31 protein-coding genes (1 of these 31 running past the window's edge) are annotated in these 57,671 nt (G+C 66.9%); 12 read left to right on the forward strand and 19 right to left on the reverse strand.

Translation table 11 applies throughout. The annotated features are described in order from the left end of the window. The 7 genes from A8G08_RS18885 to A8G08_RS18915 all read right to left on the reverse strand — a co-directional run. Positions 1 to 973: serine/threonine-protein kinase (locus A8G08_RS18885; protein ID WP_157108659.1), on the reverse strand; the 973-nt coding region annotated here is incomplete at its 3' end. 62 nt (positions 974 to 1,035) lie between these two features. Beyond that, the gene (locus A8G08_RS18890; RefSeq protein WP_068277588.1) at positions 1,036 to 3,708 is read right to left on the reverse strand and encodes a fumarate reductase/succinate dehydrogenase flavoprotein subunit; all 2,673 of its coding nucleotides are present in this window, start codon (positions 3,706 to 3,708) and stop codon (positions 1,036 to 1,038) included. 2 nt (positions 3,709 to 3,710) lie between these two features. Then, positions 3,711 to 4,451 carry an ABC transporter ATP-binding protein gene (locus A8G08_RS18895; protein ID WP_068277591.1) on the reverse strand — a complete coding sequence of 247 codons (741 nt, stop codon included), beginning with the start codon at positions 4,449 to 4,451 and terminating at the stop codon, positions 3,711 to 3,713. Further along, positions 4,448 to 5,248, reverse strand: coding sequence for an ABC transporter permease (locus tag A8G08_RS18900; protein WP_245672902.1), 801 nt, complete (start codon positions 5,246 to 5,248; stop codon positions 4,448 to 4,450). The genes A8G08_RS18895 and A8G08_RS18900 overlap by 4 nt, the downstream gene beginning before the upstream one ends. A gap of 53 nt (positions 5,249 to 5,301) precedes the next feature. After that, on the reverse strand, positions 5,302 to 6,687 hold the full coding sequence (locus tag A8G08_RS18905) for an ABC transporter substrate-binding protein (RefSeq protein ID WP_068277598.1): 1,386 nt from the start codon (positions 6,685 to 6,687) through the stop codon (positions 5,302 to 5,304). Between the two features lie 14 nt (positions 6,688 to 6,701). Continuing rightward, positions 6,702 to 6,929: a 4Fe-4S dicluster domain-containing protein gene (locus A8G08_RS18910; RefSeq protein WP_068277600.1), complete on the reverse strand. Its 228-nt coding sequence runs from the start codon at positions 6,927 to 6,929 to the stop codon at positions 6,702 to 6,704. Beyond that, on the reverse strand, positions 6,929 to 7,708 hold the full coding sequence (locus A8G08_RS18915) for a GntR family transcriptional regulator (protein ID WP_068277607.1): 780 nt from the start codon (positions 7,706 to 7,708) through the stop codon (positions 6,929 to 6,931). The genes A8G08_RS18910 and A8G08_RS18915 overlap by 1 nt, the downstream gene beginning before the upstream one ends. Before the next feature lie 234 nt (positions 7,709 to 7,942). Between A8G08_RS18915 and A8G08_RS18920 the strand changes: the two genes are divergently transcribed. Then, positions 7,943 to 8,449: a GNAT family N-acetyltransferase gene (locus tag A8G08_RS18920; RefSeq protein WP_068277610.1), complete on the forward strand. Its 507-nt coding sequence runs from the start codon at positions 7,943 to 7,945 to the stop codon at positions 8,447 to 8,449. 4 nt (positions 8,450 to 8,453) lie between these two features. On the opposite strand, the gene A8G08_RS18925 is transcribed toward A8G08_RS18920, so the two are convergent. After that, positions 8,454 to 9,131 carry an SDR family oxidoreductase gene (locus tag A8G08_RS18925; RefSeq protein WP_068277664.1) on the reverse strand — a complete coding sequence of 226 codons (678 nt, stop codon included), beginning with the start codon at positions 9,129 to 9,131 and terminating at the stop codon, positions 8,454 to 8,456. 80 nt (positions 9,132 to 9,211) lie between these two features. Here A8G08_RS18925 and A8G08_RS18930 point away from each other — a divergent pair, with 80 nt between their 5' ends. Next, entirely contained in the window at positions 9,212 to 10,129 is a 918-nt protein-coding gene (locus A8G08_RS18930; protein ID WP_068277613.1) for a DUF3616 domain-containing protein, read from the forward strand. On the opposite strand, the gene A8G08_RS18935 is transcribed toward A8G08_RS18930, so the two are convergent. Further along, positions 10,093 to 11,748 (reverse strand): CotH kinase family protein, encoded by a 1,656-nt coding sequence (locus A8G08_RS18935; RefSeq protein WP_068277616.1) that lies wholly within the window; start codon positions 11,746 to 11,748, stop codon positions 10,093 to 10,095. The two genes, A8G08_RS18930 and A8G08_RS18935, sit on opposite strands and share 37 nt — an antisense overlap. 177 nt (positions 11,749 to 11,925) lie before the next feature. Between A8G08_RS18935 and ggh the strand changes: the two genes are divergently transcribed. From ggh to A8G08_RS18955, 4 genes are all read left to right on the forward strand, one after another. Further along, positions 11,926 to 13,263, forward strand: a complete 1,338-nt coding sequence (gene ggh / locus A8G08_RS18940) for a glucosylglycerate hydrolase (protein WP_068277619.1) — start codon at positions 11,926 to 11,928, stop codon at positions 13,261 to 13,263. Positions 13,264 to 13,328: 65 nt separating this feature from the next. After that, a complete protein-coding gene (locus A8G08_RS18945; RefSeq protein WP_245672901.1) occupies positions 13,329 to 14,309 on the forward strand; it encodes an NAD(P)/FAD-dependent oxidoreductase in 981 nt (326 codons plus the stop codon). Between the two features lie 142 nt (positions 14,310 to 14,451). Continuing rightward, positions 14,452 to 14,682, forward strand: a complete 231-nt coding sequence (locus tag A8G08_RS18950; RefSeq protein ID WP_068277620.1) for an antitoxin — start codon at positions 14,452 to 14,454, stop codon at positions 14,680 to 14,682. Beyond that, a complete protein-coding gene (locus A8G08_RS18955) occupies positions 14,683 to 15,111 on the forward strand; it encodes a TA system VapC family ribonuclease toxin (protein WP_068277623.1) in 429 nt (142 codons plus the stop codon). 7 nt (positions 15,112 to 15,118) lie between these two features. Here A8G08_RS18955 and A8G08_RS18960 read toward each other — a convergent pair whose 3' ends face one another. Together A8G08_RS18960 and A8G08_RS18965 are read right to left on the reverse strand one after the other, a co-directional pair. Continuing rightward, positions 15,119 to 15,862: an amino acid ABC transporter ATP-binding protein gene (locus A8G08_RS18960; protein WP_068277626.1), complete on the reverse strand. Its 744-nt coding sequence runs from the start codon at positions 15,860 to 15,862 to the stop codon at positions 15,119 to 15,121. A gap of 3 nt (positions 15,863 to 15,865) precedes the next feature. After that, a complete protein-coding gene (locus A8G08_RS18965) occupies positions 15,866 to 17,671 on the reverse strand; it encodes an ABC transporter substrate-binding protein/permease (protein WP_068277627.1) in 1,806 nt (601 codons plus the stop codon). A gap of 105 nt (positions 17,672 to 17,776) precedes the next feature. On the opposite strand from A8G08_RS18965, the gene A8G08_RS18970 reads away from it, so the two are divergent. The 4 genes from A8G08_RS18970 to A8G08_RS18985 are packed head-to-tail and all read left to right on the forward strand — an operon-like array spanning position 17,777 to position 20,947. Then, complete coding sequence (locus tag A8G08_RS18970) at positions 17,777 to 18,280, forward strand: ribbon-helix-helix domain-containing protein (RefSeq protein ID WP_068277630.1); 504 nt, start codon at positions 17,777 to 17,779, stop codon at positions 18,278 to 18,280. A gap of 41 nt (positions 18,281 to 18,321) precedes the next feature. Next, positions 18,322 to 19,170 carry a DUF4097 family beta strand repeat-containing protein gene (locus A8G08_RS18975; RefSeq protein ID WP_068277633.1) on the forward strand — a complete coding sequence of 283 codons (849 nt, stop codon included), beginning with the start codon at positions 18,322 to 18,324 and terminating at the stop codon, positions 19,168 to 19,170. A gap of 38 nt (positions 19,171 to 19,208) precedes the next feature. Further along, positions 19,209 to 20,165, forward strand: a complete 957-nt coding sequence (locus A8G08_RS18980; RefSeq protein ID WP_068277636.1) for an ATP-binding cassette domain-containing protein — start codon at positions 19,209 to 19,211, stop codon at positions 20,163 to 20,165. Next, complete coding sequence (locus A8G08_RS18985; RefSeq protein WP_068277639.1) at positions 20,162 to 20,947, forward strand: ABC transporter permease; 786 nt, start codon at positions 20,162 to 20,164, stop codon at positions 20,945 to 20,947. Before A8G08_RS18980 ends, A8G08_RS18985 begins: the two co-directional genes overlap by 4 nt. 162 nt (positions 20,948 to 21,109) lie before the next feature. On the opposite strand, the gene A8G08_RS18990 is transcribed toward A8G08_RS18985, so the two are convergent. Beyond that, positions 21,110 to 22,618, reverse strand: coding sequence for a phospholipase C (locus A8G08_RS18990; RefSeq protein ID WP_068277641.1), 1,509 nt, complete (start codon positions 22,616 to 22,618; stop codon positions 21,110 to 21,112). Between the two features lie 185 nt (positions 22,619 to 22,803). On the opposite strand from A8G08_RS18990, the gene A8G08_RS18995 reads away from it, so the two are divergent. Then, positions 22,804 to 23,538 (forward strand): glycoside hydrolase family 25 protein, encoded by a 735-nt coding sequence (locus A8G08_RS18995; RefSeq protein WP_157108662.1) that lies wholly within the window; start codon positions 22,804 to 22,806, stop codon positions 23,536 to 23,538. 6 nt (positions 23,539 to 23,544) lie between these two features. On the opposite strand, the gene A8G08_RS19000 is transcribed toward A8G08_RS18995, so the two are convergent. The 5 genes from A8G08_RS19000 to A8G08_RS19020 form a co-directional block, all read right to left on the reverse strand. Then, the gene (locus A8G08_RS19000) at positions 23,545 to 24,849 is read right to left on the reverse strand and encodes a lysine N(6)-hydroxylase/L-ornithine N(5)-oxygenase family protein (protein ID WP_068277646.1); all 1,305 of its coding nucleotides are present in this window, start codon (positions 24,847 to 24,849) and stop codon (positions 23,545 to 23,547) included. 184 nt (positions 24,850 to 25,033) lie between these two features. Next, positions 25,034 to 26,866 (reverse strand): ABC transporter ATP-binding protein, encoded by a 1,833-nt coding sequence (locus A8G08_RS19005; RefSeq protein ID WP_068277649.1) that lies wholly within the window; start codon positions 26,864 to 26,866, stop codon positions 25,034 to 25,036. Continuing rightward, a complete protein-coding gene (locus A8G08_RS19010; RefSeq protein WP_068277653.1) occupies positions 26,863 to 28,575 on the reverse strand; it encodes an ABC transporter ATP-binding protein in 1,713 nt (570 codons plus the stop codon). The genes A8G08_RS19005 and A8G08_RS19010 overlap by 4 nt, the downstream gene beginning before the upstream one ends. Before the next feature lie 78 nt (positions 28,576 to 28,653). Further along, positions 28,654 to 29,715, reverse strand: coding sequence for an alpha/beta hydrolase (locus A8G08_RS19015; protein WP_068277656.1), 1,062 nt, complete (start codon positions 29,713 to 29,715; stop codon positions 28,654 to 28,656). Further along, positions 29,712 to 52,262, reverse strand: a complete 22,551-nt coding sequence (locus A8G08_RS19020; protein ID WP_084436531.1) for a non-ribosomal peptide synthase/polyketide synthase — start codon at positions 52,260 to 52,262, stop codon at positions 29,712 to 29,714. The genes A8G08_RS19015 and A8G08_RS19020 overlap by 4 nt, the downstream gene beginning before the upstream one ends. Before the next feature lie 206 nt (positions 52,263 to 52,468). Here A8G08_RS19020 and A8G08_RS19025 point away from each other — a divergent pair, with 206 nt between their 5' ends. Then, positions 52,469 to 53,413: a methionyl-tRNA formyltransferase gene (locus tag A8G08_RS19025; RefSeq protein ID WP_068277658.1), complete on the forward strand. Its 945-nt coding sequence runs from the start codon at positions 52,469 to 52,471 to the stop codon at positions 53,411 to 53,413. Between the two features lie 14 nt (positions 53,414 to 53,427). Here A8G08_RS19025 and A8G08_RS19030 read toward each other — a convergent pair whose 3' ends face one another. Then, positions 53,428 to 54,465 carry an alpha/beta hydrolase gene (locus A8G08_RS19030; RefSeq protein ID WP_068277661.1) on the reverse strand — a complete coding sequence of 346 codons (1,038 nt, stop codon included), beginning with the start codon at positions 54,463 to 54,465 and terminating at the stop codon, positions 53,428 to 53,430. Further along, on the reverse strand, positions 54,462 to 57,671 hold the 3' portion of the coding sequence (locus tag A8G08_RS19035; RefSeq protein WP_222844282.1) for a non-ribosomal peptide synthetase. 4,215 nt of this gene lie beyond the right edge of the window; only the last 3,210 of its 7,425 coding nucleotides appear in the window; the start codon falls outside the window, past its right edge — the gene reads right to left on this strand; it ends in the stop codon at positions 54,462 to 54,464. Before A8G08_RS19035 ends, A8G08_RS19030 begins: the two co-directional genes overlap by 4 nt.

Genomic DNA, 57,671 nt, shown 5'->3' on the forward strand with positions numbered 1-57,671 from the left:
GCGGCGGCCACACGCCCTCCGCGGGAGCATCGGACCACGCTGGCTCATGCCTCGCGTCCGACCACGCAACGTCGGCTCGCGACTGTCCCCACCCGGCTTCATGCGGCGCCGGAGCTTCAGACCACGCCTGCTCGGGAAATGGCTCGGGCTCCACAGTCGGCTCGGGTTCGACCACCGGCGCGGGGCTCGCCGCGACAACCTGTGTCGCTCCGTCCGACCTCGTCAGTACCGCGCGCGCAGCCTGAGCGAATGCGGTTGCGGTCCCGTATCTTTCGTTCGGATGTGCGGCGGTGCCCCGCGCGATCACCTCGTCGAATCCGCCTAGGTCCCCGGGGTCGCCCGAAGTGAGCTGCGTGCCGGATAGGCATTCGCGCAGCAGGCATGCCAGTGCGTACACGTCCCCGCTCGGGCTGGGCGGGAAGCCGTTCGCCCGCTCGGGAGGTGGGTAGTTCGGTGTGCCGGATACCGCGCCGGAGCCGTCGGGCAGCAACCCGAAATCGCCGAGCTGCCAGAAGCCGCTGCGCGTCAGCAGCAGGTTTTCCGGCTTCACGTCGCCATGAACGAGACCACTGGCGTGCGCGGCGTGGAGCACGGTCGCGATCTGTTCGACCGCAGATACCGCATGCTCCGCCGTCAGCGGACCCTGGGTCGTGAGCAGGCGGCGCAGGTCGTGCCCGTCGACGAGTTCCATCTCGACGTACAACTGGCCGCCGATCTCACCCCAGTCCCGAATCGGCACCGCGTGCGGTTCGGGCAGCCGCGCGGCCAGCGCATTTGCCCGGCGGAACTGCTCCCCGTACGCGGCATCGGCGCAGAGTTCCCTCGCCATCAGCTTCACCGCGACGAGTTCGCGTGTGACAGCATTGCCCGCCGAGTGAACTTCGCCGAGGCGCCCGGAGCCGAGCAGTTCCTGCAGGTGGTAGTTGCCGACCTGGGATCCTGCGGGTGGCGTTGGGGACTGCTCGTCGTTCATCGGTCTCCTCGCGACCTGGTTGTGCGGAACCAGGGTAGACGAGCAGGGCCACGGGACCCGGTTCAGGCGATGGCACGCCTCGCGTACGCGCGCACGTCGGCATCGGCGTCGCTACCCGCCGATTCCAGCGCGGCCCGCACGTCCGGGTCGTCGCGCCATTGCGCGAGGGTGAGCACTACCGCCTTTCGAACGTCGAGATGCGGGTCGCCGAGCGCGTTCGTCAGTGGATCCGTCGCCACATCCACGGCCGATCCGGCGAGTCCGCGGGCAGCGCCCTGGCGCACCTGCCAGGCCGTATCGCGCAGCGCTCCGGTCAAGACCGTGACATCGTCGCCACCTGCACCGAGGCCGGCGAAGGCGGCGAGTGCGGCGGCGCGAACGAGCGGGTCACGGTCCCGGGCGAGGCCGCGCACCGTGTCGAGACCGCCGCGACCGATGGTTGCGAGGCCCTGCGCCACGGCAATGCGCACCTCCCGGTTCTCATCGTCCGCGATCGCGGCCAGCGACTCCGAGTCATCGATGGAGACGAGTGCCCGTGCCGCCTCGATGCGAACGCGGTGATCGGGATCGACGGCGGCCTTGGCGAACAATCCCGGTGTCCCGGCGTGCCGGGCACGCAGCACATCGATCACCGCTGCCCGGACGACAGGATCTTCGGAGTCGATATGGCCGGCCAGTTCGTCGACCCCCGGGAGCACCTCGACAAGTTCGCGCAGCGCCTCTGCCGCAGTACGGCGCACGCGAGTGTCCGAATCCCCCAGCGCTGCCACCAGCGGCGTCAGCCAACCATCCGGCGTGCCCTCGGTCAGCACCGACAGGGCGTTGGCTCGCACGCCGGGGTCGGTGTCGTCGAGGTAGTGACACAGCTCGTCCAGCGTGGGCGCATCGAGCGCCAGCAGCGCGACGATGCGCGGCGACGGCGGCGTCGCGGGCGTGGCCGGCTGCAAGCGGGACGGCGCCTCGGGCGGGCGCCCGGTGTGTACATGGGGGGCGGCGACCGGCAGCGGCTCCGTCTCCCCCGACGGGAGGTCGTCGAGACCGGGCACCGGAACGAAATACGGTGCGACCGGCCGCTTCAGGAACTCCATCTCACCGTCCGCGCCCAACCGCAGATTAAGGTGGTACCGCCACTCGACGTCGTCGCGCTCCGGCAGATCGGCCCGCTCGTGGTACAGCCCCCAGCGAGATTCGGTGCGGGTCAACGAGGATCGGGACGCCATCTCCGCGCAGTCGCGAATGAAGCTCACCTCGGCGCAGCGCATCAGCTCGTGCGGGGTGGCCGCACCCATCCCGGCGATCTCGTCGCGCATCCGTTCGAACGTCTCCACCGCGATGGACAACTTGTTCGACGTCTTCGGCGGCGCGACATAGTCGTTCACGAAGCGGCGCAGCTTGTACTCAACCTGCGGCTGCGGCGGACCGTCCGGGTTGTGCAGCGGCCGGTAGATCAATTCGTGTGCGGCCGCGAGTTGGTCGGCGGGCAACTCGCTGGGCGCCTCGAGATCGGTGAGCGTCGATGCCGCGTGCTCACCGGCAAGGTCGCCGTACACGAATGCGCCGATCATGTAGTTGTGCGGGACGCAGGCGAGGTCGCCAGCAGCGTATAGTCCCGGAACGGTGGTGCGGGCATGCTCGTCGACCCACACGCCCGACGCGGAATGCCCACTGCACAAACCGATTTCGGAGATGTGCATCTCGATGTCGTGCGTGCGGTAGTCGTGGCCGCGGTTCTGATGGAAGGTGCCGCGGGTGGGTCGCTCGGTCGTGTGCAGGATGCCCTCGAGCGTGTCGATCGTCTCCGTGGGCAGGTGCGAGACCTTCAGATAGATCGGCCCGCGTGCCGATTCGATCTCCTCCTTGACCTCGGCCATCATCTGGCCGGACCAGTAATCGGAGTCGACGAACCGCTCGCCGAGCGCGTTCACCTGATACCCGCCAAACGGATTCGCGACGTAGGCGCAGGCCGGGCCGTTGTAATCCTTGATGAGCGGGTTGATCTGGAAGCATTCGATCCCGCTCAGTTCCGCGCCGGCGTGGTAGGCCATCGAGTAACCGTCGCCGGCGTTCGTCGGATTCTCGTACGTACCGTAGAGGTATCCCGACGCGGGCAACCCGAGCCGACCGCACGGGCCGGTCGCGAGGATGACTGCCTTCGCGCCGACCGCGACGAATTCGCCTGTGCGCGTGTTCAATGCGGCGGCGCCGACCGCGCGACCGTCCTCTACGAGCACGCGGACCGGCATGAGCCGGTTCTCGATCTGAATGCGCTCGCGCATCTTCCGTTGCCGCAGAACGCGATACAACGCCTTCTTGACGTCCTTGCCCTCGGGCATCGGCAGCACGTACGACCCCGACCGGTGAACCCGGCGCACGGCGTACTCGCCGTATTCGTCCTTCTCGAACTTGACGCCGTAGCTCTCGAGCCGCTGCACCATCGCGAAACCACGCGTCGCCGTCTGATAGATGGTGCGCTGGTTGACGATTCCATCGTTGGCGCGGGTGATCTCGGCGACGTAGTCCTCCGGCTCCGCCTTGCCCGGGATGACCGCGTTGTTGACGCCGTCCATGCCCATCGCGAGCGCGCCCGAGTGCCGCACGTGAGCCTTCTCCAGCAGCAACACGTTCGCGCCGTTCTCGGCTGCGGTCAGCGCCGCCATCGTGCCCGCGGTGCCGCCGCCGATCACGAGGACATCGCAATCGAGCCGCACCGTGTCGGCGAGGTCGGGGATCTCCATCTCTAATGCTCCAATGCGGTAAGGATCTCGGCGCGCGTGGCGCGGCGCTCAACGGCGGTGCGAGGCTCGGGCACGTCCACGAGCGCGCGGAGCGGCTGTCCGGCGCGGCCGAGGACGGCGACACGGTCGCCGAGCAGCAGTGCCTCGTCGACGTCGTGCGTCACGAAGACGACGGTCGTCGGGTGGGCATCCCAGGTATCGATGAGCAGGCGCTGCATGGTGGCGCGGGTTTGCGTGTCGAGCGCGCCGAACGGCTCGTCCATCATCGCCGCGCGCGGTGCGCCGGCGAGCCCGCGCGCCAACTGAACGCGTTGCCGCATACCGCCGGACAGGCTCTTGGGCAGGTAGTCACCGAACCCGGTGAGGCCCACCTCGTCGATCCAGCGCTCGGCCGCGGCGCGGCGGTCCGCGCGCGGCACGCCACGCAGCTTCAGCGCGAGGTCGATATTCGATCGGACGGTGCGCCACGGCAGTAGGGCGTTGTCCTGGAACACCACTGCGCGGTCGCGCGAGGTGGTGGTGACGACATCGCCGTCGGCCAGCACGCGTCCGGCGTCCGGAGCGAGCAGTCCGGCTAGTGCGCGAAGCACGGTCGACTTGCCGCAGCCAGAAGGCCCGGTCAGCACCAGGATTTCGCCAGGACGAACATCGATCGTCAAGTCTCGAATGACCGGAGTCCCGGTGTAGGACAACGTGACCCGGTCGAGTTGCAGGTCCATGCCGGTGGCGGTGGCAGTGGTCATCGGGCGCTCTCCTGGACTCGCGGAAGCCATCGGGTCACGCGGCGGCCGACGACTTCGACCGCGGTGGAGGTGAGGAAGCCGAGGATGCCGATGGTGATGATGCCGACGAACACGCCCGGGTAGTCGACGATCGTGTACGCCTGCCAGGTGCGGTAGCCCACGCCGAGCCGGCCCGAGATCATCTCCGCGGAGATGACGCAGATCCACGCGACGCCCATGCCGACCGAGAGCCCACCGAATACGCCGGGCAGGCTGCCGGGCAGCACTACCCGGAACAGCACATCCCAGCGATTGCCGCCGAGTGTGCGCACCGAGTCTTCCCACAGCGTCGGGAGTGCGTGCACCGCATGGCGAGTGCTCACGAGGATCGGGAAGAACGCGGCGAGAAAAGTGATGAACACAATCCCCGCCTCATCGGTCGGGAAGAGAAGGATCGCTACCGGCACGACGGCGATAGCCGGGATCGGGCGGGCCAGCTCGGCGAGCGGGCCGAAGGTGTCGGCGAACAGGTTGGACCGAGCCAACCCGATGCCCGCCGCGATTCCGATGAACGCGGCGAGCCCGAAACCGGTGAGGATGCGGATCAGCGACTGGCCGAGATCCATCCAGTACAGATCGGTGCCGAGCTGGTCACCGAACGCGCTGAGCACGTCGGTGACCGTGGGCAGCGTGTCGAAGCGAAGCCAGAGCCGAACGTCATTGGCGGTCAACACCTGCCAGAGCGCGATCGCTGCCGCGACCGACGCGAGCCGGATTACCCGAGAGCGCCACACCGACCGGCCCGGCTTGCGCCGGATCGGCTCGGCGGGAGCGGTGACGACCGCGCCGTCCGCCCCGGTAAGGGTGGCGGTCACGGCCGGACCTCGGCGACGGCCTGGTCGTATCCGACGATCACGCTGCCCGGGTGCTGGGCGATGTAGCGCTGCGCCGACGCATTCGTTCCGAATGCCGCGTACTGGTCACCGTTGCGCACCCACACCGCCTTGTCGGCGAACCAGCGGGTGCCGAGCTCGGTGCCGATGACGTACGCCTCGCGCACGGTTTTGCCCTCGGCGCGTGCGGTCTTCACCGCGCGCAGCAGCGCGGTCGGATCCTCGACCTGCTGGGTCTGCTCGGAGTCGGAGAACCACACCTCGTTGCCGGTTCCAGGGGTCGGGTTCGTGGTCGACGCCAGAGTCGCGTCATAGTCCTCGCCACGCTCGGCGAACACCTTCCGGATCGCCTCGTCGTTGACGAACTCGTCGATGTTCAGTTCGGCGAAGTCACCGATCGACTTCAGGTACTGCACATCGCCCTTGAAAGCCTCGATCAGGCTGGGCTTGAGGGTGGTGTCGAAGGACGTGCCGCCCGGACCGTTGTAGAGGTACACCACCTCTTGCGGCAGGCCCGAGCCATCCGCGACGAGCTTCGCGGCCTCGAGCGGGTGCTCGTGAATGAAGTCGGTTGCATCCGCCTGCGCCTGCAGGAACGCGTCGAGCACCTCGGGGTGCTGCTTGGTGTAGTCCTTGCGCGCAACGACGCCGTGGAAAGTCGGCACGTTCAGCTCCGCACCGTCGTAGAGCAGCTTCGCCTTGTCCTGGAACACGAGCAGACCCGGCCACGCGACGAACTGCGAAAGGCCGGCGACCTGGCCCGATTCGAGAGCGGAGGCACCGACCTGCGGCTGCTGGTTGAGCACGTCCACGCCGTGCACCGGGTCGATCCCGGCGCGGGTCAGACCCTGCACGAGGGTGCCGTGCCCAGCCGATCCGACACTTGCGGAGACCTTCTGGCCGGCCAGGTCGTTCAACGATTGGGCGGTCGAATTCGGTGCCACCACAACCATATTGAGCGCGCCCTTCGGGTTGTACCCGGTGACGGAGACAAACTCGGTCTTCGAGCGCTCGTTGGCCTGCGTGCGCGAGCCATTGATCAGTAGCGGATAGTCACCCATCGAGCCGATATCGATTTTCTCCGCGACCATCTGCGCGGTGATCGGTGCGCCGGTGTCGTAGTCCTGCCATTCCACCTGGTACTTCGCGCCGCCGTCATCGGTGATCTGCTGCAGCCGCTGCTCCAGGTAACCCAGTGCCTTCAGCAGCGTGCCCGCGGTGACGGTGTTGATCGTCTTGGACTGGTAGCCGATTACCACCTTGACGGAGTCACCGGATCCGGTGGCCTGATCGATCGAGCAGCCGGCGAGCGCAACAGAAGCGGCAACCGTCGCCGCAAGAGCAAGTGGCACAGAGCGTTTCATGGCTTCCTCGCTGACTATCGGATGAGAAATGGCATGTTGACGATGACCGCACCGGTGGGGCATCGCGCGGCGCAGGGGCCGCAGTACCAGCATTCGTCGACGTGCATGAATGCCTTGCCGTTGTCCGGGTTGATCGCGAGCGAATCGAGCGGGCAGATCTCGACGCACAGCGTGCAGCCCTCGATGCACAGCGATTCGTCGATCGTCACGGGGACGTCGGCGCGCTGGTTGACCAGTGCCATCAGGTGAGCTCCCAACTCGTTGTGTCTCGGATCAGGCTGCCGCGCATGGTGACTCGATCACCGCGCATGCGGATGTACTCGAGGTCCACGGGCCGGTTGTCGTCGAGGCGGGTGAGTCGCTCGAGCAGCATCAGCGGTGCACCCTCCGGTACCTGCAGGGTTGCCGCCGAATGCGCGTCCGCCGTGATCGCCTCGAGCGCAAGGTCGGCCGAGCCGAGTGGTCCACCGGCGATCTCCTCGATGAGCGCGAAGATGTCGTTGTGCTCGAGGTCGCGGGTGATGATCTCCGCGCCGACCTCCGGGTCGAGGTAGGTCAGGTCGAGGCTCAGCGGAAGATCGCCGAGGTAGCGCAGCCGTTCGATGTAGATGGCCTGCGAACCGGGAGCGAGCTGCAGCCGCCGAGTGACGGCCGGTGGCGGCGTCACCGCGGCGGCGATGCGGACCTCGTTGCGAACCTCGCCGTAACCCTTGAGCGTTTCCTTCAGCCCGAGAAGCGAATCGAGGCCGTGGTCTACCTTGCGCTGGGCGACATGCGTGCCGACCTTCGGCGCGCGGTCGATAAGCCCCTCATCCTTGAGCAGGGCCAGCGCATCGCGAACGGTATTGCGCGACACCGTGAACTCGGCGGCGAGGTCCTGCTCGCCCGGCAGGGTGCTGTCGAATGCGCCGGCATGGATCTGGTGCCGCAGCACGTCCGCCACCTGACGCGCACTGTCGGCGCGGTGTCGTCGCACGCCTTCGGCATGGTGACGCCGAATGGGCGTTGGCTCACTCGTCACCGTCTCCCCTTTTCCACCACTGACCAGGACGGATAGCACGCTAACGGCGATTGCGCATTACCTAGCTGGACCGACGACCTCCAGGTCGAAGAAGGTCGTAATTGCGCCGGGGCGTGCCACCGCGGACCTGCGGAAAGGTACCGGATTCGCGCTATTGCGCCACCCGGGTCACGGTTGGGCGGATTCGAATCACGTTGATCGAAATGTGCGGCTAGGTGCTGCGAGGATTGCGCGGTGGTGATACTGCGTGCTGCCGTCCCGGACGACGCGATGGCCGTTGCCGAGATGCACGTGCGGTCCTGGCAGGAGGGCTATCGCGGTCTGATGCCGTCCGAGTTCCTCGATGCCCTCGATCCGGCGAGCTGGGCCAGTCGGTACACGTTTGGTCCACCCGGACGACCGGCCACCACGGTTGCCATTGACGGGGCAGGGACGGTTCTCGGGTTGGCCACCATCGGCCCGAGTTCGGACACCTCGGACGCGTCAAACGTCGGTCAGCTGTACGCGCTTTACGTCGATCCCGCCGCCTGGGGGCAGGGCGTCGGGCGGCTGCTGCTAAGCGATGCGCGAGAAAGATTGTCCGCCATTGGTTTCACCGAGGCACAGCTGTGGGTGATGGACGGCAACGAGCGCGCCCAGCGGTTCTACCGCGCCGACGGCTGGCTGCCCGACGGGCGCCGCCAGGAAGAGGAGGTGCGTGGCATCCGGGTCACCGAGCTCTGTTACCGCACCACCCTCTGAATGCCTACCGCGCGGTCGGCCGCAACACGATCTCGGTCGGATGCGCGTCGCGCGGCGCCTCGACGGAGTTGCGCACCGCCAGCGCGACCGTCTCCGGCTTGAGGAACTGCGTCGGGTCGTACTCTCTGCCTTCGCCGGCAATGATCTCCCGCTGCATGTCGGTATCGATCCGGCCGGGGTGGATCGAGGTGACCCGCAGTTCCGGTTCCTCGGCGCGCAGCGCGTCGCCGAATGCACGCAGTGCGAACTTGCTCGCCGCATACGACGCCCAGCCGGCGTTGGCCCGCAGACCGGCACCGGAATTGATCAGAACGACATGGGCCTGAGCCGCGCGCAGCGCGGGGAGCAGCAGCCGGGTCAATTCGGCAACCGCCACGACGTTCGCCTCGAGCGTGTTGCGCCACTGCTGAGGCGTCAAATCGGCGATCGTGCCGAGATCGGCGACTCCGGCGTTGTGCACAAGCACGTCGAGTCGGTCGATACCCGCCGCCAGTTGTGCGACGGCCGGATAGTCGGTCAGCTCGGCCGCCCACGGTTTGGCCTCGGGGAATTCGGCGAGAATTGGCGCGAGCGATTCCGCGGTGCGGGCGCCGAGCAGCAGGTCGTGGGTGGGGGCGAGTTCGCGGGCAATCGCGGCGCCGAGGCCGCGTCCTGCCCCGGTGATGAGAGCAACTGGGCGCATGAGACCGAGACTAACCACCCGACCTGCGATGATCAGTGGCAGTCGTCGCTTGTCGATCCCGGCGGGAGCCGCATGCACCGATGAAGAAGATCAAGCCCACGCGATTCGGTTCGCGAAAAAGCGAGACCCCGCTCAATGCCTCGGGCGTTGTGACAGTCGGTCCACGCCGATTCCTGTTCGTGGACAACCACGACCCGGACGGGCTCATGGAGTTCGCGCTTGACGACGACATGGACATCGAGTGGATGCGGCGACGACCGCTGACCGGCCTGGCGGATGCTGCGCTCTCCGACCCGGAAGGGCTCGCCCGCATCGAACTGAACGGCGCGGTCCTTCTTATTGCCGCATCGTCACTGTGCGTCTCGGGCAAACGGCGGATAGTCCATGACGGCTTGGTGCGCATCCGGTACGCGGCAGACGGTGATCTGGCGGCAGAAGCGATACCGGGTTTCCGAGCATGGCTACTCGCGCAGTTTCCGTCACTTGCGGACTGCACGAACCTGACACCCGACGAGGGCGGGCTCAATATCGAAGGGATTGCGTGGCAACCACATTCGAACACCCTCGTCCTCGGGCTCCGGGGACCGGTGCAGCCAGGGAAAGTCGGGATCATCCGGATGCCCATAGATGTGGGGCGTGCGTGGAACATCGCGTCGCTCGGGAAGCCAATCCTGGAGTGGATTCGCATCCCCCACGCGAGTGGTAGCCCGGGCATTCGCGATCTGTGCTTCGACGAGGAGTACGACGAGTTCCTGGTGTTGTTGGGGCGCTCGATCAGCGGGGGCGACGAGCCATTTCAGCTCTGTACCTGGGACGGAAAAAGTCAGGCGGTTGAGGTGCGCGACATCGCCTTCCATCACTCCGCCAAACCGGAGGGCGTCACCACCTTCACCACTGGTGGTGTTCCGATGCTTCTCGTTGTCGACGATGGCGGCGGGTACGCGGTTTTCGAGCGGGTAGGTCAGGAAAAGAACAGCGTGGTTCCGCCGGTCTCCTGATGGACCCGGGGATGTCCCGACGGGGTCGGATCGGTGCCGAATGTTGCGCGCAGCCCAGTCCGCACGCTGACCAGGCTGAAGTACCCGCTGTGCGAGAACTCGTCGCGCGCGTCGATCGGCTCCACCCGGAACTCCTCGGCATGATCGGCGTTGTTCGGCGGGCACGTGTAGAGCAGTTTGTGGCCCTGGCTCGACACGATCGAACTGGCGTGCAGAACGCGTCCGAACGCCTTGCTGGTGACCGACTTCGCGGTGCCTAGGTCGGCGAAGCTCCACAGGTCGGAGTCATCGACGGCCGGTGGTCGTGGGCGATGGGTGACTTCGAAGTTCGTCGGGTTCGGGTCGTCGCGGGGAATGGTGTCGCTCTTCCCGGCGTGGAGGCAGTCGTTGGTGGCGTCGTCGCGGATGTACGCGCCCTTGGCGCCGGGAAGGCCGGCGATCAGGAAACCGGCGGACGTCGCCAGCCGCAACTGCTTTCGCACTGCGCCGATCTCGGCGGACGCGTTCGGCACGCCGAATCCGTCGAGCAGGGCCTCCGCCTTCTCGAACAGTGGGCGCAACACCGTGTCCTGTGTATCGCGGTCGAACACGGTGTCTCGGTAGGTCCGGATCCGGTCGAAGACTTTCTCGCGGGCCGCGGGGTCGCTACGGATGAGATCGGCAATCAGGCCCTCCGCGCCGAGATAGAAGTGGCGCTGTGGCTGCAGTGTCTGGTCGATGCCCCAGGGAATCGTCTTGAAGTTGATGTCGTCCACGCCGGGCGTCGCGACCGCTGCGACGTCGTTGTAGATATAGGTGTTGTTGGTATTTCGCGAGTAGCCGTCCCAGTGTTTGAGCAGGAAGTCCATCGCGTAGATCCCGATGAATTGGTCCAGATCGAACAGGTCTGCCGCGCCGGCGAGACCGCGCGCCGCGATGTGGTCGATGGCGAACTTCAGATCGGCCTTGTCGTCGAATGCGGACATCGATTCCACGCCGATGTAGTCGAACCGCTTGCTGGTGAAGTCGTCGGTGTGCTCTAGCTCGTAGAGGTTGCCGCCCATGTTCCCGGCAAAGTTGCGCTCGATGTAGCGCGGCATGATGGGCTCGGCGTTCACGAATACGCCCGGGCTGTTGACCCCGATCAACCCCTCACCGACCGGGATCCCGTTCACCAGCACGCGGGCGTAGTTGCAGCGGGAATTGGGCAGGCCCGCGCGTTCGTACAGCCGATAGCCGATCGTCTGCCGGACATACGACGGATCCTGGATCGAGTTGTTGAGCGTGAGGTACTGCGTGCCGATGAGCGCCTCGGTGTCGGGCACGTTCGCCTTCCGGAACTTCCCGAAGTCGATGTGCAGACAGGGCTTTTCGCTGTTGATCGAGCCGCAGAACGACTTCTTCTTGATCCCTACCTTGCGGAAAGTAGTGCGGGCGGGAAAGCGCGTTCCGGATATCTCGACCGACTCCGCCTCGCGCCACGTGTATCGGGCTGCTCCGCGCCAGTCGAAGTTGCATCGGCCGCCCTTCGGCTGCTCGTTGCGAACCTTCTCCCACTCGGTCGGTGAGATTCGAATCTTGACGGTCAGCACGTTGTCGAGCGCGTACAGCGCATCGAGTGCCTGCTGCTGAGCGGTCATGTTCGTGCCCTCGTTTGTTGACCGGTATCCGATCGGTAGAGACAACGGTCGTCGCTTCATCGATCACGCACACGAGTAGCCGGCTACTCGACTTTGCACACGGTCGGCGGTGCCCGAATGACGGCATAAGCCGCCCCGACGCGCGGATACTTGCGCGAAGTCGCAAACTTGTTCTTGATGAACGACCCCGGCTTCACCCCGACGCAGCTCGCCGCGCGAGCCGCCTACCTGCTGCGTGGAAACGACCTGGGCACGATGACCAGCGCCGCCCCGCGGCTGTACCCGCACATGTGGAGCTGGGATGCGGCGTTCGTCGCGGTCGGCCTGGCGCCGCTGAGTGTCGAGCGCGCCGTGATCGAGCTGGACACGTTGCTCTCGGCGCAGTGGCGCAACGGCATGATTCCGCACATCGTCTTCGCCAACGGAGTGGACGGGTACTTCCCCGGTCCGGCGCGCTGGCAGTGCCGTGAACTGGCGGCGAACGCACCCGCCGGCCCGGACACCTCCGGCATCACCCAACCGCCGGTGCATGCGATCGCACTGCAGCGCATCCTCGACCATTCCCGGCGCCACGGACGCAGCACCCGCGCGGTCGCCGAGGAGTTCCTCGATCGCCGATGGCCCGATCTCGTGCGTTGGCACCGCTGGCTCGCGCATGCCCGCGATCCCAAAGAGGACGGCCGCATCACGCTGTACCACGGCTGGGAATCCGGGATGGACAACTCGCCGCGGTGGGATCGCGCGTATGCGCAGGTGGTGCCGGGCGATCTCCCTGCGTATCAGCGCGAGGACACCAGCATCGTGACCGATGCGTCGCAGCGGCCGACCGATATCGAATACGACCGGTACCTCTGGCTGCTCGAAGAAATGCGCCGAGCCCGGTACGACGATTACGCGCTCGCGTCGTCGATGAGCTTCGCGGTGCAGGACGTTTTCGTCAGCGCGATCTTCGCGCTCGCCTGCGAGGTGCTCGCGATCATCGGTGAGGACTACTCGATGCCCAATGCGGATGTGCGCGAGCTGCACGGCTGGGCCGACCGGTTCCGTCAGGGTGTGGTCGCCACCACGAACGAAAGATCCGGCGCGGCAAAAGATTACGACGTCCGGAATCAGCGGTGGATCCCGACCGAAACGCTGGCGATGTTCGCGCCGCTGCTGTGCGGAGGGCTGCCGCGCGACACCGAACGCAATCTGGTGCGGATCTTCGAGGGGCCGCGGTTCTGCGGGCACCCGGACCTGCGCTACGCGCTGCCGCCGTCCACCTCGCCGGTGTCGAGTGCGTTCCGCCCCAAGGAGTATTGGCGCGGCCCGGTCTGGCCGGTGATGAGTTGGCTCTTCTCGTGGGCGTTTTCGCGCCGCGGCTGGACCGAGCGCGCGCAGTCCCTGCGGGCCGAAGGCCTCCGTCAGGCCAGCGACGGCAGTTTCGCCGAGTACTACGAACCATTTACCGGCAAACCACTCGGGAGCATGCAGCAGTCGTGGACCGCCGCATCGGTATTGGACTGGCTGGGCTAAAACTTTCGGTACCGAAACTACGCAAGTAGCCGCAGTGGTGGTGACCGACGACCTACTGTGGAGGTGTGGCACAACCCACGGTCGACATGCTGATCATTGGAGCCGGCCCGTCCGGACTCTATGCCGCTTACTACGCCGGTTTCCGGGGCTTCTCAGTGGCGGTCATGGACTCATTGCCCGAACTGGGCGGCCAAGTCACCGCGCTGTATCCCGAAAAACTGATCTACGACGTCGCCGGTTATCCCGCGATCAAGGGCCAAGACCTCGTGGACGCGATGGTCGAGCAGGCCGCCTCCGCGAACCCCAGATACCTACTCGGGCAGACCGCCGAGCAGCTTGTCGAGGCCGACGACCACGTGGAGATCACGACCTCGGACGGAACGGTCGTGCAGGCGAAGACCGTGTTGATCACAGGCGGAATCGGGACGTTCGCCCCGCGCTCGTTGCCGGGGGCCGAGCAGTGGGAGGGCCGCGGCCTGATGTACTTCGTGCCGCGCCTGGACGAACTGGCCGGGCGTGATGTCCTCATCGTCGGCGGCGGCGACTCCGCCTTCGACTGGGCGGTCAGCCTCGAGCACATCGCGCGGTCGGTCACGCTGGTGCACCGGCGCCGCGGGTTCCGCGCTCACGCCGGAACGGTCGAGAAGGTGCTTGCCTCGTCGGTGCGGGTGCTAGTCCCCTACGAAGTCGACACGATTCATGGAACAGACACCATCGAGTCGGTCGTGGTGCGCGACAACTCCGGCACCGAGGCGAGCGAGTCCCTGAATGTTCAGGCCGTCGTCGGTGCCCTCGGTTTCATCGCCGACCTCGGTCCGTTCACGCACTGGGGCCTCGAACAGCGCAAGCGGCACATCCTCGTCGACCAGGCGATGCGCACCAACCTTCCGCGCGTCTTCGCCGCGGGCGACATCGTCGACTACGACGGCAAGGTCAAGCTCATCTCGGTCGGCTTCGGCGAGGCCGCGACCGCGGTGAACAATGCTTCCGTGGTGATCGACCCCTCGCTGCACGTGTTCCCGGGGCACTCGAGCGATAACGACTGAGCGTCGCGCACGCCCTCGCCGCACTGGTCCACCGATCCGGCGGCACAGGTTGCACGCAGCACTCCCCTGACCGAGCGCACTCCGCGAATCGACGCTGGTCAGACCAAATGCATCTGATGCTTAACGCTGTAGCATCAGATGCATGCGGACAACGATCGACATCGACGCAATAGTGCTGGCTCAGCTAAAGGAGCGGCAGCAAGAAGAAGGCAAAACACTGGGCCAACTCGTTTCGGAGTTGCTGGCTGTCGCCCTCTCCTCGCCAAAGGCTGACCGCGCGGATATTGCGTGGTACTCGGCGGACTTGGGTGAGCCGCTGGTAGATCTCGAGGACAAGGATGCGGTCCACGCGGCTTTGGATCGCGGCGAGTAGATGTCAACGACAGTCGACACGAACGTGTTGGTCTACGCATCGAATTCCCGTGCAGCCGAGTTTGGGCGAGCAAGCGAACTGATGGCAGAACTTCTCCGTGGTCCGGAACTGACCACCATTTTCTGGCCGGTGCTGACGAGTTATCTACGCCTGGTCACAAGCCGCGCTATTCTTTCGACGCCGTTGTCTGCGGCGCGGGCGGAAGCCAACGTTGAAGCGTTAGTCGCGGCACCGTCGATTCGGATTGTTGGTGAGGGGCAACAATTCTGGGCGTGCTATCGAGGACTGGGCGGTGCGCGCGGCAACGACGTTCCCGACGCCGTGATCGTCGCCTTGATGCACGAGCACGGTGTTGGAACGATCTTGAGCCGGGATCGCGACTTCAGGAAGTATCCGGGTATTACCGTGCGCGACCCATTCGCCAGCTAGCCCGGCCCTACAGCACCTGCGACAGGAACTGCTGCAACCGCTCCGTATGCGGATCGTCGAAAAGAGCTGAGGGCGGCCCGGTTTCGACCACCTGACCGTGGTCCATGAACAGCACTTTGTCGGAAACCGAACGGGCGAAGCCCATCTCGTGAGTGACGACGATCATCGACATACCGCCGGCCGCGAGGTCGGCCATCAATGCCAGGACGCCCTTGACCAATTCCGGGTCGAGTGCGGAAGTGGCTTCGTCGAAGAACATGATCTCCGGCTCCATCGCGAGCGCCCGGGCGATTGCGACGCGCTGCTGCTGACCGCCGGACAGGTTGCCGGGCCGGGTGTCGGCCTTCTCGCGCAGGCCCACGGTGTCGAGTTGCTTCAACGCGACCTCGCGGGCGGCGTCCTTGGACAATCCGCGCAGCTTCCGGGGGCCGAGCGCGATGTTCTCGGCAACGGTCTTGTGCGGGAACAGGTTGAAGTGCTGGAACACCATGCCGATCCGCTGCCGCAGTTGGTCCGGATTGTCTTTCAGCACCGAGCGGCCGTCGATCAGGATGTCGCCCTGTTGCGGTTCGTGGAGCCGGTTGAGCACGCGCAGCAGCGTCGACTTGCCAGAGCCGGACGGTCCGATAACCGACGTCGTCTTGCCTGCGTCGACGTGAATGTCGACACCGCGCAGCACCTTATTGGTACCGAAGGCGAGGTGAATATCCTTGCCGGTCAATGAGACCGAGCTGATTTCGGTGGTCGTCATCTCCTACCCCCGCTCCACGACGATGGCCTGTTCGAGCGGGTCGAGTGTGCCGGTCCGGTCCGGGCGCCCGGTGCGCAGCCGGTTGTCGATGTAGTTCACCAGGTGCGTTAGTGGGATCGTCAGCAGCAGGTAGAACATGCCCGCCGCGACGAGCGGGGACAGGTTGCCGGTCTGTGCGTTCAGGTCACGTCCGACCGCGAACAGCTCGCGCTGGGTGGCGAGCAGGCCGAGGAAGTAGATCAGCGACGAATCTTTGATCAGTGAAATGAACTGATTCATCAAGGCGGGCAGCACCCTTCGTACGCCCTGGGGGATGACCACGAGGGTCATCGACGAGCGGTAGCTGAACCCGATCGCGCGGGCGGCCTCCATCTGGCCGGCCTCGACACTCTGGATGCCGGACCGGAAGATTTCGCCGATATAGGCCGCCGCGAGCAGTGCCAGCGCGGCGGCGCCGAGCCAGTACGGGTTGTTGTTGGTGATATTCCGTACCACCGGCCCGACACCGAGACCGACCAGCAGGATGATCACGACGGCGGGCAGGCCGCGGAAGATGTCGGTGTAAACCCGCGCAGGCCAGCGCAACCATCGGGTGCGGGAGATGCCGGCGACAGCAAGCAGCATGCCGAGGATCGTGCCGATCACGCCGGACACCAGTGCCAGGATGATCGTGTTGGGCAGGCCGGTCTTCACCAGATCCGGAATGGCGTCGCGGTACAACTGCCAGTCGAAGAAGGTGTCGGACAGCTGACCAAGCGTCGAGCGGGGCGCATTCTGTGTCGGCTCCTCCCCCTCGCCCTGCTCGGCCGCCATCGCGGCGAAGTCCGGTAGCTCGGGGAGCGGCGCCGCCTTACTGCCCGGCTTCCAGCCCGGCGGCAGCTCGCGCGGCACCCACTCGGAGTAGAGCCGCGCCCACGTGCCGTCCGCGATCACCGCGTCGAGCCCGGAGTTCAGCGCATCGATCAGCGGCTGGTTGTCCTTGTTCACCGCCCAGCCGACGAAGTTGTTGAGGCTGAACGTGTTCTCCACGATCGCCGTCGGGTCGCCCGGCTTGATCGCACCCTCGGCCTGCTGCGACGGCGCCACCCACGCATCGATCTGGCCGGTCTTCAGGTTCGCGTAGGCAGTGTTGTAGTCGGGGAACTTCACCGGATCGAGCTTCAGCGTGTTCACCACGTAGTCGTCCTGCACCGTGCCCTGCACGACGCCGATCCGCGTGCTCGCGTTGAGATCGCCGAAGCCCTTGATCGGGCTGCCATTCGGCACCACCAGCGAGAAGTAGCCGAAGTCGTAGCCGTTGGTGAAGCCGACGGTCTTGCGCCGCTCGTCGGTGGTGGTGATCGACGAGGAGCCGACATCGAACCGCCGGGTGGCCACCTGCGAGAGCAGCCCGGCGAACTCGGTACCGGCGAACTGGATGTTCAGGCCCAACTTGTCGGCAATCGCCTTCAGCAGTTCGTTGTCGTAGCCGGTGTAGTCGCCTTTGGAGTTCACGCAGATGCTCGGCGGCGCGTCGGACAGCGTGCCGACGCTGATCGTGCCGGGGGTGATGAGGCCCAGCGAATTGATGTCGATCTGATCGACAGGCTTCGCCGTCGCGGTGGTGTAGCGGTCCTCGCCGGCCTGGGCGCTGCCCGCCGCGAGATTGGTCGGTGCGGCAGCGGCCGCGCCGACGCCGGGTGGTGAGCAGAGGTCGCCGGACGCTTGGTCGGACGACTCGTCGTCGCTCGAACAGCCGGCCAAACCGAGGGTGAGGATCGCTATCAGCGCCAGCAGGAGTACCGAGCGAGTCGTCCGTTGCCGAGGCATTTATCGAGGGTATCCAGTAGTCACTGCCGCAACACGGTTAACGGTGACGTCAATCCAAATCAGAATGGCGTTGCAATGACGTCACTATGGTGTCATAGTGATGTCATGCAACTGCAGCGCTACATCGACAACCTGAGGCAAGAGCTTGCGGTCGCGGCCGAAGCCGGCGGCGACGAAGCCCGCGCACTCGCGCAGCGCCTCACCGGACCGCTGGAATCCGGCATCCGCGTCACCCTCCTCGACGCGCTGTCGGCGGCTGCGGCCGAAATCACGCAGGACCTCGCGCCGGGCTCGGTGGAGGTGCGGCTGCGCGGCCGCGACCCCGAGTTCGTCGTTACGGCACCGCCGTCGGACGAGGAGTTCACGCACGTGGCGGCGCCCGAGCCGGTCATCCCCGCCGATGCGGACGAATCGACCGCGCGGGTGAGCCTGCGTCTGCCGGACAGCTTGAAAACTCGCATCGAGGAAGCGGCCAATCGCGAAGGCCTCTCGGTCAACTCGTGGCTCGTCCGCGCCGCCGCCGCGGGACTGGAAGGGCGCGGCTCGACCGCAACGACAGCACACCGGGCTCCACGCGCCGGGGACAGCTTCACCGGCTGGGTTCGCTGACCCGCCGATCACTCACCAGACAACACACAACTGGAGGAACTATGCCTACCTTCGAAACCCCGGAACCGATCTCGGCTGTGATCGACCTGCCGCTCGGCGAGGTCAACATCGTGGCGTCGGACCGTAGCGACACTGCAGTCGAGGTGCGGCCGACCGACGCGAACAGCGCGGACGATGTGCGCCTGGCCGAGCAGACGCGCATCGATTTCTCGAACGGCAATCTCGTCGTCAAGGCGCCACGCACGTGGCGGGACTACCTGCCGATGCGCACAAGCGGCTCGATCGACGTGACGGTGGAACTGCCCGAAGGCTCGCAGTTACGGGGCGACGCGGGAGCCGGGACCTTCCGCTCGCAGGGCCGGCTCGGCGCATGCAAGTTCAAGACCGGCGCCGGCGATCTGCGGCTGGCGAGCACCGGTGCACTCGATGTCGCGACCGGGCTCGGCACCGTGAACGTCGAAGAGGTGCACGGATCCGCTCAGGTCACCACCGGCTCCGGCGAGGTACATCTGGGCAGCGTCGATGGCGACGTCTCGGTGAAGAACGCGAATGGCGACGTCTACATCGGCGCGGCCACCGGCGTGGTGAAGTGCCGCGCGGCGAACGGCAAGATCGCCGTCGAGCGGGCCGAGAGCGACCTCACCGCCAAATCGGCCAACGGCGCGATCCGGGTCGGACAGCTCACCCGCGGCTCCGCATCGCTGGGAACCGCACTCGGGGACATCGAGATCGGCCTGCGTGCCGGTACAGCTGCCCGCCTCGACGTGGACACCAAGTTCGGCCGACTGCGCAACGAACTCGACGCCGCGGCCGCACCCGAACCGACCGACGAACGCGTCGAGGTGCGCGCTCGCACCGCTGCGGGCGACGTCATAGTCCGCCGCGCCTGAACATCCGAACGTAGAACCATTGTGGCAGAGGAGAATTCATGATGACCGGAACACATGCACCGGCAATCGTTGCCACGGGGCTTCGAAAGTCCTTCGGCGACAAGGTAGTACTCGACGGAATTGATCTCACCGTGGCGTCCGGAAAGGTCTTTGCGCTGCTCGGTCCGAACGGCGCCGGTAAGACCACGATCGTCAACATCCTCTCGACGCTGATCCGGCCGGATGCAGGATCCGTGCGGGTCGCCGGGTGCGACCTCGACACCGACCCCGACGGCGTCCGGGCCGCCATCGCCATGACCGGACAGTTCGCCGCGGTGGATGGCCTGCTCACCGGCCGGGAAAACCTGCAGCTCATGGCAGATCTGAACCATCTCGATACTGCGGCGGGCCGGCGCCGCAGTGCACAACTGATCGAGCGCTTCGATCTCACGGACTTCGCGGACAAGCCCGCGTCGACGTACTCCGGAGGTATGAAGCGGCGGGTGGATCTCGCGATGAGCATGGTGGGCGAACCGCGCATCATTTTCCTCGATGAGCCCACCACGGGGCTGGACCCGCGCAGCCGTCGCGCGGTGTGGCAGATCGTCCGGGACCTGGTCGCGGACGGAGTCACGATCTTCCTTACCACCCAGATGCTGGACGAGGCGGACCAACTCGCCGATCGCATCGCGGTGCTCGACAACGGCCGGTTGATCGCCGAGGGCAGCCCGCGTGAGCTGAAACAACTCATCCCGGGTGGGCATGTCACCCTGCACTTCGCCGATACCGAAAGCCTCGACACCGCGGCGGCGCAGTTCGGCGAATCAACCAGCAGTGCAGACGAACTCGTACTGAACGTGCCCAGCGATGGCAGCACTGCCGCGCTGCGGAACGTGCTCGATCGCCTCGACGCCGCCAATGTGGCGGCGGATTCGCTCGAGCTGCACACCCCCGATCTCGATGACGTATTCCTCGCGCTCACGGGCGAGCGACAGACTGAGGAGGTTTCCCGATGAGCACCATGACCTATGTCGCGCGCGATTCTGCAACGATGTTGCGCCGCAATCTTGTTCACATCCGGCGCTACCCGTCGCTGACCATCATGTTGGTCGCGCAACCGATCCTGCTTCTGCTGCTGTTCACGTTCGTCTTCGGCGGCACGATGGGAGACGGCCTGACGTCGGGGGGTGGCCGGGAGGCCTACCTCGTGTACATCACGCCGGCGATCCTGGTGATGGCGGTGGCCAGCGTCGCGAGTGGCACCTCGATTTCGGTGGCGATGGATATGACCGAGGGGATCGTCGCCAGGTTCAAGACCATGGCGATCGCACGCGGTTCCCTGCTGACAGGGCACGTCCTCGGCGCGATGATCCAGACGCTGTTCGTAGTGGTGGTGACGGGTGTCGTGGCGGTGCTGCTCGGGTATCGCGTCGACGGCGGCCCTGCCGGACTACTGGCGGCGTTCGGTGTACTTGCCATGCTGGCCTTCGCGACTACGTGGCTGGCCGTGATGTTCGGCGTGACCAGCAAGAGTGTGGAGACGGCGAGCAACTGGCCAATCCTGTTGGTGCTCTTGCCATTCCTGGGTAGCGGATTCGTGCCCACCGAATCCATGCCCACCGCGATCCGCTGGTTCGCCGAGTACCAGCCGTTCACCCCGGTAATCGAAACGCTGCGCGCGTTCCTCGACGGCACGCCACTCGACGCGACCGATGGCCTCCTGGCTGTCGCCTGGTGCGCCGGGCTGGCGCTGGTCGGCTACCTCGTGTCCCGGAAGAGCTTCGCGCCGGTCGGCTGACAGCCGCCATGGCTCGCTTCGCGGGTGCAAATTGTGTTGGTGGGTGCGAAACTTTGCCCCTATTTACACAATTCGCACCCGCTAAGCGTGTTTGGTGGGTGCAAATTGTGTTGGTGGGTGCGAAACTTCGGCCCCGAGAACAAGTTTTGCACCTGTCTGTGGCTACTTCTCCTGCGTGGGCATCATGTTCGGCGGGACCGGATACGGGATTCCCCGATTCAGCGTTCCGAGAACAACATTCGGCACACACTGTTGGATCTTGGGTAGCGGCACCGGGAACGCTGACGGTATCGCCGGGCGTGTGGGATTGGGCGGAACGCCGAAGGAGAACGCCGAGGTCATATCGCCGGTGACCGATCGCCGCCACGGCGTGAGGTTCGGAACCTCAACGCCGAAACGGGTTTCGAGCAGGCGCAGCTGCGAGGTGTGGTCGAACGTCTCCGACGCGATCAGCCCGCCGCGGCTGTACGGGGAGATCACGATGCCGGGCACGCGATAGCCGAGCCCGATCGGGCCAGCGATGCCGTCGCTGGAGCTCACCCCGGACAGCGGCACCGTGAGGTATTCGCCCGGGGTGCCCGGCGGTGCGGTGGGCGGCGTGACGTGGTCGAAGAAGCCGCCGTTCTCGTCGTAACTGATGATCAGCGCGGTCTTTTCCCACACCGCAGGGTTCGAGGTGAGGATGTCGAGCACCTGCATGATGCCCACTGCACCCGCGACCGGCGGGAGCGCGGGGTGTTCGCAGGTGAAGATCGACGGCACCACCCAGGACACCTGCGGTAGGGTGCCTGCGCGTACGTCGGCCTCGAAATTGTGCGGGAACACCGGCTCGATGCCATTGGCGTACAGCGGCGTGCCGGGCGTGTTGAACTGCTTGAAACTGCCGAGCATGCCGTCGAGGACAACGCTCGATAACGGCCCAATATCCTTGTTCTGGTACACCTTCCAGCTCACCCTGGCAGCCTGGAGGTTCTCCGGCATGGTACGCCAGGTGTACACGTTCTTCGGGATTAATGTCGGCGTCTCGACGAGCGGGCCGCCGTTCTTGCCGTCCGGGTCGATCGTTGCGCTCACCCAGTAGAGCCGGTTCGGATCGGTCGGGCCGAGCACCGAGCAGTGGTAGTTGTCGCAGACGGTGAACGCGTCGGCGAGTGCGAAGTGCACGGGGATATCCGCGCGGGTGAAATAGCCCATCGCCGCCGGCCCATTGAGCGGGCCCTCGTGCTGAATGTGCACCGGCATGTGGCGGTCGTTCGCGCCGCCGTTCCAGACGGCGTGCATGGCGCCCCAGCTGTGGTCGGGGTCGTTGATGCACTCGCCGGAAAGCGCCGTGCCGATGGTCGTGTCGAGCCGGAACGGCAGCAGGTAGCCATCCGGCGTCGGGCCGACCCCGGGCGAGTAGCCGTACTGCTTCCACGCCGGCGACGGATCGTCGAAGCCGCGCCCGCCGCGCAGGGTGCCGAAGTAGTGGTCGTACGACCGGTTCTCCTGCATGAGGAACACGAAATGCTCGATGTCATCGAGGCTTCCGGGTCCACCCGGATCGGCGGCATGGGCACGGTCGATAATCGGTGCGGCCCACGAGGCGAAGACGGCCGCACCGCTCGCGAGCGCGGCGCGCTGCAGGAACCGGCGCCGATTCGATTCGCTACCGATGCCACCGTTGCTCATACGCACCTCTCGCTCTGTCGGGGAAGCAATTGATGCTATGTCGAGGCCGTGTCCGAACAGTGATCAACCGGCGAATTCACAGGTTACGAAACGCGATTAATCCACACGGTGAAGTGTCGACGCGGCTACATTGACTCGACATGAGTCACCCGCACAGCAAGGTCCGGTCACGATTGCGGCGGGCGATGACGTCTGGTACGCCGCTCGCCTTCGCGGCTCTGCTCGCCTTCACAGGCGCGGGCACCGCCGCCGCAAATATCAATGGTCCCGATGTGTCGTCGTGGCAACACGACGGGGGGCGCCTGATCGACTGGTTTGCCGTTCGAGCATCTGGTCACGAGTTCGCGATGGTGAAGGCCACCGAGGGACTCGATTACGTCAACCCGTTCTTCGTTCCGGACACCCTTGCCATGCGGGTCGCCGGCGTCGCTCGGGGCAACTATCACTACGCGCGGCCGAATCTGCCACCCGAGCCGCAGGCGGCGTTCTTTGCCGCGACGATCGCCGCCGTCAACGGCCCTCCCGGTGATCTACCGCCGGTCCTCGATCTCGAGCACAGCGGCGGACTGCCGCCGGGCGCCCTGATCGACTGGACGCACCGCTTCCTCAACACGCTGGAATCGCTGGTTCACCGGCGGCCGATCATCTATACGTATCCGAACTTCTGGAAAACGGCGATGGCCAACACGAACCAGTTCACGCGCTATCCGCTGTGGATCGCCGATTACCGCGGCAACCCGCAGCCGGAGGTGATCGGCGGCTGGCCGACGTGGACGTTCTGGCAGTACACCGACAACGGCTTTATCCCGGGGATCCACGGCAACACCGACCTGAACTTCTACAGCGGTGCGATGGGCCCTATCGAACTGTTCTCGAACAACCTGTCCGCTGGCAGTTCGGGGAGTGCCGGCAGCAGCTAGCGCTGGTTAGCCGCTGTGCACCCGGTCGGTCGAGTCGACGGTCGACGGCTGGCGCTGCTGGTCGCGAGCAACTGACCGGACGATCTCACCGCTGCGAACCGCGACGTTCGACAGCAGCGACGACGAGATGCCGTGCGTGTGCTCCGTGCCGCCCTGTAGGAAGACACCACCTGGTAGCGGTGACTTGGTGACAAGTCGGTAGTCACGCGCGACCCGTGGCCCCTGCGGGTCCATGACCACGACGTCGGCGAGATTGCCGAGCACCGAACGCAGGTTCATTGGGTGGAACCCGGTGGCGCACACGACCGCGTCGCACACCAATTCCTCGGTTAGTCCGGTCGGTTCGTGGACCACGGTGACGGTGACGCCGTCGGCGGTCTCGTCGACGGCGCTCGCGTTGGACGCGCCGTGCATGAACAGCCGCCGCTGGCCGGTCACTCGCTCGGTGTACTCGCGGGCGTACAGCTCCTCGATCAGCTGCAGGTCCACCGCGGAATAGTTCGTGCCGCGGTGGTAGCCCATCAGCCGGGCGCGGAACTCGGGCGACGAAGCGTGGTAGTCGTCGACCGCGGTGGCGTCGAAGATGCGGTTGGCGTACGGGCTGTCATCGGCAGGGCTGTAGCCGTACTTGGCGAACACCGCGTGCACCGAGGCGTCCGGGTAGGTGCTGTGCAGGTACGAGACGACCTCGGCCGCGCTCTGCCCGGCGCCGAGCACGACGAAGTTTTGGTGCGTCGGTTCGGGCATGCACTCGAGGTGGCTGAGCAGCTGATGGTTGTGGAACACCCGGTTCGACGCAGTGACGCCGGCGGGCAATCGCTGGAACAGACCGGTCGCGACAACGACGTTGCGGGCGCGCAGCACTCCGGACTGGTGGCCGCTCATCAGGATCTCGAAATGATCGCCGGCGTTCTCGATCGACTCGGCGCGGGTTCCATACGCGACCTGGGCGTCGACAGTGCGCGCGGACCACTCGAGGTAGTCGTGGAATTCGATCCGCGATGGGAAGAACGTCTGGTGGTTGATGAAATCCGGCAGGCGCCGCGCCTCGGCGAGGTAGTTCAGGAACGAGTAGCGGCTGCGCACGTTGCGCTGCGTCGCGAGGTCCTTGAGGAACGAGACCTGCATCGTTGTGCCGGGCAGCAACATGCCGGGGTGCCAGCCGAACTCTTCCTTGCTCTCGATGAACTGAGCAGTGATCTGGTCGCGGGCGTCACGCTCGGCGTTGAACTCCTCGAGCGCGATCGCAAGCGCGAGGTTGGAGGGGCCGAAGCCGATACCCGCAATATCGACGATCTCGGTGTTCGTCATGCTGCCCTTTTTCCCTGCTTCATCGTCGCAACCCTCCCCCGCCCCGGTCGCGTATATCGGGTCCCCCGGTCTGGCCTCGCACGCCGCCGGTCTTCGAACTGCGGTACGCCGCCGCGGATGTGAAAGGCGTTGTCCACGCTGGAGATACGAATAGCCGTTACCGAACGTACGAAGTTAAGTGAGGCTAACCTACACCTGGTTGTGTGCGCAAATCTTTCGCGGTGGTTTCGGCCCATGCGGACCACAATTCGGCAAAGCGGCCGTCTGCCGCGCGGAGTGCGTCGGGAGTGCCCTGTTCCACGACCTTTCCGCGATCGAGGACAACCACCAGATCGGCCGCCGCGGCCTGGCTCAGCCGGTGCGCCACGACGAGGGTTGTCCGGCCGGCTGTCGCTGCGTCCGCAGCGCGTTCGAGCTCGCGGGCGCCGAGGCTGCCCGCTTCGGCTGTTGCCTCGTCCAGCACGGCCACGGGCGGGTCCACCAGCACCAGGCGTGCGAGCGCGAGTTGTTGTGCCTGTGCGGCGGTCATCGCGTGCCCGCCCTCGCCGACAACGGTGTTCAGGCCGTCGGGAAGTCGGTCCACCCAGCCGAGCGCGTCGACCAGGCCAAGCGCATCGCGAATTTGCTCGACGCTCGCTTCCGGCGCCGCGAGGCGCAGATCGTCGACGAGCGGGCCGGCGAAGACGTGCACCTCCTGGCTGAGGATTACGACGTGTCGACGCAGTTGTCCCGGCGCAAGCGCGTCCAGCGGTACACCGCCGAGCCGCACGGATCCTGATGTCGGTGCAAGCGTCCCTGCGGCGATACCGGCGACGGTCGATTTGCCTGCGCCGGTGACTCCGACGAGTGCGACTCGTTTCCCGGCTGGGACAGTCAACTCGATCCCGCGCAGCACTTGCTGCAACCCGTCATAGGTGAACGCAACGTCGCGTAACTCGAGCGCGTTGTCGGCCGGCGCAGGCGGCAATTGTTCGCCGCTCTCGGCGTCCGATCCGGGTACCGGGAGCGCGGCCACGCCGACGAGCCGCGCCAGCCCCGCACCCGCGAGCTGCAGATCGTCGAAGCTGTACAGGAGCATGCCGATCGGATTGAACAGCCGATGGAACAGCAGCGCCGCCGCGGTGGTCGCGCCGACGGTGACGGAGCCGTTCTGCACCAGTACGTAGCCGACGATCAACACCGCGGCGAGTCCGACGAACTCCGCTCGATTGACGCGGCCGACCATGCGCGTGAAGAGCGTGAACACTCCGATGGTGAGGTCGCGTGCATGGCCCGATGACGTTTCGATGGTCTCGACCTCGCGGCGGTCGAGTGCGTAGGCGCGGACCGTGCGCGCACCGACAATGCTCTCTACGAGGACCTGCGACCGGTCGGCGACAGCGCGCCGCTCTGCCGCATAGCGCGGCGTGGATCGGGGCAGGAACCACCGCAGGGTGAGGGCATACATCGGCAGCGCAACGGCACCGGCCAGACCGAGCCGCCAGTCCAGCCCGAGCATGGCGATGACGCTGACGCCGGTGAGCAAGACCGACGACACAACCGTGGGGACCAGCGTGGATACCGCCTTTGTCACCGCGGAGACGTCGTTGCCCACCCGCGAAAGCAGGTCACCGGTACCCACGCGCTCGAGTTCCGGCACCGGAAGCCACAGCGCGGAGTGGACAACGGACTCGCGCAGATCCGCGAGGACACCGGCGCCGAGCGCGGCGATGGCGTAACCGCCGAACCCGATCGCCAGCCCGGATATCAGCGCCGCCACACCGGCGATCACGGCGATGGGCAACAGCACCGATGACGATGCGCCGTCGGTGATGCGGTCGACCAACACACCGAACGCGAGCGACGGCACGGTCGCGGCGGTTGCGCCGATGACGCCGATCACCGCGATACGCAGCATCGCCGCGCGGCGGGTCGCGAGTTCAGCGCGCAACCAGACGAACGTCTGCCGGGCGGTGGCCACCGGCAGTACCGGCGCTTGGCCCTCCTGCTCGGGCAGATTCGGATCAACGATTGTCATCGCAGCACCGCCGCGCGATAGCGATGATCCGTCGTGGTGAGTTCCGTGTGCGTGCCCTGCGCGCGGACCTTGCCGTGCTCGATCAGCACCACCCGATCGGCGGCGGCGAGCAGGGCCGGACTGCTTGTCAGCAGGACTGTGGTGAAGCGCCGTTCCGTGTGCCGCGTGTGGGTGAGGCCGTCGGCGATCGCGCGCTCCGTGACCGCGTCCACCGCGGTCGTCGGGTCGTGCAGCACGAGCACCGCCGGGTCGGCGACGAGCGCGCGTGCCAACGCGAGTCGTTGTCGCTGTCCGCCGGACAGCGATTTGCCGCGCTCGAGCATCGTGTGGGCCAGTCCGTGTGGATGCGCGTCGACGATATCGACCGCGGACGCGGCCTCCAGTGCGCGATACAGCCCGTCCTCGGTCACGTCGGGTGCTCCCGCGGTCAGGTTCGCGCCGACCGAGCCGGTGAAGAGATCGGTGACGTGCGGCTCGACCAAGAGCGAGCGCGGTGACTCGGCGAGCGAAATCCGATGTACCGGCACGCCGGAGATGAGCACCTCGCCCGACCCGTTCGGTGGCACAACCTCACCCGCGAGCGCATCGGCGAGTGCCTCGGCGTCGGCCGGGTCGGCTGCAACGACACCGACGTATTCGCCGGCGCGGACCGCGAGGTTGAGCCCGTCGAGTGACCGCAGGCGAAGATCGCGAACGACGATGTCGTGCGGTCCCGGGCCGATCGGCACCGGCGGAAGGTCGGGCCGTACATGGTCCGCGGTGGCGATCAGCGTCAAGCGTTCGGCCGATGCTCGGGAGGTGGCGAGCCGGCTCGGCAGCAGCGACAGCATCGTCAACGGCTCGAGCACGAACTGTGCGAGTCCGACAACGGTGATCAGTTCGCCGATCGTGATCCCGCCGTCGAAGGCGAACCAGCCCGCGAGCACCGCGACGCCAATGGCCAGCAGCGCGCTGAAGCCGCCAGCGACGCCGGCGAATATCCCCTGTGCTTTGGAAGCGCGCAGCATCGCACCCAGCGCGAGGCGGCTCGCGGCGCGGTAGCGGGTTGCGGCGGACTCCTCGGCACCGATACCGCGCAGCGGGCGTAGCCCGGCGATGAGGTCGGTCGCCGCGCCGCCGGTCTCCGCGATGCTCTCCTGCTGAGCGAGGACGCGGCGGGTGAGTGCCGGTGCGCCGACATGCAGCAGGAGCAGCAGGACCGGGACACCGATGATGATTGCCGCGCCGAGGGGAACGTCGATCGAGAGCAATGCGACCGCACTGACGACGACCGCAACCAGTGCGCCGACGGCGTGCGGGGTGTACTCGAGCAAAGTCGCGGTCTCGTCCGCATCGGTGCTTGCGACCGTGAGCTGTTCTCCGCTGCGCAGCGAGGTGTCGATCCCGCGAGGATGCAGGATGCGTTCGGCAGTGGCGACGCGCAGCCGGTGTGCGCGGGTGGCCGCAACCTTCGCCGCGAGCCGAGCGCCGAAGCGGTACGCGGTAGTCAGTAGGGCGAATACGCCGGCGAGCACCGCGATCCACACGGTGAGCGCGCCGACATCGCCTTGTTCGATCGCCCGGTCGACGATGACGCCGATCAGAATGGGAATCGCGGCCTCGCACGCCTGATGGAGGCTCAGCAGAACGGAGGCGCCGGCAAGCGCGACTCCGTTGTCCCGGAAGCCGTCGAGCAGGATTCGGGAGGCGGGAGTGGTGGCGGCGAACATGTCAGTGCGGATCCGATTCGGTCGGCACGAAATCGATCATTGCGAGCGTACCGACCGGGGGCAGCAGTCCGAGCAGCATTACGCCGATACCCCGAGCGCCTTCGCGAGCACGGGCCACGACTCGTGCAGCGCGTCCTGCCAGTACAGCCAGGAATGGGTGCCGGAGGGCCGGAAGTCGAAGGTCGCCGGAATGTCGAGCGACCTCAGTCGATCTGCGAGTTGGTGCGTGCAGTAGTTCGTGACCGCCTCGATCGCCCCGCCCACCGCGATCTGGTCGAGCAACGGTGGTGCGCCCGGTGCGCGGGCCACAGTCGGCTGCTCGTACGGTCCGGGCAGACCGCTCGCCGTTGAGATGTACAGCTCCAAACCACGCAACTTTGCGGCGTTGAGATACGGATCGTGCGCGGCCCACTCCGGATCGTTCGGCGCGCCCCACATGTTTCGAGTGTTGCCCTTGCCGCCGGCCTCAACGACGGCACGAATCACGCTTTGCCCCACTGGGTCGCTGGTCATCGCGCAACCGCTGTAGGACGCGACGCCTCGGTAGAGCCCGGGGGCCTGTATCGCGAGGTCGAGCACCGATGTCGCCGACATGGACAGGCCACCGATCGCGTTGACGCCGTTCGCGTCGAGCGCGGCGTCGAGGACCGGCGGCAGTTCCTGGGTGAGAAACGTCTGCCACATGTTCCGGCCCAGCTTGGGGTCGGAACTGCGCCAGTCCGTGTAGTACGCGGCGTAGCCGCCGATTGGGAAGACGACGTTGACGGACTTGTCGGCGAAGAAGTCGACGATGTCGGTCTGCTTGATCCAGTTGGCGCCGTCGACACCGGCTCCGGCGCCATTGAGCAGATAGAGCGTAGGGCGAGGCGCACTGTCGTCCGCAGGCCGCAACACCTGCAATTGGATCACCCGCTCCATCGCCGCCGAGTAGACGTGGACGTTCCAGCGTTTGTCCGACAGCCGTTCGATGTGGTCCAGATGCGGTTCGACTGCCGCACTCTCGGACGCCGGTGAGGTGGATCCCGCTACCGGCGCCGCGGCTGCGCCCGGCGCGGTGGCCAGCGCGAACGTCGCGGCTGCGACCAGCCCAGTCGCCACGGCTGCGGCGATGCTCAGTAGTGCGGCGCCCGGACGTTTCATCGGGGTAGCTCCAATCCTTGTACCGCTGGTTCGTTCCGGTCGAGGTAGGCACCAACGACCGGTCCGATTTCGGCTAGTGCGCGCGGGGAGCAGATCTCCCAGTGCGAGGTGTCGACCCGGAGTTCGCGGACCTCGCCGCGGACGAACGGTGCCCAGGAATCCACGCCCCTGGTCGAGCCGGGAGCATCACGGTCCGCGGTGAAGTACAGCGCGTCACCGCCGAATTCACCGGGAGTATGCGCGTGCAGGAGTGCCGAGTTATGTGTTGCCGCAGCGAGCAATCGGCGCACGTGCTCCGGGCGGACCGCGGGGAACAGGCTTTCCACCTCGGCGAGGACGAGCTCGACGTTGCCCGGATCGATGGTCTGCTCGCCGAGATGCGAACCGCCGTCGATGCCCAGGCCCGCGAGCAGGTCGGCAGCGCGTAGTTCCTCGGCCTCCGCGGCCGGTTCGAGTGGGCGGGCGAAGCTATCGAGCAGCACGAGAGAGTCGACAGTTTCGCCGTCGGCCTCGAGCTGCACCGCGATCGCATGCGCGAGCACTCCGCCGAGCGACCAGCCGAGGAGGTGATACGGACCCTCCGGCTGAATCCGGCGGATCTGCTCGAGGTAGCGCGCGGCAAGCTCGTCGAGCGATGCCGCCGGGGTGTGGTCGTCGACGATGCCGGGGGTCTGCAGCCCGTACAGCGGGCGATCCGAATCGACGTACTGCGCCAAACCGCCGTAGCACCAGGACAATCCGATGATCGGGTGGATCGTGAAAAGAGGTGGATTCGAGCCGCGCGAGCGGATCGGGAGCAGGATGTCGAGCGCATCGTCCTCGGCGGTGGTGTCGGCCGACACCATTCGCGCAGCGATCGAGGCCGGTGTCGGATCGACCATCAATGCTTGCAGTGACAGCGTCGTGCCGGTTTCCGAGCGGAGTCGGCTCAGCAGCCGGGTCGCGGACAGTGAGTTGCCGCCACGGTCGAAGAAATTGTCGTCCGCTCCCACCATTTCCGCTCCGATGACCTCGGCGAATAGCTCGGCAACGAGTTGCTCGGTGTCGGTGCTCGGTGCGCGGAACGTTGTGTGGCCGCTGAAATCCGGTGTGGGGAGCGCCCGTTCGTCGAGCTTCCCGCTCGGCGTCAGCGGGAACTTGTCGACTGCCATAACTGCGGTCGGCACCATGTGTCTCGGGAGGAACTCCGCGGCATGGGCGCGGACCGCGTCCGCAACGATGGCCGCGCCTGCCCGCGGAACGACGTAAGTGATGAGCGCGAGGTCACCCCGAGGCGTGGCCATGGCGCGGGTATGTGCGCGATCGACGTCGGGATGGGTCGTGAAGGCGTTGTTGATCTCGCCGGGCTCGATCCGGTTGCCGCGGACCTTCAGCTGGTGGTCGCTGCGGCCGAGATACTCGATAACCAGGCCGGTGTCAGCGGGCTGCCACCGCACGAGGTCGCCGGTGCGGTACAGGCGTTCGCCAGGTGCGCCGGCACCCTTGCCGGTCGCTGCGCTCGCCCCGAACGGGTTGGCAACGAACCGGCCCGCGGTCAGGCCGGGCTGGTTGTGGTAGCCGCGCGCCAGCGCGGGCCCGGCGACGTACAGCTCGCCGGTGACGCCAACCGGGACCGGGCGTAGCTGTGTGTCGAGGACGTAGGCGCCGAAACCGTGCATCGGCGATCCGATCGTGATTGGTTGTCCGGCAACCAGATCGGCGGTGCTCGAGATATCGGTGGCCTCGGTGGGGCCGTAACCGTTGCGCATCTGTCGGCCTGGTGCCCAGCGCTGCACGAGTGCCGGTGATACCGCCTCACCGCCGACGCCAAGCACCGCCAGGTCGGGCAGAGCCGTGGGTTCGACGGTCGCCAGCACGGCGGGCGTGATGAGCGCATGACTGACGCGGTGAACGGTGATGAAATCGGTGAGCTCGGCACCGGCCAGTCCTGGTGGCGAGATGACCAGCGTGGCCGCGCTCGACAGCGCGGAGATCTGTTCGCCGATCGCCATGTCGAAGCTTGGTGAGGTGTTGTGCAGGAAGCGCGAAGAACCCTCGATGAGGTACCTGATCCGTCGCTCGGCCGCGAGGTTCGCGAGGCCGGTGTGAGTGATCACCACACCCTTGGGCCGACCGGTGGAGCCGGACGTGTAGATCGCGTACGCCGCGTGCTCGAGTCGCAGCGGCATCGTCCGGTCGATATCGGTGACCGGGGCGCTCGAATGTGCCGAGGTATCGAGGGTGGCCACATCGAGCCAGGTGAGGTTGCCCCCTGGCAGGTCGGCGCGAGCAGCGCTGGTGGTGAGGCCGAGCGTGGCACCGGAGTCGTCGAGCATGTGCGCGATGCGATCGGCCGGATAGTTTGGGTCGATCGGGATGAACGCGGCTCCGGCCTTGGTCACTGCCCACACCGCGAGCACGGACTCGGCGCTTCGGGGGACCGCGACCGCGACCCGGACTTCGGGGCCGACGCCGTGCGAGATCAGCAGCCGGGCAAGGCGATTCGAGCGGGCATCGAACTCGCGGTAGGAGATCTCGCGGCCTTGCCACACTACTGCGGCCCGATCCGGCGCGGCTTCGACGGCACGCGCAATCAGATCTGGCCAGGTCGCGGTCGGGACACCGACGCGTCCACGCACTGGTACGAGCCGGACGTACTCGTCGTCGCTCAGCAGCTCGATCGTGCGCACCGTGCCGTCGGGCCCGGTCGCGAACTGTTCGAGAATGCGCAGCAGCCGATCGGCCAGCCCCGACACGAATCCGCCGTCGAACGCGGACGCGTCGTATTTGAGCGTGAAATGCACTGCGCTATCGGCGGATACGGTGAGCGACAGTGGGTAATGCGTCGCTTCGGTACCGGAGAGGCCGGTGATCTGCATGCCGTCGATGGCGCTGGCCTGTTCGAGCGCAGTCGCGTCGACGGGGTAGGACTCGAAGACGACGAGAGTGTCGAACTCCACGGGTACGCCTGCAGCGGAGTGGATTTCGGTCAGTCCGAGATGGTGATGGTCGAGGAGCGCCGACTGTTCGCGCTGGAGCCGGGTCAGCAAGGAGGCCATCGTTTCGGCGTGATCGACCCGCACCCGCACCGGGACGGTATTGATGAACAGACCGACCATCGCCTCGACCGCATCGAGGTCAGCGGGACGGCCGGACACCGTCGCGCCGAACACGACGTCGTCACCACCGGTGACGCGTGCGAGCAGCAGGCCCCAGGCCGCCTGCACCATGGTGTTCGTCGTGACCCCGAGCCGTGCGCCGAGGGCGGCGAGCCGCTCGGTCAGTTCTGACGACGTGGAGGCATCAACCCTGCTCTTCGTAGTCGTGGTGGGCTCCGCGTCCTGCGCGAGCACCGTCGGAGATTCGATTCCCGCGAGCGCGTCGTGCCATGCCGCGCTGGCGGCTGCACGGTCGCGTTGCGAAAGCCATTCGAGGAAGCCGCGATACGACGGTGCGGCGGGAAGTGCGCTCGCGTCGCCACGGGTTGCGTACAGCACCAGCAGGTCCTGCAGCAGCAGCGGCATGGACCAGCCGTCGACGATGATGTGGTGCAGCGTGACGACCAGCTTGTGTTGCTGCGGGCCGACCGTCACCAAGCGGAAGCGGACCAGGGGCGCGGTGTCGAGGTCGAAACGCTGCCGCTGATCGTTCCGCCGGAGCCGCTCGTACTCGCCCGCCGGGTCGTTGCGTTCGGTGAGATCGGAGTGCTGCCATGGCGTCGGCACCGATTCGAGGACGAGTGCCACCGTTTCCCCGGACGCGTTGTCGACGAATGCGGTCCGCAGCGCCGAGTGGCGTGCCACCAATGCCGCAACGGTGGAACGCAACCGGTCGGGATCGACGGTGCCCTCGAGATCGAGCACGGTCTGGGTGGTGTAGACGTCCGCGTAGTCGCCGGCGAACTGGGCGTGGAAGGCCAGGCCCTGCTGCAGTGGGGACAGCGACCAGACGTCGGACAGAGCCGGATAGCGCAGCGCCCAACCATCGAGCTCCGATTGGCCGACGCGCACCAGCGGCACATCGGACGGTGTCGGTCCGCCCGCGTCGGGTTGGGTGCTGTGCTCGGCAAGCGTGACCAGCAGATCGCGCCACCGGTTCGCGAGCTCGGTGACGTCCGCGGTGGTGAGGAGGCCGCGCGGGTAGGACAGGGTCGCCGAGAAGCGTGGGGCGCCATCGACGTCGGCGACCGCTGAGTTGATGTCGATCACGGCGGCAGCGGCTGCATCGGCGTCGGGCGTGACCGACAGGTCGGCCAGATCCGCGTCCGGCAGCCAGCCGCGCTGGGCGATGTCGTCCGAAACCGTGAATGCGTCGACCCGGCCGTGGTAGTTGAAACTGATCTGTGGTCCGCTGAATCCGGCGAGCTCGCCGGCGGTGTCCGGATTCAGGAAGCGCAACAGACCGAAGCCGGTGCCGCGCTCGGGAACCGCGCGAAGCTGTTCCTTCACAGACTTCAGCGCGGCGCCGAGAGTCGTCGCCTCGCTCGCGGTGTCGAAGCGCGAGAGGTCGAGTCGGACCGGGTACACGCTGGTGAACCAGCCGACCGTGCGCGACAGATCGGCGCCCGGCGCGAGCGTCTCCTCGCGGCCGTGGCCCTCGAGTTGGAGCAGCACCGAAGCTTCCTCGACACCACGCGCGCTTCGCCACTGCCGGACCGCGACGGCGAGCGCGGTCAGGAGACCGTCCGCTGTTCCGGTGCGGAACACCTCGGGCAGGCGGGTCAGCAGAATCTGGGTGGAGTCCGAATCCAGTTGCAGCTGAACGTGGTCGACGGTCGACGCGGTATCGACGGTCGGATCGAGAGGCCGTTCGCCGAGGAGCGGATCGGGGCCGTCGAGCGTCTCGTACCAGTGCGTGAGCTCGGCTCCGCGGACCTCGTCATGGGCCGCATCGGTGAGCGCGTGCGCCCACCGGCGTACCGACGTGCCCACCTCCTGCAGTTGTGCGGGCTGCCCGGCGGAAATCTGGGACCACGCGGTGATGAAGTCGGGCAACAGGATTCGCCACGACACGCCGTCGACCACGAGGTGGTGGGCGGCCACGAGCAGCCGGTGATACGTGCCGCCATCGAGCCAGACGAACTGGACCATGATGCCCGCGGCCGGGTCGAGACGGCCGAGTGCCGCGTCGAGTTCGCGTTCGGCCAGCACACGCAGGTGGTTGTCGCCGGTAACCGGCGGCACCGCGACGTGGTGTACGAGCGAGTCGACGTCGAGGCCGCCGGGTTCGCGAACCTCGATCTCGCGATTGTTCGCATCGAATAGTGCCCGCAGCATGTCGTGCCGATCGATCACTGCGGCGAGCGTCGCAACGAGCCCGGCCCGATCGATCCCGCTCGGCAAGCGCAAGGCCACCGACTGCGCGTACCGATCGAACCCGCCCGGGCGGTCGGTGACGAGGTGCATCACGGGGGTCAGCGGGAACCTGCCGGTGCCGCCGCCGGGTAGCTCGGCCAGCGTGACGGGGCCCTCGGCGCGTTGGGCGAGCTTCGTCAGCGCGGCGACGGTGCGGTGCTCGAAGACTTCGCGCGGGGAGAACAACAGGCCGTGGGCCTTGGCACGAGACACCAGCTGGATTGCGCCGATGCTGTCCCCGCCGAGTGCGAAGAAGGAATCGTCAGTGCCGACTCGATCGGTTCCGAGTAGTTCGGCGAACAGGCCGGCCAGGGTGCGCTCGGCGTCGGTCTGCGGCGCGCGGTATGTCGCTGCGGCCGAGGCGAACTCGGGCGCGGGCAGCGCCTTGCGGTCCAGCTTGCCGGTCGGCGCGATCGGCAGCCGATCGAGAACCACGTAGGCATCCGGCACCATCGCGCTCGACAGGTTCGCGGTGAGGTGCGCGCGCACGGCCTCGAGATCGATGCTGTGTCCGGCGTTCGGAACCAGGTAGGCGGCGAGGCGCTTGCCGTGTTCGGTGTCGTGCGCGAGGACGACCGCATCGGTCACGGCATCGAGTTGGCGTGCTGCCGCTTCGATTTCGCCGGGCTCGATGCGGTTGCCGCGGATCTTGAGCTGGTGATCGCTGCGACCGAGGTAGTTGAGTTCGAGTGCGCCGGATGCACCGGGACGCCAGGCGACGACGTCGCCGGTGCGGTACAGGAGTTCACCCGCTCCGCCGTAGGGGTTGGCAACGAAACGTGACGCGGACAGGCCGGGCTGAGCGTGGTAGCCGCGGGCCAGGGCCGGTCCGGCGACGTAGAGCTCGCCGGTGACGCCGATCGGGACAGGGCGTAGGCGCTGGTCGAGTACGAGGACGCTGAATCCGTGGACGGGGGTGCCGATCGTGACGGGTTGTCCGGCGACGAGGTCGGCGACGGTGGAGATGTCGGTGGCCTCGGTGGGTCCGTAGCCGTTGCGCATATCGCGTCCGGGTGCCCAGCGGTCGACCAGGTCCGTGGACACGGCTTCGCCGCCGACGCCGAGCAGGCGCAGGTCCGGCAGGTCGGTCGGGTCGAGGGTGGCGAGGATGGCGGGGGTGATCAACGCGTGGCTGACCCGGTGGCGGCGCAGGAATCCGGTCAGGTCGGCGCCGGCGAGTCCGCTCGGTGCGATGACAAGCGTGCCGGCGCCCGACAGTGCCGAGATCTGTTCACCGACGGCCATATCGAAGCTCGGTGAGGTGTTGTGCAGGAACCGGGTGTCGCCGGTGATGAGGTAGCGCGTGCGTCGTTCGGCAGCGAGGTTGGCCAGGCCGGTATGGGTGACCGCGACGCCCTTGGGTCGACCAGTCGAACCGGAGGTGTAGATGAGGAACGCCGGCTGGGCGGGCCGAAGCACGCCGATGCGGTCGGTGTCGGTGACCGCGCTGTCGGAGTACCCCCTCGTGTCGAGCGCCTCGAGGTCGAGCCAGCGGGTGTCGGTGTCGGGTAGTGCGGTACGAGCTGTAGCGGTGGTCAGACCCAGTACTGGGCTGGAGTCGGTGAGCATGTGCGTGATGCGCTCGGCCGGGTAGTCCGGATCGATCGGCACGAACGCTGCACCGGTCTTGGTGACCGCCCACAGCGCCAGCACGGATTCAAGGCTGCGTGAAATCGCAATGGCGACACGGGTTTCCGGTCCGACGCCGTGGCTGATCAGTACCCGAGCGAGCCGGTTGGTGCGGCTGTCAAGTTCGCGGTAGCTGAATTCGGTGTCGTCCCACACCACTGCGGTGCGGTCCGGGGCCGCGGTGACAGCAGCCTCGATCAGCTCGGGCCAGGTGGCCGACGGCGCAGCGTCCGGGCCACGGGCCGGCACCAGCAGCGCACGCTCTTCCCCATCGAGCAGTTCGACCGTTCCGACCGTGATATCCGGTGCGGCAGTGAGTGAATCGAGGAGGCGGAGGTAGCGATCGACGAGTCGTTCGGCTGTTGACCTGTCGTACAGATCGCTTGTGTAGCGCAGTGTCGCGCTGACGGCGGTCGCGTCTGTTTCGGTGAGCGTGAGGGCAAGGTCGAACTGCGCCGTCTCCGGCTCGAATGACTCTGCGCGGACGGTGAGATCGGGCAACTGCAGGGCTTCGGGATGGGCGTGGTCGTAGGCGAAGACGACTTGGAAAAGCGGGCTGTGGGCTTGGGAACGGGCGGGGTCGAGGGCTTCGACGAGTCGCTCGAACGGGGTTTCCGAGTGAGCGAGGGCGTCGAGGTCGGTGTCGCGCACGGCGGCGAGCGTCTGGGTAAACGAGTCGCCGGCGTTGATGCGGGTGCGCAGGACGATGGTGTTGACGAACATGCCGACGAGGTCGTCGAGGTCAGGATTGCCGCGACCGGCGATCGGGGTGCCGATGACGATATCGTCGCCGGCGCCGAGACGCGAGAGCAGGACCGCGAAAACGGCGTGGGTCAGCATGAACACCGATACGCCGTGCTGGGCGGCCAGCGTGCGGACGCGGTCCATGATCTCGGGGTTGATCGGGGTCGTGACGACGTTGCCGCGGTAGGAGGCGACCGCCGGGCGGGCACGATCGGTGGGAAGTTCGATGACCTCGGGCGCCCCGGTGAGGCGATTGCGCCAGTACTCGATCTGGCGAGCGGTGACCGAGGTGGAGTCGGCAGGATCGCCGAGGACGTCGTGTTGCCACAGCCCGTAGTCGGCGTACTGCACCGGGAGCGGTGCCCACTGTGGGGGCTGTCCGACACGGCGAGCCGTATAGGCGGTGAACACGTCGCGGGCAAGGGGTCCGGTGGACACGCGGTCGGCACTGATGTGGTGCACGACGACCGCGAGTAGCCACTCGGAGTCCACGTGTAGGAGGGCAGCCCGAATGGGGACAGTGGTCGTGACGTCGAACCCGGCCCCCAATAGTTCGGTCAACCGGGCGAGAACCTCGTCTGGCGTGACGTCGAGGACGGGGAGGTCGACACCGGTCTGGTCGGGTGTCAGGACGACCTGGGTGGGGCCGGTGCCGTCATCGGGGTAGACGGTGCGCAGCGATTCGTGGCGCGCGATCACGTCGCCGATGGCGGTCCGCAGCGCGGCGATATCCAGATCACCGGACAGGCGCACGACGACGGGGATGTTGTAGGTCGCCGCGTCGGGATCGAAGCGGTTGAGGAACCACATCCGCGACTGCGCAGGCGAAAGCGGGATCCGGGCGGGCCGCTTCCGCGCCTCGAGGACTGGGCCTGTGGCGTGTTCGGCGGAGGCCACCGCCAGTGCGAGCGCCTCGACGGTGGGTGCCTCGAACAGGGCACGCACCCCGATCGTCACACCGTGGTCGCGGCGAATCGCACCCATTACCCGCGTCGCCGAGAGTGAGTTGCCCCCGAGGGCGAAGAAGTCGTCGTCGAGGCCCACTCGCCCCGTGCCGGTGACGTCGGCGAAGATGTCGGCGATCCCCTGCTGTAGGGGGGTGGTCGGGGCGCGGAACACCGCTGCTTCGAACACCGGGGCCGGGAGCGCCCTGCGGTCGAGCTTGCCGGACACGTTGAGCGGGAACGCATCAAGGACGATCACCGTTTCGGGGATCATGTAGCGCGGCAGCACGTCCGCGGTTCCGGACCGCACCTGGACGGCGTCGGTATCGCCGACGACGTAGGCGACGAGCCGGTCGCCGTGCTCGTCGGTGCGCACGATCGCGACCGCTTGCTCCACCCCGGCCTGCGCAAGGAGCGCGGTCTCGATTTCGCCGAGCTCGATCCGCTGGCCGCGGAACTTCACCTGGAAATCGATGCGCCCCAGGTACTCGAGCTGGTTGTCCCGGGTCCAGCGCACCAGGTCGCCGGTGCGGTACATCCGGCCACCGCTCGCGGCGAAGGGGTTGGCCACGAACCGGTCCGCGGACAGGTCTGGGCGCCCGTGATAGCCGCGCGCGAGCTGCACGCCTCCGAGGTAGAGCTCGCCGGCCACTCCGTCCGGGACAGGGCGCAGCCGCGAATCCAGCACGTACACCTGCGAATTGGCTTCCGGCACACCGATCGACACGCTGGTCGCGTCCGTGGTCGCCTCGACCGCGGTGATTGACACCGCGGCCTCGGTCGGGCCGTAGAGGTTGTGCAGCCTCGCGCTCGAGACCGCCGCGAACGCGCGCACCGTCTCGACCGGCAACGCCTCGCCGATCACGAACACATCCCGCAGCGAGACCAACTGGTCCGGGGTTGTCTGGCGTGCGAACACCGACAGCATCGAGGGCACGTAGTCGGTCAATGTCACCGCGTGCTCGGTGATGACGCGGCACTGATATCCCGGATCGCGATGCCCATCCGGGTTTGCCACGATCAGTCGCGCCCCGACCGCCAGCGGCAGGAAATACCCCCACAACGACACATCGAACGTGGTCGCGGTCTTCTGCAGATAGACATCAGCGGGTCCGATGTCGTACTCGTCGAGCATCCACGCAACCTGGTTGACGATCGCGCGGTGAGTCACCGCAACACCCTTGGGGCGACCCGTCGAACCCGACGTGTAGATGACGTAGGCGGCGTTGTCCGCGTGCACCGGAGCGACGCGCTCGGCGTCGGAGACCACCGCGTCGGAGCGTCCGGAGAGGTCGAGAACATCAATCAATAGGACGGGCGTCTCCCCCGCATCGAAACCGTCGCGCGTGGTCGAGAGCACCACCACCGGATCCGACGAGCCGAGCACCCACCCGATCCGCTCGGCCGGATGATCCGGGTCCACCGGCACGTACGCACCACCGGCAGCGAGCACTGCGTACATCGCTACGACTAGGTCCGTGCTGCGCCGCATCGCAAGCACAACCCGCGACTCCGGGCCGACACCGATCGAGATCAAATGCCGGGCAAGCTGATTCACCCGCGCAGCGAACTCACCGTAGGTCAGCGATCCACCCTCGAACACCACCGCGACCGTGTCGGGCAAGGCAGCGGACACCCGCTCGAACCGGTCGAGCAGTAGCCCGTCGAACGCGCCCACACCGGTCGCATTGCGCTCGATGAGCACCAGCTCCCGCTCGCGAGCGTCGAGCAGATCGATATCCCCAACCACGGCTGACGCATCCGCGACCACCGCTTCCAACACCCGCGTGTACCGGTCAGCGAAATGCTGCACCGTAGCTGCATCGAAAAGATCTGTGGCATAGCTCAACTCGACCGCCAAGGAACCTGGCGACCCACCGGGACCGGGTGTCGCGAGTATCCCGAACTGCAGGTCCGTCTTCGCCATCGCCGAATCGAACTCCACCGGGGTGACCCGCAACCCGGGCAGTTCCAAGTGCGCGGTGGTGTAGTTCTGGAAGAACAAGCCGATCTGGAACAACGGATTTCGCGCCGTCGACCGGCCCGGGTTGAGCACTTCCACCAATCGCTCGAACGGCACATCCGCATTGCCGTACGCGCCGAGATCCGTCTCACGGACGCGCGCCAGCAGATCGACGAACGACTCACCCGCGTTCACACCGGTTCGCAGCACCAGTGTGTTGACGAACATCCCGACCAGGTCGTCGAGCTCACGCTCGCCGCGACCCGCGATAGGCGAACCGATCGCAACATCGTCGGCTCCCGACAACCGCGCCAACAACACCGCCAATGCCGCATGCACGACCATGAACACCGTCGTATCGTTCGCCCGGGCAAGCTCGAGCAGAGCAGCGTGCAGCTCTTCGGGGAGCGAATAGGTGAGCTTTGCGCCGGCGAACGACTGCACTGCCGGGCGCGGCCGATCCGCAGGCAGATCCAGCTGATCCGGAATACCGGCCAATTCGGTTGTCCAGTAATCGATCTGCTGTGAAATCAGCGAACTCCGGTTGTCCTCCGAGCCGAGGACCTCGCGCTGCCACGTTGCGTAATCCGCGTACTGCACCGGCAACGGCGACCAGGCCGGCGCCTCACCGCGGGTGCGCGCCTCGTACGCGATCATCACATCGCGCGCCAACGGGCCCATCGACACGCCGTCACCGGCGATGTGGTGAACCACGAAGACCAGCACATGCTCCGAACCCAAAGGGGCATCGCTCACCCGCAGCAGTCGAACGCGCACCGGGACCGCGGCTGTGACATCGAACCCGACCAGGACCGTCTGCAGGACTGCGTCCAACACCTGAGCTTCGGAAACGTCGACCGGAACAAGATCCACCGGGACCGCACCCAGTGGGAGAACCTGCTGGAACGGGCCGTCTGCATCCTCGGGATACACCGTGCGCAGCGACTCGTGCCGATCGAACACGTCACTCACCGCAGCACGCAGGGCGGACACGTCCAATTCACCTGACAACCGCACCGCCACCGGTATGTTGTCCGCCGCGGACTCCGGGTTGAAGCGGTTGAGGAACCACATTCGGGTCTGGGCAAACGACAACGGAATCCGCTCTGGACGCGGCCCTGCCGCCAACGCGACACGGCCGGCTCCGGCGTGCGACTGCACCGCCAGCGCGAGTCGTTGTACCGTCGGCGCCTCGAACAGCGTTCGCACCGGAACGGTCGCATCCAATGCCGCGCCGAGTCGTGCGGCGACCTGGGTGGCGATCAGGCTGTTGCCGCCGAGGGCGAAGAAGTCGTCGTTGCGCCCGACCCGTTCGGCGCCGGTGGCTTCGGCGAACAGGTCTGCGACCAGCTCTTCGAGATTCGTGGCGGGAGCGATGTATGCGTTTGTGGTCCAAACCGGTTCGGGCAGTGCGGTGCGGTCGACCTTCCCGTTGGGCGTCAGCGGCACCTCGTCGAGCGCGATGAGCGCCTTCGGTACCAGATGTGCGGGCAAGAGGCCGCGCACATGGTCGAGCAGTCCGGTGGTGTCGATGGTGTGTCCGGCGGCGGCGTGCACATATCCGACCAGGGCGTCGTGGTGCACGATCGTGACCGCGAAATCCACACTCGGGTGCCCGGTGAGTGTCGCGTCCACCTCGCCCGGCTCCACACGAACACCGTTGAGCTGCACCTGATCGTCGGAACGGCCCACATAGTCGAGCGCGAGATCCGCTGCGCCGAGCCGCCACCGCACCAGGTCGCCGGTCCGGTAGAGCCGTTGCCCCGCTGTGGTGGGGTCGGGCACGAACCGGCTCGCCGTGAGGCCGGGCTTGCGATGGTAACCACGCGCGAGTTGGGCACCGGCGAGGTACAGCTCGCCGACGACGCCGGGCGCGACCGGTTGCAGGCGGGCATCCAGGACGACTGCACGCACGCCGGGCAGCAGCCCACCGAGGCTCATCGCGTTCGGGTCGGTCAGTGGGGCGGTGAGCGTGGTGATGATGGTGGTCTCGGTGGGCCCGTAACTGTTTCGGAATCGAGTGCGGGCACCGAAGCGGGACACCAGATCGGGCGGACAGATGTCGCCACCGACGACCACCGACGTCAGGTCGGGCAGATTCGCGTCCACGGTGCCGAGTACGGCTGGGGCGCTGATGATATGGGTGACCCGCTGCTCACGCAGCAGGTCGGTCAGCTCGGCCCCGCCGTAGATGTCGGGCGGTGTGATCACGAGAGTCGCGCCCGCGGAGAAGGCCTGGATCATTTCGAACACCGAGGCGTCGAACGATGCCGAGGAGAAGCGCAGCATCCGCGATGCGCTGGTGGTGCCGAGTTCGGGACGCGCGTCGGCGGTGAATGTGCCCAGCCCGGTGTGGGTGACGACGACGCCCTTGGGCAGTCCGGTCGATCCGGACGTGTAGATGACGTATGCGGGATGGTGTGCGCGCAGCGGGAGGCGGCGATCCGCGTCGGTGACCGGAGCGGACGAGTAACCAGTCAGGTCGAGCGAATCGAGGCACAACCAGGCTGTGTCCGCAGCCTGGACCGCGCCGGTGATGGTGAGCCCGAGTTCCGCACCCGAGTCGGTGAGCATGTGCGCGATGCGCTCGGCCGGATGGTTCGGGTCTACCGGCACGAACGCGGCACCGGACTTCGCGATCGCCCACACCGCGACGATCGCCTCGATCGAGCGCGGGAATGCCACCGCGACAAACACTTCCGGACCCGCGCCACGCGCGATGAGCGCCCGGGCCAACCGGTTCGACCGGGTATCCAGCTCGCGGTAGGTGAGCGTGCGGCCCGAAGCCACCAAAGCCACACCATCCGGATTCGCCGCCACACCCGCCGCGAGGATCTCGGCGAGCAGCGCCGGTTCGGCGTCCGCACCACCTGATGCCGGAACCAGCGCCACCCGCTCGGCCGGAGAGAGAATGTCGAAGTTGCTCAGCGACATGCCGGGTTCATCGATCGAGGTGCGCAGGATCCGGGTGAATCGTTCCGCGAGCGATGCCACGGTGCTGCGGTCGAACAGGTCGGTCGCGAAGGTCCAGCGCAGCCGGCCCGGCTGGTCATCGGTCGGCTCGGTGACCGTCAGGGCGAGATCGAACTTGGCGATCTTCTCGTCGAGTGGGATCTGCTCGACGCGCAGGCCGGGCAGCTCGAGCGGTGCCGGCAGATAGTTTTCGAGCGCGAGCGACACCTGGAACAGCGGGTGGTGCGCGGTGGATCGCACCGGCGCCAGCTCCTCCACCAGCCGCTCGAACGGCACATCGGGATTCGCAAAGGCGGATAGGTCGACGTCGCGAACACGGGAAAGCTGTTGCCCGAAGGATGCATCCGCATCGAGTGGGGTGCGCAGCACCAGTGTGTTGACGAACATGCCGACGAGATCGTCGAGGCCCTGCTCGCCGCGCCCGGCAACTGCGGTGCCGATAGCGACGTCCTCGGTGCCGGCGATTCGGGACAGCAGAATCGCGAGGGCGGTATGCAGCACCATGAACGGTGTCGAGTCCGCATCGCGGGCCAGGTTGCGGACCTCGGCGTAGGTCTGCAGGTCTATGTCGATGTCAACCGTCTCGCCGTGCATCGAGCCCACCGGCGGACGTGGCCGGTCGGTCGGCAGGTCCAGCGTGGCCGCGATCCCGTCGAGGGTTTCCCGCCAGTGGGCAAGCTGGCGGCTCAGCTGCGACTCGCCACTGTTGTCCGCGCCGAGTTGGGTGAGCTTCCACAGCGCGTAATCGGCGTACTGCACCGGTAGCGGTTCGAAGGCCGGTGCACTACCGCCGGTGCGGGCGAGGTAGGCGGACAGCATGTCCCGGGTCAACGGCTGCAGCGAGAACCCATCCGCGGAGATGTGGTGTACGACGAATAGCAGCACATGCTCGTGCGGCGCGACCCGCAGCAGTTCTACTCGCAGCGGCACCTCGGCGGTAACGTCGAAACCGCGGGCGACCGCCGTGGCGATGCGGGATTCGAGTTCGTCACCCGCGACGTCCGTCGCGGTGAGGCCGATCGGGGCCGCGGGGTGCACGCGCTGCTCAGGCCCCGTGGCTGTCTCCGGGTAGCTGGTCCGCAGCACCTCATGCCGGTCGATCACGTCGGTGATTGACGCGCCGAGCACCGCTACGTCGAGGTTGCCTGAGAGTCGCAGCGCGGCGGCGATGTTGTACCCACCCGACTCGGGGTCGAATCGATTGAGCAGCCACATCCGCTGCTGTGCCGGCGACAGCGGCAGGATCGCCGGGCGCTCGGCCCGGGTGAGGAGCGGCTGGGAAGCAGCCGAACCCTCGTGTGCCTGCGCTAGTTCGGCAAGCGCGCGAACGGTCGGCGCATCGAATAGTGCACGCACCCCGAGGTCGGTGCCGAATGCGCTGTTGACGCGCGCGACGGCCCTGGTCGCGGTCAACGAGTTGCCGCCGAGGTCGAAGTAGTTGTCGGTCGCGCCGACCCGATCGATACCGAGCAATTCGGCGAATATCGCGGCGACGGCGCGCTCGGCGTCGGTCGCGGGTTCGACGAGCTCAACCGCGCGAGCCTGCGGTTCCGGCAGGGCTCGGCGGTCCAACTTGCCGTTCAGTCCGAGCGGCATGGCGTCGAGTACCACGAAGTCCGAGGGCACCATGTAGGCGGGCAGTTCACGTGCCACCGCGGCGGTGATGACCTCGACATCGAGCGTCACACCGGCGGCTGCCGTGAGATACGCGACAAGACGATCCTGCGAACTCAACAGCACCGCAACGGAACCGACGGCGGTCTGCCTGCCGAGCGCGTTCTCGATCTCACCGAGCTCAATACGCTGGCCGCGCAGCTTCACCTGGAAGTCGGTGCGGCCCAGGTATTCCAGTTCACCGGACCGCGCGGGATCGGTCGACCAGGTGACGAGGTCGCCGGTCCGGTAGAGACGTTCCCCCGTTGCGAACCGATTCGCGACGAACCGGTCTGCGGTCAGATCGGGCCGGTTGCGATAGCCGCGCGCCAGTTGCACACCGCCGAGATACAACTCGCCCGGGACGCCGGCCGGAACGGGTTGCAGTGCGGAATCGAGCACGTACACCGTCGTGTTCCACACCGGCGCACCGATCGGAACCGAGCCGCTGTCGCCGGTGCGCACCTGATGGAAGGTGACGTCAACCGCGGCCTCCGTCGGCCCATACAGGTTGTGCAGTTCGGCGCCGAGCGTGCGGAGCGCCCGCTCTGCGGTGCTGCGTGCCAAGGCCTCGCCGCTGGTGAACACCCGCTGCAGCGACGGCAGTTCGTTCCCGCCGATGCCGTCGAGAAACACCTCGAGCATCGAGGGCACGAAATGCACCGCGCTGATCGATTCGTGCTCGATGAGCCGTGCGAGATAGCGCGGGTCGCGATGACCGTCCGGCTCCGCGATGACCACTCGCGCGCCGACGGCCAATGGCCAGAACAGCTCCCATACCGACACATCGAAGGTTGCCGGAGTCTTGTGCAGCACCACATCGGAGTCGTCGAGCGGGTAAGCGCCCTGCATCCAGCGCAGCCGGTTGACGATCGCGGCGTGCGAGACGGTGACACCCTTCGGCCGGCCGGTCGAGCCCGAGGTGTAGAGGACGTAGGCAGTGTGTTCGGGGCGCAGCGGCACTAGCCGGTCGGCGTCGGTGATCGGGGCGCCGGCGGAATCGTCGAGCGCCAATGTCTCCATCGCAACCATGCGGACGGAGCCGGTCATCTGCTCTACGTGCGCAGACGAGACGAGCACGAGAGCCGGTGCTGCACTGTCGAGTACGTGTGCGGTCCGCTCCGCCGGGTGCGTCGGGTCGATCGGCAGGTAGGCGCCGCCGGCTCGGACCACGGCGTGGATCGCGATCAGGTAGTCGAGACCGCGCGGCACCGCGATACCGACGACGGACTCCGGGCCGATCCCCTCTGCGATCAGATACCGGGCGAGTGCGTTGACGCGCGTGGCGAAGTCGCCGCGCGTCAGCGTGGTTTCCCCTGCCGACACGGCGGCCAGAAGATCGGCAGCACCCGATTCGTCGAGGAGATCCACAAGGGTTCCGCCCGGCAGATCGCGGCGGGTGTTGTTGTGCTGCTCCAGGAGTCGCGTGCGCTCCGCATCATCGAGAATGTCGATGCCCGCTACCGGCACGTCGGCATCGGCGGTCATCGCGGTGATGATCGCGTCGAGCCGGTCCGCCAGCCGCGCGACATCGTCGGCATCGAAGCAGTCCGGCGCGTACTCGAGGGTGAGCCGCAGTTCTGGTTCGAGGGTCGAGATCAGGGTGAGCGGGTAGTGCGTCGCGTCCGCCACCTCGACGTCGCGCACACGCATGCCACCGAAGTCCGTCTGCTCATCCAGACCCGCCCGATCCACGGGGTAGGACTCGAACACCGTGAGGGTGTCGAACACCGCGGCTGAGCCGACCCGCGCGACGATCTCCGACAGCCCGACGTGATGAGCGTCGAGCAGCAACGCCTGCTGGTCCTGGAGCCGCACCAGTAGGTCGCGCACCGAGTCGCTCGGCGCATAGTGAAGGCGCACCGGAACGGTGTTGATGAACAGTCCGACCGTCTCTGCCGCCGTCGGCAGTTCGGCTGGACGGCCTGAGACGGTTGCGCCGAAGACGACCTCGCGGCGCGAAAGTAGTCGGGACAGCAGGATTCCCCACGCCGCTTGTACCACGGTGTTCGCGGTGACAGCGGTATCGCGGGTGAGTTCGGTAAGGGCGGCGAGAGTCGACTCGGACAGCGCGACGCGATGCTCCGCGGGCAGCGCGATCCGTGAGGTGTCGGCTCGATCGGGTACGAGCTGGGTGGCGCCCTCGACGCCGGCGAGCGCGTCGGCCCAGGTGTTCAGCGCGGCATCGCGATCCTGCTTACCGAGCCAGGTGAGGTAGTCGCGGTAACTCGGTGCCGGGACGGGGATCTCCGTATCCGCGGTGTAGAGCAGCAGCAGGTCCTTGATGAACAGCGGCATCGACCAACCGTCGAACACGATGTGGTGGTTGGTAATCACTAGTGCTGATGCGCGCTCCGCAGGCTCCACGCGTGGCGCGGCCTCGTCGGGGCCGTGAAGTAGCGCGAATCGCACCTGCTCGGGCCGGCTCAAGTCGAACGGCCGGGCTCGTTCGCCCTCTCGCAGCGCGCGCAGTGCGATGTCGAATTCGCTTGTTCCCGAGTCATTTTCCTGCCACGGCGCCGACACTTCGGACGCGACCACCTGTGCCGCGACGCCGTCGGTGCCACGGACGAAAGCCGCGCGCAGCCCCGCATGCCGAGCGAGCAGGCGTTGAGCCGCGCGGCGCATGCGGTCGGAATCGACTCGCCCGCCGAGCCGCAGCACGATCTGCCCGGTGTAGACGTCGAGCGCGTCACCGGCGAGTTCGGCATGGAACAGGAGGCCGGCCTGAAGCGGAGCGAGCGGCCAAATATCTTCCAGCTCATGGTAAGTGGTTGTCCAGGTGTCGATCTGGTCCTGGTTGATCGGCCCGAACACCACATCCGACGGAGTAAGACTCGGCGTGGCCGTGCGAGCATGCTCGGCGAGCGAATCGAGCGCGCGCTGCCAAAGCCGGGCCAGCTCGTCGAGGGCGCGGTCGGCGAATACCCCTGTGGGAGAAACGAACTTGGTAGAAAGCCTACCGTTGGTGCCGACCATCGCGTTGATGTCGAGGGCATGCGCGGCGGTGAAGTCGACTCCGCTGCCGTCATTGAGATCGATGTCCGTGCGCGGCATCCACGGACCCGCTCCCGCCGTGACCCGGCCGAGGTAGTTGAATGAGATCTCGGGAGTCTCCGCGAGTCCGTCGACATCGGAGAGATGTCGGAGGATGCCGTAGCCGATTCCGCCGCGGGGGATCGCGCGCAACGCCTCCTTGACCGACTTCAGCGCCGCACCTGTCTCGAGGTCCGTGGCAGGGATTCGCACCGGGTAGGCGGAGGTGAACCAGCCGACGGTGCGACTGAGGTCGGCACCCGGCGCGAGATCCTCCGAACGACCATGAGATTCGACTGTCACGAGCAGATCGGTGCGGCCGCGCCACGCCGCGACCGCGAGGCTCAGCGCGGTGAGCAGCACATCGTCGACACCCGCGCGGTACAGCCCGGGAAGCCGGTTGAGAACCGTGTCCGTGATCTCTCGGGTGACTTCGATCGTCACATGCTCGACCGTCGCGCCGGTGTCGGTTGCGGTGAGCGGGCGAAGGGCGAGCGGCTCGGGCGGGTTGGCAAGCATCGCTCGCCAGGTGTCGGCCTCCTCCCGAACCGTGCCGGTGGCGTCCGTGACCGCGTGCGCCCAGCGCCGAGCCGAGGTCGCCACTGCAGCGAGCGAGATCTCCGAATGCCGTTGCGCCCATGCGGTTGCGAGATCCGCGATGAGAATGCGCCAGGACACACCATCCACGACGAGGTGATGTGCGACGAGCAGGATCTGTCCACGCTGGCCGTCGACCGGGACCAACCAGACGACCGATAGCATTGCGCCGGCGCGCGGATCGAGCCGGTCCACCGCACGGGACAACGCGGCGTCGAGCGCCGCACTCTCATCCGCGCCCGATGCAATCTCGGTCCGCGAGACAATGTCGCGGACATCGACGGCCTGTACGGGAGCGACCTCCAGGATCGGGCCGCGATCGTTGGTCCGCAGCGTCGATCGCAGCGCATCGTGGTGGTTCACCACGGCTCCGACCACGCGCCGGAGGCCGTCGAGATCGAGGTCGTCGGGGGCCTGGACCACGACCGCCTGATAGAAGCGGTTCAGTGCCGAATCGGACGGCGCGCGGTGGAGCACCTCGTGCATGATCGGCAGCAGCGGAAGCTCGCCAACGCCACCGCCGGGGAGTTCGTCGAGGCGCGGCACGTCGCTGCCGTTGCGCTCCGCGATTGCGACAAGGGCGGCAATGGTTTTGGCTTCGAACACATCCCGCGGAGTGAAGACGATGCCGGCCGCCCGCGCGGCGGATACCAACTGGATCGCCATGATGCTGTCGCCGCCGAGTGCGAAGAACGAATCGTCGACACCGACCAGGTCGAGCCCGAGCGCCGCGGCAACCGTATCGGCCAAGAACTGCTCGGCCGGATTCGTGGGCGCACGATAGGCGGTGTCCGGCCGGCTGGTGTCCGGCAACGGAAGGGCCTTGCGGTCGACCTTGCCGTTGGCGGTCAGCGGGACCGCGGGCAGGTCGAGGAGGTGGCTGGGAACGAGGTGGGCGGGCAACCGGTCGCGGACGTAGCCCAGTAGGGCGGCGGGATCGTGTTGCTGCCCGGGCGCGGTGTGGACGTAGGCCACCAGGCTGTTGCGGTGCACCAGCGTGACGGCGAAGTCGACACTGGCATGCGTGGTCAGGGTGGCGTCGACCTCGCCCAGTTCGACGCGGATGCCGTTCAGTTGCACCTGGTCGTCGGAGCGGCCCACATAGTGCAGCACGCCGCGTTGGTCTGCGGCGATGTCCCAGCGTACGAGGTCTCCGGTGCGGTACAGCCGCTCGCCCGGCGAACTCGGGTCCGGGATGAACCGGGCCGCGGTCAGATCCGGGCGGCAGTGGTAGCCGCGCGCGAGTTGTGTTCCGGCCAAATAGAGTTCACCGATTACGCCGGGCGCGACGGGCCGTAGCCGGGAGTCGAGCACGAGTGCGCGGACACCCGGGAGCAGGCCGCCCAACGTGATTGCGCCGGGGTCGGTGAGCGAGTCGGTCAGGGTGGTGACGATGGTGGTCTCGGTCGGACCGTAGCTGTTGTGCAGGCGCGCGATGGCGCCGAAGCGAGAGACCAGATCTGGCGGGCACACGTCGCCACCGACGACGACCGTGTCGAGGGCAGGCAGGTCGGTGGTTTCGACGGTGCCAAGGATCGCGGGCGCGGTGATGATGTGGCTGACCCGCTGCTCGCGTAGCAGGTCTGTCAGGTCGGCGCCGCCATAGATATCCGGCTCGGCGATGACCAGCGTGGCGCCGGCGGAGAAGGTGTGGATCATCTCGAAAACCGAGGCGTCGAAGGACGCGGAGGAGAACCTCAGCACCCGAGAGGCGGTGGTGGTGCGCAACTCTGGGCGGGCGGTGGCGGTGAACGTGGCCAGCCCGGTATGGGTGACGACCACGCCCTTGGGCACGCCGGTCGAGCCGGAGGTGTAGATGAGGTACGCCGGGTGTTCCGCACGCAACGCCACCGGACGGTCGGTTTCGCAGAGTGGGGTGTCCGCGTACCCCGACAAGTCGAGGGTGTCCACGGCTAGCCACCGCGTCACGTCAGGCAGGTCGACGGCGGTCGTGCCGGTTGTCAGACCGAGCGCAGCGCCGGAGTCGGTGAGGATATGGGTGATTCGCTCGTTCGGGTGACCGGGATCTACGGGAACGAACGCGGCGCCCGCCTTCGCGATCGCCCACACCGCGACGATTGCCTCCACGGAACGCGGGAATGCCAACGCGACAAATACTTCCGGCCCCGCGCCGCGCTCGAGGAGCAGCCGTGCGAGTCGGTTCGACAAGCAGTCCAGCTCTCGGTACGTGAGTGTCCGCGAACTGCAGACCAGGGCGGTCCCGTCCGGGTTCTCCGCCACTCCGGCAGCCAGAATCTGCGCCAGTGTCGCCACCGGTGCCGCGTCGCCACCGGAGGCGGGTACGAGCGCCGATCTTTCCGCCGGGGCAAGCACCTCCACGGCATCGACGGGCGCGTCCGGGTCGGCGGCGAGCAGCGCGCTGATGACGGCGAGGAAGCGATCGTAGTGCGCGCGAAGCTCGGATTCGTTGTACCGGTTGGGATTCGCCTCGAAGTCTACCCGCGAGCCGCCGTCCTCGCTCGGGTAGATGTTGACCGACAGGTCCTCGACCGGGCCGGTGGACAGCACGTTGAACCGGCCGGCGTAATCGCCAAGCGCGACGTCGGACGGGAAGTTCATGATGTTGATCGCGGGCCCGTAGAACCCGCGCGCGGACCCGCAGCCGATATCGCGGCGCAGATCCTCGGCGCGGTAACGCTGATGGCGCAGCGCTCCGGTCAGCTCGAGTTGTGCGGCGTTGACGAGATCCCGCAACGATGTTGCCGGCGTAACCGAAAAGCGTAGTGGCACAACGTTGGACATCATGCCGCCGGATCGGCGCAGCACGGCGTTCGTCCGGGCCGATACCGGCAGGCTGAGGACCAGATCGGCGGTATCGGTGAGCCGGGCGACGAACGCGGCGAGTGCGGCGATGGTGATAGCCGTGTCGGCGGTATCGAGGGTTGCCGCCGCGTCACGCAGCGCATGCGTGACGCCGGCGGGCAGTAGCCCGCCGGTGACCAGGGACCGGCTGTCCATGTCGCCGGCCCGCACCGCAAGGGTGACGGGCGTGGGGAGATCCGCCGCCTTCTCCAGCCAGTAAGCGCGGTCCTTCTCGGACCGGGTCGAGCCGCGGTACTCGTTTTCCGTGTCGTTGATCGCGGTCAGATCCGCGATACGGGCCTGCGCGGGCTCCTGGTTGCAGAGCATCGCCGTGTAGCGCTCCGCGGTGCGGCTCAGCAGCAGGATCGCGCCGTAGCCGTCGAGCGCGATGTGATGGATGCAGGAGTACCAGTAGTAGTGCTCGTCACCGAGGCGCAGCACCGCGGCGTTGATCAGCCGGTCGGTCAGCAGGTCGCGCGGCGCCGTGTAGTCGGCCAGCATCCAGTCCCGCGCGGCCGCGACCGGATCGGGAGCGTCGCGGAAATCGATGCGCTTGATGACGTCATCGAGTGTGGGGTCGACCACCTGGTGCGGCTCGCCATCGACCTCGACCAGGCGCAGCATCGAGCTACCGAATTCGTGAGCTGCGTCACGGCACACCTGTTCGAGCACATCGATATCGAGGACGCCATGGATCTCGACGTAGTTCGCGATGACGATCGGGGTCGATGGTGCGAGGTGCTGCGCGAACCAGAGGCCCCGCTGCGCGGCGGTGAGCGGGAAAGGCTGCAACGACCTGGCACGCGGCGCGGAGTCGCCGGTATCGGCCGGCGTCCGGGTCGGTTCGGTCATGTTGCCTCGTCAGGGGTCGGGGTTGCGGTCTTGCGCACGTCGAGGATGAACGAGGCCGACCTCTGGTTTGCTCTAGCTCCCCCGCTTTAGCAATCGAAGGAAGGTTTGCATAACCTTCCTAAGGCAGTCAAGCTGACTGGGCACTTTCCCGAGTGCCGCCCGATTGGGGGGCGGCCACGAGCCATTCCGAGATGTAAGGCCAGTAGATGCGCGTAGTCACGTTCGGCTATCAGACCTGGGGACACAAGACTCTGCAGGCGCTACTGGACTCACCGCACGAGGTTGTACTGGCGGTCACACACCCGCCGAGCGACCATGCCTACGAGTCGATCTGGGCGGACTCGGTGGAGGACCTGGCGCGCGCGAACAACGTGCCACTGCACCTGGCGAAGCGGCCGGACGCCGAACTGATCGACCGCGTGAAGCGCGCCGAGCCGGACATCATCGTGGCCAACAACTGGCGCACCTGGCTGCCGAAGGAACTGTTCGACCTCCCGCCCCACGGCACGCTCAACCTGCACGACTCGATGCTGCCGAAGTTCACCGGCTTCTCGCCCGTCATCTGGGCACTGATCAGCGGTGAGAGCGAGGTGGGACTAACCGCGCATCGGATGGATGACGGGCTCGACACCGGCGACGTCGTCGTGCAGCGCGCCGTCCCGATCGGCCCACGCGACACCTCGACCCAGTTGGTGCAGGCCACCATCGACATCATCCCCGAGGTGCTCAGCGAGGCGCTCGAACTGATCGAGAGCGGCAACGCCATCTGGACCCCGCAGAACCTGGAGGACCGCACCTTCTTCCACAAGCGCGCCGAGATCGACGACCGGATCGACTGGACCTGGCCGGCCGAGTACATCGACCGCTTCGTCCGTGCGCTCGTCGACCCGTACCCGAACGCGTACACCTACTTCCGCGGCCAGCGCCTGCGCATCGTGCAGGCCTCGGTGTCGCAGTGCCGCTACGGCGGGACGCCCGGCCGCGTGTTCATCCGCGAGGGCAAGGGCATGGTCATCGTCGCGGGCCCGGACGCTTATCGCGGCGGCAACCGCGGCCTCGTGATCGAGCGCCTGCGCACCGACGACGGTGTCGAGCACGACGCGAACGACTTCTTCCCGCAAGGCGGCGGGTACCTCACCAACGAGCGGTAACCCGCGCTCTCCGACTACTGCGCCTTGTCGAGCGCCTTCGCAAGTGTCGGCCACGACTCGTGCAGCGCGTCCTGCCAATACAGCCAGGAGTGAGTCCCGGTCGGGCGGAAGTCGTACGTCGCGGGAATGCCGAGGGCGTTCAGCCGGTCCGCTAGGCGTCGGGTGCAGAAGTTCGTGATTGCCTCGATCGCGCCGCCGACGAGGATCTGATTCTCCAGTGCCGGCGCGTCCGGTCCCCGGGCGGCAGTCGGCGTGTCGTGCGGGCCGGGAAGCCCGGTCGAGGTCGAAATGTAGAGGTCGAGTCCGCGCAGCCCTTCCGCGTTGATATACGGGTCGTGGGCCGCCCACTCGGGATCGTTCGGCGCGCCCCACATGTTGTCCGCATCGCCCTGGCCTCGCAGCTCCACGATGGAGCGAACGAGGCTCTGGCCCACGGGGTCACTTGTCGTCGCACAGCCGCTGTAGGACGCGACACCGCGGTACAAACCGGGCGATTGGATCGCAAGATCCAGCACCGACGAAGCGGACATCGACAGACCACCAATGGCATTGACACCATTGGTGCCGAGTGCGGTATCGACCACCGGCGGCAGTTCCTCGGTCAGGAACGTCTGCCATTTGTTGCGGCCGAGCTTGGGATCATCGTTGCGCCAGTCGGTGTAGTACGCGGCGTAGCCGCCGATCGGGATGACGACGTTGACGTCCTTGTCGGAGAAGAAGCTGACGACGTCCGTCTGTTCGAGCCAATTGGCGTTGTGCACTCCGGCATCGGCGCCGTTGAGCAGGTAGAGCGTCGGCTGAGGCGAACTGTCGTCGGCAGGGCGCAGTACCTGCAACTGGACCACGGTGTCCATCGATGGCGAATAGACGAACACGTCCCATCGCCGATCCGACACACGCTCGATGCGATCCACGTGCGCCGTGGCGCTCGCGCTCGATGAGGCAGGTACCGAATTCGGCGCCGCCGGCGCCGCCGCCGCGCCCGGCGCGCCGGCGAGTCCCAGCACAGCGGCAATGGCGATGATCGGTGGCACGGTAGAACGCAGCCTCATCGGTGTAGCTCCATTTCTTCATAACGCCGGTCGTCCCGGTCGAGGTACGCGCCCACGATCGGGCCGATCTCGGCAAGCGCACCGGGTGTGCAGATTTGCCAGTGCGTGGTGTCCACCTGGAACTCGCGGATTACGCCTCCCACGAACGACCGCCAGGTATCGACTCCCCTGGTGGATGCGGGATGGTCACGTTCTGCAGTGAAGTACAGTACGTCGCCGCCGAACTCGCCAGGACGATGGGCACGTTGGAGACCCACGTTGTGCGTCGCAGCGTCGAGCAGTCGGTGCAAGTGCTCCGGCCGAATCGATGGGAACCTACTTTCCACTTGCGCGAGGACGACGTCCACCGTCTCCGGCCCGACTGCCCGGTCGGTGATCTGCGGAGCGCTGTGCAGGCCGAGTCCGGCGAGCAGATCGGCGACGCGGAAGTCCTCTGTCGCAGTCGCGGACGGAACGGGACGCGCGAAGCTGTCGAGTAGCACGAGGGAATCGACGGTCTGCCCGGCCGCTTCGAGTTGTACGGCCATGGCATGGGCGAGAACTCCACCGAGTGACCAGCCGAGCAGGTGATACGGCCCCTCCGGCTGAACCCGACGGATCTCGTCGAGATACCGCGAAGCGAGCACATCGATGGATTCGGCCGGTGCCGAATCGTCGATGATGCCCGGCGTCTGCAGGCCATAAATCGGGCGATCCCTGTCGATCACACCGGTGAGACCGCCGTAGCACCAGGCCAAGCCAACAACCGGATGCACGCAGAACAGCGGCGCCTCACTTCCGGCGGCCCGGATCGGCAGCAGCACATCGAGTCCCGCGTCATCCGATCCGGACTCCTCGTGACGCCGCGCGATCGAGGCCGGCGTCGGATCGGAGAACAGCCACTGCAGCGGAATCTCGATGCCGGCACCGTCGCGCAGTTTCGCGACAACCCGCGCAGCGGATAGCGAGTCACCGCCGAGATCGAAGAAGTTGTCGTCTGCGCCGACAACCGGTGTCCCGAGAACGTCCTCGAACACGGACGCGACTGCCTGTTCTGAAGGTGTGGCAGGCGCGCGGAACACTGCTGCCTGCACCACCGGAGCGGGTAGTGCTTTGCGGTCGAGCTTGCCCGAGGCGTTGAGCGGGAATGCGTCGAGCACCAGGATCTGGGCGGGCACCATGTAGGTGGGCACGCGGGCTGCTACTGCGGCGCGCAGTGTGGCCTCGTCGAGGGTGGCACCGGCCGACGCGACGGCATAGCCGATCAACCGGTCGCCCGCATGCGGATCGCTGTGGGCGATTACGACCGCGTCTGCGACGTCGTCCGAGCCGCGCAGTGCGGTCTCGATCTCGCCCAACTCGATGCGCAATCCACGGATCTTCACCTGGAAGTCGGTGCGCCCCAGGTACTCTAGCTCGCCGGCAGGAGCGGAGCCTGCGGAGCGACCCGAAAGTCCAGGAGCGGAGCCTGCGGAGCGGCCATCGGACACCGCGGTCCACCGAACCAAATCGCCTGTGCGGTAAAGCCTTTCACCTGCGCCGAAGGGGTTGGCCACGAATCGGTCAGCGGACAGATCGGGACGACCGAGGTATCCGCGTGCGAGTTGCACGCCTGCGAGGTAAAGCTCACCGGCGATGCCCTCGGGGACGGGTTGCAAGCGTGCGTCGAGAACGTAGACCTGGGTGTTCCACACCGGTGCGCCGATCGGCACGCCGGCGCGGTCGGTGTCGGTCACTTCGTGGTAGGTGACATCGACGGCGGCTTCGGTCGGGCCGTAGAGGTTGTGCACACCCACTCCGGGTGCGAGTGCGCGCATCCGCTGTGCGACTTCGCCGCTGAGGGCTTCACCGGAGGCGAAGACCCGTCGCAGTGTGCTGCACCGCCCGGCGGGGACGGTCGCCACGAACACCGACAGCATCGACGGCACGAAATGCATCGTGGTCACCGACTGCTGCTCGATCAGGTCGGCGAGATAGTTCGGGTCGCGGTGCCCATCCGGTGCGGCGACGACGAGACGCGCACCGATCCCCAACGCCCAGAACAACTCCCACACCGATACGTCGAAGGTGACGGGCGTCTTCCACAGCACGACGTCGGCGTTGTCGAGGCCGTACTCGGCTTGCATCCACGCCAGACGGTTCACGATCGCGGCGTGCGGCACCGCGACACCCTTCGGGCGGCCCGTCGATCCCGATGTATAGATCACGTACGCCGTGTTCTCCGGACGCAGCGGTGCCACTCGGTGCGAATCGGTCACTGCCGCGGCCGAATACCCGGACAGATCCAGCGCGTCGATATGCAGGACAGTCCGGTCACCCGTCGCGAACTCATCGGTGGTGGTGGACAACACGACGGCTGGTTCGGCGGAATCGAGCACATAGGCGATCCGGTCGGCGGGATGATCGGGGTCCACCGGAACGTAGGCGCCACCCGCGGCCACCACCGCATAGATTGCGATCAGCAGGTCCGGGCTGCGCCGCATCGCGACCGCCACCCGAGATTCCGGACCGACCCCTATCGACACAAGGTGGCGGGCAAGGCGATTGGCCCGCGCCGCAAACTCTGCGTAGGTGAGGGTCGCGTCCACGAACAGCACCGCGGAGGCGTTCGGCGTAGCCGCAACCTGCTGCTCGAACCTGTCGAGCAGCAACCCCGACACCCCGTCGACAGCGGTGTCGTTCCAGCGCTGCAGTACCTGGGTCCGCTCGTCGGCGGTCAGCAGGTCGACCTCGCCGACCGGCAGTGCGGGATCTACCGCGATCGCCTCGATGACCCGCAGGAGCCGGCTACCGAGCGTGTCGATTTCGGCGGTCCCGAAGATGCCCCGGTCGTACTTCAGCACCAGGCCCAGCGTTGCCTCGACCGAGGCAAGCAATGTCACCGGGTAGTGCGTTCCGTCGTCGACTTCGACTCCGGTTATGCGCAGGCCGTCGAGTGCGTCGTTGGCTGCACCGAGTCCGTCCTTGTCGACGGGATAGGACTCGAACACCACTAGCGTGTTGAAAAGGCTGGTGACCCCGGCAGCGCGCTGAATATCCGTGAGACCAACGAAGTGGTGCTCGACGAGATCGGCCTGCTCCACCTGCAGTTCGCGCAGCAGAACGGAGATCGGCATCGTCGCGTCGATTCGCACGCGCACCGGGACGGTGTTGATGAACAGACCGACCATCGACTCGACACCGGGTACGTCGGCGGGACGGCCCGAGACCGTCGCGCCGAACACCAC

The organism is Aldersonia kunmingensis (genome assembly GCF_001646865.1).
Taxonomy (GTDB): domain Bacteria; phylum Actinomycetota; class Actinomycetes; order Mycobacteriales; family Mycobacteriaceae; genus Aldersonia; species Aldersonia kunmingensis.

What these genes read in the sequence shown, in the direction of transcription:
- A8G08_RS18895 (WP_068277591.1), bottom strand. Translation starts at nt 4,451, where the DNA reads ATGACCACTGCCACCGCCACCGGCATGGACCTGCAACTCGACCGGGTC.
- A8G08_RS18980 (WP_068277636.1), top strand. Translation starts at nt 19,209, where the DNA reads ATGATGACCGGAACACATGCACCGGCAATCGTTGCCACGGGGCTTCGA.
- A8G08_RS18890 (WP_068277588.1), bottom strand. Translation starts at nt 3,708, where the DNA reads ATGGAGATCCCCGACCTCGCCGACACGGTGCGGCTCGATTGCGATGTC.
- A8G08_RS18910 (WP_068277600.1), bottom strand. Translation starts at nt 6,929, where the DNA reads ATGGCACTGGTCAACCAGCGCGCCGACGTCCCCGTGACGATCGACGAA.
- A8G08_RS18990 (WP_068277641.1), bottom strand. Translation starts at nt 22,618, where the DNA reads ATGAGCAACGGTGGCATCGGTAGCGAATCGAATCGGCGCCGGTTCCTG.
- A8G08_RS19010 (WP_068277653.1), bottom strand. Translation starts at nt 28,575, where the DNA reads ATGTTCGCCGCCACCACTCCCGCCTCCCGAATCCTGCTCGACGGCTTC.
- A8G08_RS18985 (WP_068277639.1), top strand. Translation starts at nt 20,162, where the DNA reads ATGAGCACCATGACCTATGTCGCGCGCGATTCTGCAACGATGTTGCGC.
- ggh (WP_068277619.1), top strand. Translation starts at nt 11,926, where the DNA reads ATGAACGACCCCGGCTTCACCCCGACGCAGCTCGCCGCGCGAGCCGCC.
- A8G08_RS18905 (WP_068277598.1), bottom strand. Translation starts at nt 6,687, where the DNA reads ATGAAACGCTCTGTGCCACTTGCTCTTGCGGCGACGGTTGCCGCTTCT.
- A8G08_RS18960 (WP_068277626.1), bottom strand. Translation starts at nt 15,862, where the DNA reads ATGACGACCACCGAAATCAGCTCGGTCTCATTGACCGGCAAGGATATT.
- A8G08_RS18975 (WP_068277633.1), top strand. Translation starts at nt 18,322, where the DNA reads ATGCCTACCTTCGAAACCCCGGAACCGATCTCGGCTGTGATCGACCTG.
- A8G08_RS18955 (WP_068277623.1), top strand. Translation starts at nt 14,683, where the DNA reads ATGTCAACGACAGTCGACACGAACGTGTTGGTCTACGCATCGAATTCC.
- A8G08_RS19000 (WP_068277646.1), bottom strand. Translation starts at nt 24,849, where the DNA reads ATGACGAACACCGAGATCGTCGATATTGCGGGTATCGGCTTCGGCCCC.
- A8G08_RS18935 (WP_068277616.1), bottom strand. Translation starts at nt 11,748, where the DNA reads ATGACCGCTCAGCAGCAGGCACTCGATGCGCTGTACGCGCTCGACAAC.
- A8G08_RS19015 (WP_068277656.1), bottom strand. Translation starts at nt 29,715, where the DNA reads ATGAAACGTCCGGGCGCCGCACTACTGAGCATCGCCGCAGCCGTGGCG.
- A8G08_RS18965 (WP_068277627.1), bottom strand. Translation starts at nt 17,671, where the DNA reads ATGCCTCGGCAACGGACGACTCGCTCGGTACTCCTGCTGGCGCTGATA.
- A8G08_RS19025 (WP_068277658.1), top strand. Translation starts at nt 52,469, where the DNA reads ATGCGCGTAGTCACGTTCGGCTATCAGACCTGGGGACACAAGACTCTG.
- A8G08_RS18930 (WP_068277613.1), top strand. Translation starts at nt 9,212, where the DNA reads ATGAAGAAGATCAAGCCCACGCGATTCGGTTCGCGAAAAAGCGAGACC.
- A8G08_RS18970 (WP_068277630.1), top strand. Translation starts at nt 17,777, where the DNA reads ATGCAACTGCAGCGCTACATCGACAACCTGAGGCAAGAGCTTGCGGTC.
- A8G08_RS19020 (WP_084436531.1), bottom strand. Translation starts at nt 52,262, where the DNA reads ATGACCGAACCGACCCGGACGCCGGCCGATACCGGCGACTCCGCGCCG.
- A8G08_RS18950 (WP_068277620.1), top strand. Translation starts at nt 14,452, where the DNA reads ATGCGGACAACGATCGACATCGACGCAATAGTGCTGGCTCAGCTAAAG.
- A8G08_RS19005 (WP_068277649.1), bottom strand. Translation starts at nt 26,866, where the DNA reads ATGACAATCGTTGATCCGAATCTGCCCGAGCAGGAGGGCCAAGCGCCG.
- A8G08_RS19030 (WP_068277661.1), bottom strand. Translation starts at nt 54,465, where the DNA reads ATGAGGCTGCGTTCTACCGTGCCACCGATCATCGCCATTGCCGCTGTG.
- A8G08_RS18925 (WP_068277664.1), bottom strand. Translation starts at nt 9,131, where the DNA reads ATGCGCCCAGTTGCTCTCATCACCGGGGCAGGACGCGGCCTCGGCGCC.
- A8G08_RS18995 (WP_157108662.1), top strand. Translation starts at nt 22,804, where the DNA reads ATGACGTCTGGTACGCCGCTCGCCTTCGCGGCTCTGCTCGCCTTCACA.